Source organism: Leuconostoc holzapfelii (assembly GCF_012396485.1).
Taxonomy (GTDB): domain Bacteria; phylum Bacillota; class Bacilli; order Lactobacillales; family Lactobacillaceae; genus Leuconostoc; species Leuconostoc holzapfelii.
The window spans coordinates 57,672-115,342 of record NZ_JAAXPO010000006.1; the positions used below are offsets into that span (position 1 = coordinate 57,672).

Sequence of the window (57,671 nt, forward strand, 5' to 3'; positions counted from 1 at the left end):
TAAGTCTCCAAATGTATCTAATCCTAAAACAACTTTTTCTGGCGCCATATTTTGCTCCTTGTTTTCACTTATTTTTTATAAGTAAATTTTATGTAAAAACACGTCGTTTGTCAATGAATTTGTTTTAAAACAAAAAGCAAGCTATAAATCGCTCGCTTGAAAATATGATGACTAGCGCTAGATTAAGTACGTAGACCCCAAACAGCCAAGTGACACTTTTTGCCCTGCCTGTTCCGTTAATGGCAATTAAGGGATCACATGAATGGTAAATTTTATAGTTAAAAAATTTCCTGAAATTAAGACTACGCTGTTAGTTTATTTAGCTCCGCTGTTAATTTTTTAGCTTCTGTCATTGAAACATACCAGATTATGCAGCATACAAGAACAAAAATACCAGTGTAGAAAATGAACCAACTTAATGTATTTGGAAACCAACCAGCACATAGTGCTAATAACGTATAACCACAATAAGTGGCGATAAAGTGATAAATTGTTTGTTTGGTAATGCTCAATTTTTCTAATAAGAATATATAGTGAGAGAAGAAAAATACGACACCCATTGCGCCCCAAATCATTATCGCCACCGTCAATGCATCTAACGGCGTCTCAAACTCTGCAACAAATGAAGGGCTAGAAACTAAGCTTTCAAAATAGGGGGCCTTTTGCGGTGTGCTGACAATAATTTTTGGTGCTTGGTTATTCTCATCCACTTGTAATATCACTTCCATCATGCGTCTCCAATCTTTCTAAGCTACATTGATTGTACCCCCTATCTTAAGACTATTCTGCAATCTATACCTATGTGGTATATACGGCGATATATTTGGTCGCATGAGGTGACACCACACAAAAACGCGACTTGCCTAGCAAATCGCGTTTGGCTATTAACCGATGGTTGCAATCTCATCATAAAGGCTTAATACCTCTAATAAGCTCATCGTGACTTCCATCCCCTTGTTCCCCGCTTTGGCGCCCGCACGGTGTTGCGCTTGTTCTAGCGTATCCGTCGTCACAACACCAAAAACAATCGGTATATCTGTGGTTAGACTCACATTAGCCACCCCATTGGCAGCAGCATTGATGACAAGATCATAATGTGCGGTGTCTCCTTTGATGACGGCACCTAACGTCACGATGCCATCAAAGGCTTGCGTTGCCGCAAGCTTCTTGGCAACCATTGGGATTTCAAACGCACCGGGGACCCAAAATACACTGATATTTTCGGGTTGTACACCGTGCATCGTAAGTGTGCTTTGTGCACCTTTGAGGAGTTGCTCGGTGATGATTTCATTAAACCGGCTGACCACGATGGCAATCCGGCGCCCTTGATGTTGTACTAAATTACCTGAATAAATCATAGTTTTGCTCCTTATAGCAAGTGCTGGAATTTTTCTTTTTTGGTTGCGAGATATCGGTTGTTGTAGGCGCTGGCGCCGACAATCAAAGGGACGCGTTCAACCACCTCAATGCCATACGCCTGCAACGCTGCAACTTTATCGGGGTTATTGGTCAACAACTTAATTTTTGTCAAGCCAGCTGCCATCAGCATTTCTGCTGCCTGAGCGTACACGCGTTCGTCGGGCTCATGATTGAGATGAACATTGGCATCATAGGTATCATATTGCTGTTCTTGTAAAACATAAGTTCGTAATTTTTCACTTAGCCCAATGCCACGCCCCTCTTGACGCAAATACAAAACCGCACCACCCTGTTCATCGACCATTTGAAGTGCTTGATGCAGCTGAGGCCCACAATCGCATCGAACCGAGCCAAAAATATCACCAGTGGCGCATTCTGAGTGGAGGCGCACCAGCGGCACTTGTTTTGCCGGTGTCCGACTTTGAATCAAGAGGGTCGGTTCGGCTTGCCCCGTCTCAAAAGCGGTCAAATTAAAATCACCAAATTGAGCGGGTAGATGGACAGTCACACCTTCTTTAACGGTAAGGGTTGCTTGAAATGCACAATAAGCCATTAAATCAGCCATTGATAACTGGAGAATCTGATGCGTTTTTGCCAGTTCGGCCAACGCTGTTTCTCTGGCCATATGCCCATCGGTATCTAAAATTTCGATGATATAGGCGACTGGTGGCACCCCAGCAATTTTAGCCAGTTCTACCGCGCCTTCAGTATGGCCTTGCCGTTTTAGCACCCCGCCATCATCAGCAACCAATGGGAAAATGTGCCCCGGGGTTTCAAAATCAGCCCCAGTGGTACTCAAGTTGGCTAATTGTTGAATCGTATGTGCCCGTTCAAAAGCTGACACACCGGTGGTACTGTCAACATGATCAACACTCACAGTGAATTTTGTGCCAAATTTCTCCGAATTGTGGCGCGTCATTTGATCTAATCCTAATTGTGTCGCACGTGCTTGAGTCATTGGTACCGCCAAGACCCCTCTTGCGAGTAGAAGCGCTTCATTAATGCGCTCTGGTGTCGCAAACGAGGCTAAGCCGACCAAGTCCCCCTCATGTTCCCGATTTTGATCGTCGGTCAGGATAATGAACTGGCCTTGCTTTAATGCAGTAACCGCATCACGCACCTTTTGTATTGCTGTATTCGTCATGATTTATCCCCGCTAAATATTTTGCGATGACATCCGTTTCGATGTTCACGTGCATCCCTACCGTCAATGTGTTCAAATTAGTGTGAGCCAACGTATGTGGAATGAGTCCGATAGTAAATGTCGTCTGGTCCGTTTCAATCACGGTCAAACTCACACCAGATACCGTGATTGCCCCTTTGGGAACAATCTGTGCCATCAAGTCCGATTGGTTTGGCTGAAAGGTCAGCCACACGGTCTCACCAGCTTGTCTCGCACGCGTGACTGTTGCCATACCATCCACATGTCCAGACACGATATGCCCATCAAACCGATCCGTTGCCAGCATTGCCATTTCAAGATTCACCGGTTGATTTAAGGTATAGTTTTGGACAATCGTTGTATCAAATGTCGGTTGCATGACATCAAAGTCAGCAGTTTGCTCGGTCTTATCGATAATGGTGAGGCAAACCCCATCAATCATAATACTTGCACCAATAAGGGCTGGTGCAAAAAAAGCCTTGTCCGTCGTCACAGTGAGTCGTAATTCTTTATCATGCCGTTTGGTTAATTTGGTTATTTTACCAACGGCTTGTGTGATGCCAGTAAACATGGGGCGACCTCCTGATTAAAATATTGTTTGCGTAACGTGTTGCCCACACGTTGCAGATTATCTGGTGATTGCGTAAGTGTCAGCCCTGCTACACCGCCAGTTAAAGGTGTATCTGATGTATAAATTAAGCATTCGTGCCAAAGACACAGATCTAAAAAACTTTGCATTAACGTTGGCCCGCCTTCGACCATGAGGGATTTTATCCCCCGTTGCCCAAGATCGGCCATGACACCAGTTAACCCGTCAGCCATTAAAACAACGTTATCCGTTTGGGCAAACACTTCATTTTCGGTGTACACAAGCCAGTTACTAGATCTTAAACTGGGATGGTTTTGCAATCGACCACGCCGATCAATCACCACGCGCAGTGGCTGTTGATGCGTTAAAGTGATGCCACGGACATTTAATCGCGGTTGATCGATCAACCACGTCTCACTGCCAATCAAAATGGCGCTGGCCGCCGCACGTTGCAGATGCACATCGCGGTCAGCCACTGCATCCGTGATTTTACTTTGAACGCCGGGTGCTGCTGTCACCATTCCATTATGCGACTGTGCTAATTTGAGTTGAACATAGGGCATGCGATGCGTATGAAATTGATAAAATGCTGGGTTTAATCGCTGACTGTCTGTCGTGTGAATAACATCGACAAGCATGCCGGCAGATCGTAATTTTTGAACGCCAAAGCCATGTGTTGATTGGTTAGGATCTAAATCACCAATGACAACCCGTGCCAAACCCCAGTGACTCATTGCCTCTGCACAAGACCCAACCTTTCCATGAACCGCACATGGTTCAAGGGTCACATAAAGCGTCGCGCCCATAGCATCTTCGGCACGCTTGAGTTGCCGATAGGCATTAATTTCTGCATGTGCCCCCCCAAAGTACTCGTGCCAACCAATCGCTATTGCTTGACCATTTTTGACAATCACTGCCCCTACGCGTGGATTTTCAAAAGTTTTTTCAGGTTGCGCTTTTTCGGCCGCGAGCGCGGCCATGCGTAACCATGTTAAATCGTCCATCAATACCCTCCTATTTTTCAGGACAAAAAACCCGGTGTGCAAATAAAAGCACACCGGGTTAAACGTTTAAGATCGATTCAAAAAAGCCAACATAGTCTATTACGCCTACATCGTCTATCTCTTCTCCCATCCAGACTTTAACTGTCGGTCACAGAATCTCACTGTGTCAACCACCTGCCATAACAAGTGGGTCACGGACTTTGGTCTTTAGACCATCACCGTCGGTCGGGAATTTCACCCTGCCCCGAAGATTAATTATTTAACACTTATTAGATTAGCACCTAAACTATGACATGTCAAATAAAAAAGCCATCAAAATTGATGGCTGAAAAATTTTAGCTAGGCACCACGAAATCGCTGGATCTTGAAAAAGTCAAGCATGAAGGTCAAGATGGGCAGTCCGATCACTAAGCCCCATACACCAAAAATCTTTTCCATAATAATCAAATTAAGCAAAATAACCAAGATTGGCATGTGCGTACGATGTGACATAAAATGGGGATGCAAGAAATAGGACTCCAGTGCATGAATGACCGCAACGGCAACCAAAATGGCAAGCACGGTATGCCAATCACCAATAATAAAAGCGGTGATTGTTAAAGGAATAAGCGATAGCAACACGCCAACAACAGGAATCAAGCCCAAAATAAAGATTAAGATGGTAAATCCAAGCAGATACGGAAACTTCAAAAAGGCTAATACGGCAACCATTGCGGCAGTATTAATCACACAAATGAGTAATTGTACTTCAAATAGACGGCCCAAGATAATGATAAAGCGATGAATAATAATATAAAATTCACCAAAAAATTTCTTATATGGGCTATGCAAAAAATGTAGTGACCAATTTCTTAACTGCGGGTAAGTCATACAAAAAATATAACTAAATAGCAATGCCAAAATAAGTTCATACAGCATATGCCCTAATTGGTTAAGCTGGGCCAAGGCTTTAGTTACCAGTTGTTCTGTGCTAATTGAATTCGTATATTGATGAATATTTTTGTAGATTTCTTTAAAAATACCATGCGCATGCCAACTAGAATCCGTTGCCATGACAATCATGCTGCGCATTTGGTGGATTAAGGTATTGGCGCCATGGTCAATAGCCCACACCACAAAACCAACAAAAACAAGATACACTAAACTAATCGAAATACCTCGCGATAATCGCGTCAACCGTTGGACACGTTTTCCGGCATTTAGCGCAAGATAAGCAAAGATAATTGTCAATAAGAGCAATGACATGAACGGTGTCAATAAGAAAATGGCAATAGCGATTGTAAGTAACACATAAAAACGGTAGAACCGCTGATTATTCAAAGCGGACAAAACGCGCATACGCTCTCTCTCCTCACGTATTTAAAAATGGTTAGTTGTTGGGTAACTTTTCGTTACTTGTTGTATCAGATGATGGGTAGAGATCATCGGCTGAACCCACCTGTGCCAGTTGGGATGGCGTAATCTCACTACCAAATTCAGATCCAGTTGTCGCTGCTTTTAGGCCAAGCGCTGCACGCACTGTATCGGTAACCGCCTGACGTTGTGCGGTCGTCACACGTTGATATGAAACCCCTTGATACATTTCACCTTCACCTTGAACAGTATAGGATTCAATGTGCTTGGTGGCGTCAATATAGTTTGAACCGAGCGCTAACATATCAGACATTTGTAAATCTGAGGCGATATTTTTTGTCGTGGCATGAATGAATTTTGTATTTAAAATGGTTGTTGGATTCTGCTTCACTTTGTTCATAATCGCTTCCAACAAAATCCGTTGGCGTTGCGTGCGACCATAATCACCTTTTGGATCTTCATAACGCATCCGTGAAAAGGCTAAGGCTGCTTTACCATCCATCGTGTCATACGTTTTAAAGTTTACCCCATCGGCTGCATACGAATAAGTACTTTCACCTTCAGTAAACCGATACAAATTCCCCCCTGTTTCATGCGCCGTATCTTGGCTGAACCGGAAGGTCAATGGTGACTTCGCTTGGATGCCGCCCAATTGGTCAACAACATCCCCAAGGCCACTCATATTCACCATGGCATAATAATTAATCGGCACATTAAACATATCCTGAATCGTGGCGATTGTTGTCCCGACGCCATCACCCAGCGAAGCTTGGTCATCAGATGTTTCTTTGAAAGCATACGCTGCATTCAGCTTTTGCGGGAAACTCGCTTCAAAACCTGAGATTGAAGTCATAATATCTCTTGGCACTGAAATCATGGTGGTTGTTTCTTTTTGCGGGTTAACCGTTACAAGCATCAAAGAATCTGTTAAACCAGACCGGTCACGATCTGCACCAAACCCGCCGGAAGTCCCCGTATCTGTCCCAAGTACAAGAAATGAAATCGGCTTTTTATCCTTGATGAGTTGCGACGCCGCCTTTTCGGATTTAAGGCCCGTTGAGGAATAAGAATTTTGAAACGATTGCTTCAATGAACTTGCGTAGTAGACACCAAGACCGACACCCACTAGTACGAGTGCACTCAAAGTAAATAGTATCACACGCCAAGTCTTTTTTCGTTTGGGACGTTTTCCCTGCGATCTTCTACGTTCTAGGCGTGTTGTTGCCTCGTCAAGTGGCAATTCTGTCTTGGTGTTATCAGACATAATGTCATTCCCCTGATATATATTATTTTTTTGCTACATTAACTAATTTAACACAAAAGAGATTAAATGAACAATAAACTTCCTTAATAAAATTACCGTGAGCGCGTCTTTTTTCCAAAGGCCCACTCACGGTAATCATGATACTATTCAGTTTCTTTCAAGACGTTTTTCACTTCAATTTGTGTCAGTTTTTGACGGTTTGTGTTGGCGATGAAGAGTGGCACAATTTCTTCAACGACATCACTAAATTCTAGCCCATAAAAGTTACTGGATGATACGGTGTGAGACTGTAACCAGACACGACCGCCAATTAAGAAACGATCCCAGGCATTAATATTTGGCAAATTTAATAAATCAGCATAGTATTGACTCGCCATAACATACTTAAAATCGCCGACATTGCCATGTTTATTCATCGCATATTTTGGAAATTGGGGTTTCAAAATATTTTGCTTAATCAGCGCACCCGCGACTTGTTTGAGATAAACATTAATCTGGGGTTCAACTTTAAAACCAAGATTAAAAGTCACATGCACAATATTATTCGTCCCCAACATATCAACGGCATAGCTTTTGCTATGGGGATCAGACGATTCTTTGACGGTGACAAACCAATAAATATTAGCGCGTTTTGGGCGTGATCCAATAATTGAATAGATAATTGATCGCTTTAACATATAATTTTGGTGCATATGGGCGATATAAACCAAATTGGTCGCAAAAATTGGTTCGTCTTCATCTTTAGACAAATTCACTAATTGCTTGCGATAATCCTTTAAGGAAAGGTAGTCATCTTCTTTTGAGATGGCTTCTCGGCGTTTATTCCCATAATACCAAACGGCCATAACCGAAAGAATGGCCAACATGATAATCAAAGTGGCATAACCACCATGGATAAATTTGCCAAGACTAGCAATCAAAAAGACGATTTCAATAAAGCCAAACACCAACAAGAAACCAACAGCAATCAGTTTTTGGCCATGCAACTTGATAAACTCAAACAATAGAATGGTCGTCATCAACATTGTAATCGTGATGGCTAAACCATAGGCTGCTTCCATGTTATGCGATGTTTGGAATGTCCAAACCACAAGCAAACCAATCCCACACAAAATCCAGTTCACCATGCCAATATACATTTGGCCGCGAACATTGCTAGGATAAAAAATGCGCAAACGCGGCATGACCTTGAGGTTAATTGCCTCACTCACCAATGTATAGGCGCCTGAAATAAGGGCTTGTGAAGCAATAATCGCTGCCAAGGTTGCCAAAATAACCCCGACAAAGCGCCATTGGCCCGGTAAAATTTCAAAAAAAGGATTGGATGATTGACTCAAAATGTCAGGATTTTGACTGTGGGTCATAATCCAAGCACCCTGCCCCATGTAATTCAAAATTAACATGCTATAGACAAATGGCCAGCTAATGTAGATGTTCTTTTTACCCACATGGCCCATATCGGAATAAAGCGCTTCGGCACCAGTTGTGGCCAAGAAAACACTCCCTAAAATGAAGATGCCTGTTTTATTTTCCGGATCAAAGAGAATTTTAATGGCGTAAGTTGGTGATAACGCTTTTAAGATTGAGAGATCTGAAAAAACATTAATTAAACCAAAGATACCGATAAACAAAAACCACATCAACATCAAAGGGCCAAAAACATTACCGATTTTTTTAGTCCCAGCTTTTTGAAAGGTAAAAATAATCAGCAACAAAACGGACACAACAGCAATGACGACCGCCTGGTTATCTGGGAATAAAAATGCCCCGATTTGTTGGTTTTTTAACCCTTCAATTGCAGTCGTGACCGTCACAGCTGGTGTCAAAGTGCCATCCGCCAGCAGGGCTGAGCCACCAATTAAGGCTGGAATCAATAACCACATCTTGTTATTATCTTTCACCCGCGAATACAAGGCAAAAATACCACCTTCACCATGGTTATCCGCACGCAGTGCGATGATGACATATTTCACAGTCGTAATCAACATCAACGTCCAAAAGACTAATGATACGGAACCCAAAACGAAATTTTGCAATTGCGAAACGCTACGCGCACTATTGAGAATGGAATTCATCGTATAAAGTGGGGAAGTCCCAATATCCCCATAAACAATTCCAAGTGCGATGAGTGCACCAGCAGAAGCCCACTTTGGTGCTTTGACAATAGCCATTTTTGTTCTACCTCGACAGTTATATTAAATTCTATACGGCGCTAATTATCTCACATTTTAATATGAATTCCCACTTTTAATCTTGATTTAAACAAAAAACAGCCTCAACGGCTGTTTTGTATTAATAAAACATCACCCGAACGGCTTCAGGCACTGAAAAGTCTTTTTGTGTTTCGGTTAGCAGACCCGTTTTTTCGTCTCGCGCAAATACAGTCACATTATCCGTATTTTGGTTAGCGACGACGACATAACGTCCCGATGGCGCAATATTAAAGTCACGCGGGAACTCACCTTGCGTTGGCACTGATTGGATTTGTGTCAGACGGCTACCATCATCACTTACCGCAAATACTGCCAGCGAGTTATGTCCACGATTGGAGACATAAACAAATCGGCCATCGTCAGAGACACGAATGGCAGCCGACCCGTTATGGGCTGTCCACTCATTTGGAATGGTTGGGTAGGTCTTTTCCAAGACCATCTCCGCGGTCGCTGCGTCATACTTCACAACAGAAATTAAAGAGGACAATTCTCCCAAAACGTAGACATACTCCGGATGCGCTGGGTTAAAACGTAAATGTCTTGGACCATAGCCGGTGCCAGTCTGATAGGTGCCAGCTAAGGTTAACGCCCCTGCATCTGATAAATCAAAGACTGTAACTAAATCTGAACCCAAATCCACAATGTCTACACGACCATCTGGGGTCAAATTCGCAAAGTGGACATGGGCTTTATTTTGTTCTGGGCGGGGGCCTTGACCCTGCGCCAAATACTGATCTGTCTGTGTGACGGTCCCGTCTGCATGGATTTTAAAAACAGTTAATGTTGACAGATGATAATTAGCCGCCAGCAGTAATTGGCGCTTCTCGTCAATGGCCAAATAGGCCTCTGAGGCATCTGGTGTCAACCAAGTTTGAATCTGCTTTGGTGCATCAGGATGCTTAAAATCATACACCGCAAACCCGCCTTCACCACCAGTTGGTCCCTGACCATCCTGGCGTGCCACAGCATATAGAAAACCAGCCTGACTTAAGACAGTGTAGGTCGGTGAACCAATTGGAAACAATAATTTGGCATCATGTAATTGCCCCTTCTCCAAATCAAGTGAGGCCGTATAGACCCCTTCTGAGCCACGTCGCGTATAGGTGCCAAACATTACCTGTTGCTCTGCCATTTTAATACCCCATCCATTTTCATTTTCTGTAACCGTTTTCATTACTTGTTTATTATAGATTCAGCTTGGCTATTTGTCAAAATAAATTTGTCTTAATTCATCGTCAAACCACCATCAACAAACAGACATTGCCCAGTAATATTATCCGCTAACGCCGATGCCAAAAACACTGCTGCACCAGCAATATCAGCTGGTTTCGTCAACCGACCGGTGGGCGTTTGCGCAATAATTGCTTCGCGAACATCTCGATGCGTTGTGCGACTGGCATCTGTCGGGTATGTCAGTCCTGGTGCAATGGCATTGACTCGAATACCATAAGCCCCCAATTCCACGGCAGCAGAACGCGTCCAGCCCAAAACAGCCGATTTTGCAGCAATATAATCATGGTATGGGATCACCGGATTTTGGGTCAAATTAGTCGTAATATTGATCACACGGCCATATTGTTGTCGTTTAAAGGCAGGCAAAAGTGCTTGCGTCAGATAATGACTCGCTTTCAAACTACCGTCAATTTGCGCTTGAAAATCTGCCCAGGTTGTGTCGCCAAAAAGTCGTCGATGTTTTGGGTCAAATACAAAAGGCGCGAAGGCATTATTCACCAAAATATCAATCGCACCAAAATTATTTAGCACCTCAGTTATCATTGCTTGTATGGCAGCGTCACTTCGGACATCACACGGTATTGCCACGGCTTGCCCACCAGATGCAGTAATGTCAGCCACGATGGCGTTTGCTTTTTCGTGATTTTTTAAGTAATTCACAATGACAATTGCACCTTGCTGCGCCAGACCTTTTGCAATAGCCGCGCCAATACCACGGCTCGCGCCAGTCACAAGTGCAACTTTATGATCTAATAACATAGCTTATTCCACATCCTCATCAAAGCGTTCGACATATTGATCCAAATTAGCTTCAATATCCACGACACGTAATAAATCCAATAAGTTAAAACCGCCATCATGATGCCACGCCGCCGAAACATGATTCATCTCGCCAAGCGCACATAACCTGGTAATCCCAACTTCGCCTAATTGACGCGCAAGGGTCATTAACGCTTGCGGGGCAACGGCCAGGCCTGCCGTTTGTAGATAAGGCTTAAATGGTGCAATGTAATTTGGCACATCAGCCAAACGATCAACGGCATAGACGTGCACCGTGCGATTAAGGGGACTTGCTTGAAAGTCTGGCGTGTCATGATAGACGACAGTCCAAGTTAAATCCTCACGACTTGAAAACATTTGCGTCGTTTGGTTGTTGATCATTTCAGATAATGCATTTTGGCGTAGTTTATTAATTGCTAATTTTTCCGCTGGTTGTAAAGTTGCTTGTCGATATTGATGTTGATAATTATCCAAAGCAGTAGCCATGACACTTGCAAATTCACCTGGTGATAGCTGACCACCGCGTTCGATATAAACAGATTGTGGTGCTAAACAGGCCTGTTGATCATAAACACCTAAATCGCTCACTAATTTTTCCGCTGTTTGGCGATAATAGTCGGCCGTTAAAGCAATGCGACCCACCAATGCCACGCCAATCTTGTACCCATAACGAATCAATTGTTTAGTCGCCGGTACAAAGTCTCTTACTGCCGTCACGGTTTGCTCACTCCCAGACACAATCACTGTTTCAGCGTGTTGAATGGCTGTTTTCGTTAGCGTGACTTCTTGACTTGACCAGGGCAAGATGGCTAAAACATCAGCGAGCCTTGGGTCGACATCAGCCAAGGTTTTTACGAACAAAACCGGCATTAATGGTTCTGCAAACGACGTTTTACCAATGATGGCGGATTTCACCAGCAACCCCATAATCAGCGTCCAAATTTGAACCCCTGGCACATTGCCAGAAAAAATTTGGAAAAGTAAATCTGGCCCATAAAATTTGGAAAATCCTCCTGATAGGTTTGGTTGAAACTCGTCCATGGCCATGCCAGTATTTGCCAATTCAGAATTCACAAATCGTAAAAGCTCTTTTTCACGAAATAAACGCATGTATTGCTTCAATTCGAGTGTCGTTTGCGTGGCGTCGTACCCTGTCATTAATGGCAAATATTTTTCCGCTACCTGTCGATAATGGTAATGTGGATCTGTCCATTTCTCGGCAGCTAAACCAATCGTTCTCACAATTTCTCGAACACTCAATTGGTTGAGGTACGTCGCTCGCTTGCTTTTAAGTGCTTCAGCCAATGCCACGATTTCTTGCGGTGTGGCATCTGGATAGCGCAATTGAATGGCCCCGTCCGGCGTTTGCAAAACCTTTTCTGTGTATTTTTCAAACGCAAATGTCTTTGGCGCCACAAAAACATCAATCACGCTACCATTTTTCTGACTCATGCTCACGACCTCTCGCCCAATGCTTGACTCTTCATTAGTTCGTCTACCGCAATCGAACAGCCGCGTGCCGCCGTGCCGCTCACACGACCAATCAATTGAAAGCCAACGTCGGTTTCTACGGCAAGATCCTCGGTTAAAATAGCCAAACACGTATCCCAGTTAGCTAAATCATAGTAAGCCAAGATTCCTGGCTCCCCTTTTGTCACCGGCTTCAAATCGGTGGCATCAAGAATCTGAATTCGGACCCATGCCGGCACAACTTTATCAAAGGTGAACGGTTGCTCGTCATTGTCAAGCAGCAAATTGCCGTCATAACATTGCGAACTAATTTCTGTCATCCCAAACATGTTGATAATATGCGCGCGGGACGTTAAAAAATTCAGAAAGTTGCGTATACAATGTTGTCATACTGATTGTTCTGGCCTGACCTTTGAAACCACCGGTATCAAACACAATACTCCCCTCAGGCAAAGGGTAACGCTGATCTGAAGTGGCCAGTGCATCTAGCAAATGAACATACGAAAATGAAGCGCCAATAAGCAGAACTGGCTGATTCATCGTGCGCGCGTGATCTAGTGCACCTTTTAGCGCTGCCATCGCAATTGCGCCGTCTCTAAATAACACCTGGCTGTCTGGCGTGCCAAATGTAGCAATCGCTGTATTGATATAACGAGACAAAGAAGAATGTGGATTCGCCACTTGATCTGGAAAAAGTGATAAAATCGTGATTTTTTGCCGCTTTCCCATGACATATTGCTTAAAACCTTGTTTCATAGCCGTTTCCCATACATCTAACCGGCTTAAATAATGTTGACTTTTGTGCACAGGGTCGGTCGTCCCACTCGAATAAAAAATATCAGCAGACTGTGAAATATCCTCAGTTGATAGTGTCATCTGCTTAAATGCTTGAATTGGCATACGCGGCACGTCTTGCCAGTGCTTTGTTGTCATTGGCGTTCGTCGTTGTTGTTGAGCTAACAGCCGATAGGGCTGATTTTTAGCAAATTGATAGGCAAAAATATCACAGGCAAGTTGATTAAATGCCACTTCCAATTCCTCTTGTGAAGATTGATCCGATTTGATAAATGAGATAATCCGGTCGGGTAAGCTATTTTTTGGCTGGGTCATTTGTTTGTTGCACCTTCCGAAGATATTTTGGGATGAGATTTAATCCAATATGCAAACTGATTGCGGCAATAGCCCCAATTAAAATGGTATTTGAGAGCAATTGGCCTAACACACCGTGCCACCCTGAGGCGTATGCTGGTAATGCAATGGCCAGGACAATTGATAGACCACTGATGATTTGATTCGCCTGAGTATTATCCGCCTGGTTTAACATTTTTAACCCTGTCATGAGTAATGTTGTCGCCGCTGGTAAGAATATCCCACCGATAACCGGACTAGGTGTCAATGCTAATAATGCGCCAATCTTTGGTACAAATCCAAAAATGATAAACGCGGTGCCGGCAAACAACACCGGCATACGTGACGTGTTTTGCGACAAATTCAAAACCCCTACATTTTGCGCATAAGCAGTTGTTGGAAAACCACCAAACAAACTTGAAAACATTGACCCAACAGCTTCCCCTAATAAGCCATTTTGAACGCGCTTAGGAGCAATCGTTTCGCCCATGGCATCACCCGCCGCTTCATACACACCAACCGCTTCCACCACCGCAACCAAATAGGCAACAAAAAAAGCACTGAAGACTACCCAATTAAAGCGCAACTGGCCATAAGGGAGTAGATGTGGCAAACCAAACCATGGCTTGGTGGCAAGAAGTGAAAAATTCACCTGACCCAAAAAAATCGCCAAGCCGTCACCAATGACCAACGCAATTAAGAACGCAAAACGCTTCAAATGGCCACGAGCAAATAATGATAAACCAAGCACAATGCCCGTTGTGACAATGGCCAACAGCAAGGTCTGTGGCGCAGCAAAACCTTTATCCCCTGGATAACCACCCAAAAATTCCGATAATGTGAAGCTTGATAGTGACACGCCGACCAAAAATATCAGGGTACCGATAATCGTTGGGGTCAAAAATTTGAGAATTTTAGACATCAGACCTGTAATCGACAATAGAAATACAAGCAGCGCACTGATTAAAATCGAGCCGCTCGCAGCTGCCAGTTGGCCACTTTTCCCCGCGCCAATCATTAAGGCATCAAAGGCCGCTGAAGGCCCTTGAATAATCGGTAATCGCACAAGCTTTGTGACTTGTGTTAACGTCACAATGCCAGAGACGATAAAAATCGTATTCACTAAGTTAACAGACATATTCAAAGATAAGCCGGCCGCCGCGGCAACATAGATTGGATCTAACCAAACATTAGAGACGAAAACGTGTTGCAACCCTGCTATGCCGTGCGATAGCAAGCGTTGTTTTTTTGAAAACATATAACTTTCCTTCCATTAAAAAAAGTCCTTTTGCGCGCAAAAGGACTTTTTTGGTATCACTACCAAAATAACTCACTTTCCTACGCTAGTGTTAACTAGTTCAGGTTCAGAGGGTGCTTCTCAGCCATACTTGGCGCCCCTAGCGAAACAACAATTTAAACGACTTCCCCGTTACATCATCTAACCCCCCTAATTTTGCACCAAAACAACCAAATAAAAAGGTGCCTTTTCCGATGGAAAAAGCACCTAAAATCAGCATGATTTGTTTTAGCACCGCTTTCCTACGCTAGTATTAACTAGTTCAGGTTCAAAGGGTTCATCTCAGCCATTTTGGCGCCCCTAGCATGCTTATAGTATATCACAATTGTATTTTTTAAACGAGCATTTTTTCAATGTCAGGTATCATCGCTTCCGGTTTTGTGGCGGGCGAAAAACGTTTCACGACTTCTCCCTCGCGATTAACCAAAAACTTAGTAAAATTCCACTTGATACGTGTACCTAAGGCATTTTTTGCATGATCTTTAAGATAAATAAACAATGGGTCAGTTTGTTTACCGTTGACTGCAATTAATTGGTGCATTGGAAAGGTTACCCCGTACGTTAAGCGACACGCTGCTGCGGCGTCTTCTGCCGATGACAACTCCTGCTTAAATTGATTCGACGGAAAACCCAGCACAATTAAGCCTTGCGCTTGATACGCCTGATAAATGGCTTCCAAGGCTTCAAATTGTGGTGCAAAGCCACACTTTGTCGCAGTATTAACAATCACCATCGGCCGCCCAGCATAATCACCCAGTGTATACTGCTGACCGTCTTCAGTCATTGCGTTAAATTGGTATACATTTTCTGCCATGAGTACCTCCGCATCGGCCAAAATCGCCTAGGCTTCATCCTTTAAGTTCACCAAAATTTTGGCTTGTGATTTGTCCGATGTCAAGGATTCAAAGCCGTCTGTGACAATATTATCCAGCGCTATCATATCCGTGATTATTGGCGCAACATCAATTTTACCTTGGCTGACCAAATCAACAGTCTGTTGGAATGTTTCTTTTGAATAAGCAATCGTGGTTGTTAATTTAACCCCTGCATTCATTAATTGCATTGGGTCAAAACTAATTGGCTTGGCAAAAATCGACACGATCACCATGGTGCCGCGAGGGCGTGTAGCATCAATAGCTTGTTCAAAAGTTGGCTGTACGCCGGCAACTTCAAACGACACATCGGCGCCGCCAGGAATAATATCATGGATAGCCGCGATCGTGTCGGCGACCTCACCTGAATTCACCACATCGGTTGCACCCATTTCTAACGCCTTCTTCAAGCGGACTTCAGACAGGTCCACGGCAACAATCTTTGTTGCGCCAGCGGCTTTGGCAGCTGCGGCAACCAACACACCGATTGGGCCGGCACCAAAAATGACAACCTTTTCGCCAAAGCGCAAGCCCCCTTCTTTCACCGCCTGAACGGCAACTGCTGTTGGCTCAATGGTAGCCGCTAATTCAAGTGAGAAATCTTCAGGTAAGTGATACAAATTCTCTTCTGGTACATTGACTCGGGAAGTAAAACCACCATCCGTGCTCAAGCCAATAAAGCTATAACCATCATATACATCGACATCATCAGGTACTTGACCTTTTGTCACTGTGGGGTTCACGGAAACATGATCACCCACTTTAAAGCGGGTCACATCTGAACCCACGCTTTCAACCACACCGGAAAATTCATGTCCCATGGTTAATGGGGCTTGCCCACCAGTCAAATCATCCGGCTGCTCGACTGGAATAAATACAGGGCCTTCGAGATATTCATGCAAATCACTCCCACAAATACCTGCATAGGCGACCCGCACCACAACTTCATCAGACTTTAAAGGCTTCAATTCAACATCTTCAACACGTACATCCTTCACACCATGCCATACTGCTGCTTTCATTACATTGCTCCTTTTTCCTTGAAATTATTTTGTGGATTCAGCATCCTCGGCTTCATTATAGCACTTTTACCAGCCAGCGGCGTTTCATGTGCCGTATTTTTTCACAATCTCGTAAAAAAAAATCGCCACACAATGGTGGCGACTAAGTCAGTAATGAAAATCATGAGACAAACTTATCTGCAAAGGCAACAAACTTTTGTGCGGCATCGGCAAGAAAGGCTTGTGTATCAACGTTTGTAATTTGACCTGCTTCATCAGCTAATGTGCCAACATTACCAATGTAAAGTTCAGGTTGTTGCATCGTTGGCATGTCTAAAAATACCAATGTTTGACGCAACACATGGTGTGCTAGGACACCGGCAATGCCAGAAATTGATTGTGAAGCAACCAATGCTGGCTTACCTTGCCAGACGTTTTGACCCCAAGGACGTGAGGCGACATCCAATGCATTTTTTAGCGCAGCTGGAATACTGCGGTTATGTTCAGGCGTCACGAAAATGAAAGCATCTTGTGCCAATACGTCGTTACGGAAACGCGTATAAACTTCAGGTGAAGCGGCATCAAAATCTTGGTTATACAATGGCAAGTCCGCAATGTTCAAATAGGTCACTTCTGCATCGGCTGGTAAACCAGCAACTAACGCATCGGCCACACCTTTAGAATATGAATTTTCACGAATTGAACCAACTACAACACCATATTTTGTCATATGATTTCTCCTATCTTCTTACTATTTATAAGTATAACGAAAAAATTGAGAAATGCAAGCCTTGTTTAATGCAAGAAACGAATGAGTATGCCACCCAGAATCAAGACGATTGCACCGCCCATCCGATTACCCATCTGTGCAAAAGCAATCATTTCCATCCGATTGGCCGCTGACAAAACTGCCACGTTACCAGTGCCGCCCATGCTATTATCACTCATACCCGCGGCAATCGCTGCTTCAACAGGGTACAAACCAAACAATTTACCAATCAAAGCACTGGCAATCCCCATCACCACTACACTCGTTAAGGTCAATAAAGCAAATTTCCAAGTTAATGATTGTGCCAAAACATGTAAATCAATTAGCGCCAATCCAATCCCAGCAAGCACGGCATGCGTTAAATTGCCCATCACCACTTGATTAAACATCACCACCGAGTCTTCCAGTGATTGTGGCACCCAATTAAAGGCTTTAAAAATAATCACCAAAATAATGATGAATGCATAGGTGTGAATTTTTGGCATGAGGTCATTTAAAATCGTGCCCACTAAAAAGAATGAAAAGGCAATCATCATACCAACGCCAATCCGCGTCGCGTCTAGATTCGTGACTGGCTTGGACTTTTCGTCTGCTGTAATCGGAATGAGTACACCATGGCCATCATATTTCGTATCAGCACCCACCTTGGCAATCAAAGCTGCCCCAATCACAGCCATGACATTTCCCAGCGTCACAGCAGGAATGATCTGAGAAAACATCGCACCAGCACTTGTATTTAACCCTTGTGCATAGATATGTGACAACGGCACCGCACCGGCGCCAATACCACCAGCCATCATTGGCATGGAGATAAACATAACCGCATGGCCAAAGCCTACGCCTAATACGATCCCCATTAAACCAACTGCGAAAAACCCAATCACCATGGCTGCTAATGACACCGGAATAAACCGAACTGCAGCTTTTAACAAGAGGTTGCGGTTCATCCCCAAAATTGAACCGACAATCAAGGCAGCAATATAGAAGTCTAACAGGCCATTGTCATTTAAAAATGTCTTAGTAGCGACGACCACATGTGCTGGGATGAGGCCGGTTGCAGCTAATGCAGCCGCTGCAAAAATTGTAAATACCGATCCGCCCCCAAGATATGACTTGAAAATCGGCAAGATGTTACCAATATAGTAAAACAAGTGACCTAGCAAGACCAGCATCAAAGTCAACCCCAACATATTCAGCGGCAACTTATTGCATGCAATGGTGACTGCTAAAATGCACATCATGACGAGATAGAGTGGCAAACTAACACCACTGATTTTTGTTGCCCAAAGCTTTTGCGTCATTATGTCATTTTCCTACTTGATATTCTGCTGACCACTTCGCATCTTTCACCGCTTGTTTGGCATCAACAATTGGTTCGCGGTTCAAGCCTTGATCTAAGACACTTTGTGCTGTGACTTCAGCAATTTTCTGTGAGAAGGCAGTCAAATTTGAGACAGGTGGCAAGACTGCCGCACCTGGTTCATCCGCATCAACCAAGCCACCCAACGCGTGGATCGCCGCTGAAATCGTTTCTTGTGTTAACAACTTCGCCGTTGACGCCACCAAACCAAAACCAAGGCCAGGATAAATCAACGCGTTGTTCCCTTGCCCAATTTTATACGTGATCCCCTTGTACACCACATCAGCGGCTGGGATACCTGTTGATACCAAGGCTTTGCCATCTGTCCATTTGATCAAATTTTCAGCAGTTGTTTCAGCTAATTTTGTTGGGTTAGACAGCGGGAAAATAATTGGTCGTGGCGTATGCGCTGCCATCTCTTTGACAATTTCTTCTGTGAATGTGCCTGGTTGTGTTGATGTTCCAATCAAGACTGTTGGGTGGATAGTCTTGACCACAGCTGCCAAACTTGTCAATGATGCAGCATTGTCAAATTCTGAACGTTGCCGAGTAAATGGCTTTTGTGCTGCCGTCAAATCCGGTGTATCTTCAAACAATAATCCTTGCTTGTCGACCAAATAGAAATGTTGACGTGCTTCTTCCGCTGACAAACCAGCACGTTGTAATTCGGTAAAGATTTGATTCACAATTCCCATACCGGCAGTACCAGCCCCGAAAGTCACAAATGTTTGATCAACTAATTTTTCTTTAGAAATATTAAGTGCCCCGAAGACACCGGCCAAAACGATCATGCCTGTCCCTTGAATATCATCATTAAAAGTCGCAATTTCATCTTTATACTTATCCAAAATGACTTGCGCATTGGCACGACCAAAGTCTTCCCAGTGCAATAATGACTCAGGGAAAAGTGTCTGTTCGGCTGTCACAAATTGATCAATGAAGGCCAAATAGTCGTCCCCAGCAATCCGCGCATGCTTGTTACCCAAATAACGCGGATTATCAAGCAATGCTTGGTTGTTGGTACCGGCATCAATGCTAACTGGCAAGACACTGGCTGGATCAATCCCAGCTGCCGCAGTATAGACCATCAACTTACCAACCGCAATATCAACCCCGTTAACACCCCAGTCACCCATACCAAGAATACCTTCGGCATCCGTCACGACCACGAGCTTAATGTCTCGCCCAGCTGCCGCATTGCGTAATGAAGCTTGGATATCTTCTGGGCGGTCAACTGACAAGAAAGCGGCATTTTGTGGGTTCATAAAAATTTCATTATATTGTTCGATTGAATCAGCCACAACGGGATCATAAACAATCGGCATAAATTCAGCAACGTGTTCATCCATCAAGTGATAGAACAATGTCACGTTTTCATTGAAAAGATTCATCAGGAAAATGCGCTTTTCGAGTGGTGCCGTTTTTGACAAAAATTGTTGATAAGCTTGTGCTGCTTGTTCATCAATCGTTTGCACTTGGCTTGGTAAAGCACCAGTGATACCCAGTGCTTGGCGTTCAGCCAAAGTAAAGCCTGTGCCTTTGTTCAAAAATGGGTCCCGAAGTACCGCATAGCCAGTCGTTGTCATGTTTAAGTCCTCCAAATGTTTGTTTATCATATCACAACTACTTGACTATACTGCGCCGTTTAGTTTATAGTCAAATGATGACTGTGTCATAAATAAAATTTATAACACACCTTTAGAGCGTTAACATATAAGGATTTTTCCATGCAAATTAATGATTTGAAATATTATACGACGTTATATCACGAAAAAAACTTTACCAAAGTAGCCAAAAATTATGGCATCAGCCAGCCATCCATCAGTAGTGCCATCAAACGGTTAGAAACTTATTTCCAAGCCAAACTCATCATTCGTGGCCACGCTGCATCAGACTTGCACTTCACCCCAGCAGGCGAACAACTCTATCAACATGCCGCATCCATCTTAAATGAATTAGAAAGCGCCCAACAAGAAATCACCCACTTGCAGTCCCGCACGACAACGATCGGGTTACCCCCCATTCTTAAAAATGCTTATTTTGCAAAAATCGTACTTGCAACCAAAGCTTTCGATCGCCAATATGATATTGACCACATGCAAATATATGAAGCTGGGTCAAATGGGTTAACCCAGTCGTTGATTAACGGTGACATTGATTTAGCCTTATTAGGGTCGCTCGGGCAAAATACCACCGATAAATTACAAGTATTTCCCTTCGCCACCGCACCTTTTTATGTCTATATGTCTCAGGAAAACCCATTAGCTAAGCATCGGGAAGGCATCTACTTTAAAGATTTAAAAGCCCAACAATTCATTTCGTTTGATGCGAGTTTTATTCATGTGCAGGCAACCAAACAATTGGCTAAAAACGCAGGGATTCGACCAAAAACCTTCATGAAAACCAATGATGTCTATTTTTTAATGAGCTTAGTCGCTGAAAATCTAGGGGTGGCTATTTTAACCAACATCGTCAGCCCAACACACCCAGATATCGTCACAATTCCGCTATTAGATGCCGACCAACCACTTTTTAGCGCCAATGTCGCCTTTCGAAAAAATCATATTTTGACCACAGAAGAAAATTTACTGATCCGTATTTTATCGCAACAAGCCTAATGAGGGTCGCCGATTCATCCCTTTACGAGGTTGAATCGGGTATAATAGATAAGTACGAATTGAAACCGCACGCCGCCTTGAGCGACGATAGAAAGAAACCTGATGATGCAAGTATTGCGTAAAATCTATACGGACAAGACTTTTCTTGTCACCTTGGCGCTGGCACTCATTGCCATACTATTTGGTCATGTCGCACCAGGAGATATTGATCTCAAAACAATCTTTTCCCTACTGGCATTGATTATCGTTGTGTCTGTTTATGAACAACTACACATTCTGGCCTATATTGCCAACACCATTGTGGCCAAATGCCGGTCGACACGTGATATTATTGGTGTGATGCTGCTCTTTTCATTTGTCGGTGCCATGCTTTTCACAAATGATGTCGCCATCTTGACGCTTGTTCCGATCTTTTTCAATATCAGTCGGCAAGTTCACATCTCAAAAATCGTCCCAATTAGCTTATTGACCATTTATGCTAATCTTGGCAGCGCCATCACACCTTTCGGCAATCCCCAAAACCTTTATTTGGTCTCATATTATCATCTGAGCTTGCCAACTTTTATGGCTTTATCCCTGCCAATGGGTCTCATTGGGCTAGCAAGTCTGTTTCTAGTGACTTGTTTATTCCCAGCCCGCCCCATCACCAATATGCAGACCACGACTATCCAGATTCATGCCAAAAAAGTACGCTGGTTGCTCCTCGTAACTGTGATCGTTCTCCTTGGCATTCTGTCTGTTTTGCCAGTTTGGACCGCAGTGGTTGCCAGTTTACTTGCGGCCAGCTTATTGGACAAGCGGGTATTAGCCCAGGTCGATTACGGGATTATTTTGACTTTTATTAACTTCTTTCTGATTGTTGGTGCCATCAGCCGCGTGCCTGCTGTGCACCACCTCCTATCTGCGACAACTAGCACAACCTTGAACACGTTCTTCACCAGTGTCTTGAGTAGCCAAGTTATCAGCAATGTCCCAGCCGCCGTGCTACTTTCCAAATTTACACACCATGTCGCAGGGTTGTATCTTGGCGTGACTGTTGGCGGATTAGGGACCCTCATTGCCTCGCTTGCCAACTTGCTTGCCTTACGTCAATACCATTTGTTCGCACATGATGGCTCAAGCATGCAATTCTTCAAAACTTTTACTTGGCTCAATAGCGTTTATCTTGTCGTTTTCTTGCTCATCGGCAGTCTGCTGCTCATCTTTTAAATCAAAAAGCCACCACAATGTGGTGGCTTTTTTATTCGGCTTTCTGTGATTTTTTCATCCACATGTATTGACCATAAAATGAATTGATTAGCATCATGATTTGCAAAGCCAACATTGATGTGGCACCAGCTGAAGGATCAGCTTGCATCGCACGCGTCCAAATAATAACATTAATGATATCTAGCACAATCCAAGCTACCCATTGCGAGCGGTAGCCATAAGTCATCAGGACTTGACCAATAATACCCAAAGGCAACAACGTCGCGTCCAGATAAATTTGCGCACCATGTAATGAATGACTAACATACAGGACAATTCCATAAATTACAAATGTCATGATGATGTACAACGCAGCATTTTTGGGCGTCAATCGCTTCGATTGAACGGCATCATCGGCTCCTTTATTATGATGCCAAACCGAGATTCCCACAAACTGCATCACAAAATAAAATGACTGTGAGGCAATGTCACCAATTAAATGATTGTTTAAGGCAACGATTAACCAAACAGCACAACCAAGCACACCCCAACTGTAATTCGTTAAGCGCCCTTGGTCGACCAAAATCAGATTAATCACGGTCGCAATGCCAGTGACTAAACTCACCCAGCCAATAAAAGCAAAATTTTTACCCAAAATAAAGGCAACAACTGTTGCGATGAGCATGAGTACCATGATAATTTGAGAAGTCCGTGTTAAGGATTTTAAATCGCGGATATTTTCTCTCAAGCTAAACGTGTGTCGCAATTGTCGCGGTAATTCGCGGAGGCCAAATTTAACATTTGACCAGCGCGTACTAGCGGAAGTGGTGAGTGCATTCATTGACATGTTAAGTCTCCTATTGTTTTTGAGTAGCCGTGTCGGGAAGCAACGCTACATACTGTAAATGAATTGTGATAACTGCCGCATATCTCCAAAACTGTCATTGCTTTGTGATAAATACCACAGTATCACTGGTGAATATTATAGCGCAATATTTCTAAAAATAAAAGTCAAAATGAATTTTATTTATTTTGGCAATCAAAAAGCAATCACACTTGGTGACTGCTTTTATTTTTCATCTAAAATTTGACGGACATTTTTTTGAAGTGCTGGTATCACTTCTTGTTCAAACCACGGGTTCTTTTTTAACCAAATATTGTTGCGTGGTGAAGGGTGAACAATTGGAAAATAACGTGGTAAAAATTGTTGATAGTCACGAATGGTCGCGGTAATGGTCTCACTTGGTTTGAGCTTCAAATAATAGCGTTGCGCGTAGGCGCCAATTAAGATGATTAAGGCAACGTCAGGCATTTGCGCTAATAAGCGCGCATGCCATTTTTCCGCGATGCCCGGCCGCGGTGGTTTATCGCCTGATGTTGCCTTCCCTGGAAAATAAAAATCCATCGGAATCACGCCAATTTTACCTGACTGGTAAAATGTTGCCTCATCGATCCCCAACCAATCACGTAAACGATCACCCGAAGCATCCTGCCACATGATCCCGCTTTCTTGTACTTTTTGACTCGGCGCCTGACCAATAATTAGAATTTTAGCCGTGGCTGGTGCCGAAAAAACGGGTTGCCAGCCTGCCTCAGTATAGGCAGCATTTTCTGGATCTGCCATAATTTCTTCAAAAATTGACATTTTATTTTCCCCCCATGATTAGGTTCAGTATAACACAGCCTAACCGACACGCACGACTTAATGTCCTAGGGTCCAGCCACCATCAATTGGCAAAACGGCGCCATTAATATAATCGGCTTGTGGGCTGGTCAAATAAAGCGTCAAATCTGCCACCTCTTGGGCTGTCGCCCAACGCCGTGCGGGCGTTTGGGCCGCAACTTGTTTGGCCATGGCCCCCTCACCAGCAAAATCAGCAGCGTTCATCGGCGTGGCAATCGCACCCGGTGCAATGGCATTGACATGTAAGCCTTGCGGCGCATAATCGAAAGCTAATTGTTTGGTGTAGCCAATAATGGCGTGCTTACTGGTTGTGTAGGCGGCACCACCACCACCAGCTGAGAAGCCCGCAATGGATGCCATATTAATGATGTGCCCATAACCACGGGCCAGCATGGCTGGTAGAACAGCATTACTTAAAATAAACATAGGTGTTAAATTCATATCGAGAACCCGCTGCCACTCTGCTAAATCAATGGCTAATGACGGCTGATAGTCATCAAGCACCCCGGCTGTGTTCAGTAAGATATCAAACGCAACTCGGCTGGTAAGTTCGGTGACTAAGTTAGTCAACGCATCATGCGCCTGCAAATCAATTTGATAAGTTTTTAAGCGCGGATGTACTAAGGGAATGGGTTGAAAGTCTAACGCATAGACTTCAGCACCCGCCGCTAAATATGTTTCCAGTTGCGAAAAACCGATGCCTGAAGCGGCACCGGTCATTAAAATATGCTTGTTTTGATAATCTTGGTCAATCATTATTTACTCAAATCCACAATCTTACCCAACGCGTAAATCACCACACCACCAATAATCAGTGACGCCAATTCACCCGGCACTAAACTGACATAATAAGCCAACCATTGCGCCATTAGGCCACCTTTAGCGCCGGAAGGAAAAGCCCCACTGGCACCAATATTAAAGGCAAATGTAAATTCAGCCGCTAATATCGCCATCCCTAGCGTCGAGACAACGACTGTACTGATAATAATTTTAACCAGCGCGTTAGTAACACGACGGGCCAAAAGATAAGTCACACTCGTCATAATGACCGTGCCTAATGTGCCAAAGACCCAATCAATCCAGCCAAGTGGTGAGACCAAATTAGCAATAAAAACACCAATGCCTAAGGCAATCACATAGCGCTTGTTCCAAGCTGCCAAATGATTCAAGCCTTCAGAAGCGCGAAGTTGGACTGGCCCAAAGGCAATGGGTTGAATCACAAACGTAATGGCTGCATATATCGCAGCCACAACGGCAATTAAGGTGATTTGTTGTGCCGGCCGGCCGGCCGTTGTTGTTAATTTTTTTTGCATGGTTGCAATCTCCTAGTTTTTTTAAGCGGGATGGTTGATGAACCGCTAAATAACAGCATAACACAGCCGCATTGAAAAAGCCACGCAACGCGTGGCCTGACAATTATTTTAGTTATTGCCGTCATCCATAAAGTCTTTCAATTGCTTGGAACGACTTGGGTGGCGCAACTTACGTAACGCCTTCGCCTCGATTTGGCGAATCCGTTCACGGGTCACCCCAAAGACACGACCCACTTCTTCAAGTGTGCGGGTACGGCCATCTTCCAAACCAAAACGTAAACGCAAGACGTTTTCTTCACGGTCCGTCAACGTTTCCAAAACAGATTCTAATTGATCGCGCAACATTTCATACGCCGCTGAATCTGCTGGTGAAATGGCTTCGTTATCTTCAATGAAATCACCCAAGTGTGAATCATCCTCTTCACCAATTGGTGTTTCCAGTGACACGGGTTCTTGAGCAATCTTCAAGATTTCACGGACCTTATCAGGCGTCAAATCCATTTCGGCACCAATTTCTTCAGGCAAAGGTTCACGACCCAAATCTTGCAACAATTGACGTTGGATACGAATCAACTTGTTGATTGTTTCCACCATGTGCACTGGAATACGGATTGTACGGGCTTGGTCGGCGATGGCACGTGTAATCGCTTGACGAATCCACCAAGTGGCATACGTTGAGAACTTAAAGCCCTTTGTGTAGTCAAACTTATCAACGGCCTTCATCAAGCCCATGTTACCTTCTTGAATCAAATCCAAGAATTGCATCCCACGACCAACGTAACGCTTGGCAATTGAGACCACCAAACGCAAGTTAGCTTCCGCCAATTCTTGCTTGGCTTCCACGTCACCAGCTTCAATACGCTTGGCAATGTTGATTTCTTCATCACCTTTAAGCAGGTTAACCCGGCCAATTTCTTTTAAATACATGCGCACAGGATCATTAATTTTAATCCCAGCTGGTGTATCTTCGGCTTGTTCAAGCTCTTCTTTGGATGGCTTGTTTTGCTTGGCCTTCAACACTTCTGGGGCAGGTTCGCCCTTCTCATCAACAATCGCCACACCGGCATCTTCGACTTTTTCCATCAAGCGTTCAATATTTTCGCCATCTAAATGGAATGGTTCCGCCAATCGTGCAGATAACGTCGCATAAGTGACCTCTTTGGCCGGCTTAAATTCAGCAATCAAGGCCTTAACGGCTTTATCGTATTCTGGGCTCTTAATAATGCCAGATTTCTTAGCAGCTTTTGGTTTTGATGCGCGACCGGCTGCTGCTGCTTCTTCAGGTGTTTTACCCTGCGCTAAGGCTAATAGTTCAGCTTTTTTGGCACGGCTGTTATATGAAATATTTTGTGAATCTAGGTAATCTTTGATATCTGAAATCTTACTTGAGGCTAAAATTGTTGCCATGTTTTATTTCTCCTAAGCGTGGGTGCTTACATCTGGCCAAGCCAGTTACCCCGAGTGCTGTTTTTTAATATTAATCAATTCGGTCATTAATTGCAAGAGCTTTGTATCATCATGCTGCTGTTTAGCAATGTTAATGCGTTGTTGCAACGTCTGAATACGCGCGGCAACAGGGGCTTCTTTCATGATGATTTGCAAATAATCATGAATGGCTTCTTGCTCAATCGTTAAATCACCGTACGCACGATCAACGGCCATAATGATTTGATTGAGTTCAGGTTTTTGGATAAAATCCATAAATTGTGCTAAATCAAACGGTTCTGGATGTTGGCCTTGATAGATTGCCGCCAACATCATGAGGAGCTGATAATCAGGATGCACAAAGGCAAAACCTGTTGTGGCCTTGACTTGCGATAAGACTTGCGGCGATTTAATCATCGCCATAATTAACGCCCGCTCAGCCTGTTCAACTTTGGTCAGTTTTTGGCCAATTGGCTGCTGACTTGGGGCTTCATATGCCCCAGCCATCATTGGCGGTGGCGCCATATAATCTTCAAACGCGTCTGCTGGCTTGTGTCCTTTGGCTTGTCTGGTCGTTTGCGATGGGGCTTTGGTTTGTTGCAATTGTGCTTGTAAGGCTTGTTTTGACGTGCCAAACTCATTAGCAATTTTTGTCAGCTGTAAATCTTGTTCCACTGGCGTTGCTTGTTGTAACGTCTGCATCACCTCTTGCAAAAAGGCCAGATATTGGCCCTGATTGCTAAGATTTTTACCCGTTCGCGCCGCATTGACTAAAAATTCAACCGGTGTTTGAATATTTTGCGTGAGTGCTTGTTGCAGTGCTGCCGGACCACGCTTGATTCGTACTTCATCTGGATCAAGTTGATCAGGTAAATAGACCACACCAATCTCTAGTTGCTGAGCATGGGTTTTGACCAGCGAAATGGCTCGCTTGGCTGCCGTTTGACCAGCGTCATCGCCATCATAAACAAGCAATAGCCGCTGGGCGACACGCGCCAGTTGTTGCACATGCTCTGGTGTCAATGCCGTGCCCATCGTCGCAACACCAGTGGGCGTCCCTGCCATGTCAGCCGCAATCACATCCATAAATCCTTCAAATATCAGGGCCGTTCCTGATTGGCGAATTTTGTTTTTAGCCTGATCAAAGTTATAAAGAATTTTCCCTTTTGTGAAAAAAGGACTTTCAGGACTATTCATATACTTGATCGTATTTTGACGATCTAATGCCCGGCCAGAAAAGCCGACCACTTGCCCGCGTTCTGTTTTAATCGGCCAAACCACACGCCCGGCGAAGCGATCGCGCATCACCCCATGATCATTGGTAATAAATAACTCGGAAGCTTGCAACACATCTGGCGACAAGTTCTGCTCTTTAGCATACTGCAACAGCACGTTGTCATCTGGCACAAATCCAATACCAAACTGCTTAATCACATCATGAGTCAGTTGACGTTGCTCGTGCAAATACGCCAACGCTTTTTCGCCTGAAGTTGTATTTAACAACACATGTTGATACAAACGTTGGGCCGCGGCGTGCAAATCATAAATTGCTTGCGTCGTTTGATCAATTGGCTGTACGGCATGTGCTGTGAGCTGGTGGTCAATTGGTATGTCGGCTTTTTCGGCTAATGCCAAGATGGCCTCGGGGTAGCTTAACCCCTCTTTTTCCATCACAAATGAAAAAACTGAACCCGAACGACCACAAGAGAAACAATTGAAGACCTGTTTATTTTCTTCAACAAAGAGTGAAGGATGGCGATCATCATGGAATGGGCACGAGCCATTCCATTGGCGGCCACGCTTAACGAGCTGAGTATACTCGCCGATGACATCAATAATATTCACTTTTTTACGCACTTCATCAATGAAGGCATCTGGAATTCGACCTGCCATAGCCGCCTTTCAACAACAAAAGTCGCAGACAACAGTCTGCGACATAAATTTGAACTGTATAAAAATTATACGTGCTGAGACGTGATTTGTCAAGTCAATTGAATTGCCTAAATCATTGATATCAAAGGATTTTACTTTTGCGACGTCTGGATTATGTCAACTAAATCATTTATCACTTGCGCTTGTTAACAACACGGCGCTTTTGGCCCAATGTTGATGGTGAAGTGAGTTGAATCACCGCTGGTAACACGAGCGGAATTAGAATGACCAATAAGACTAAACCAACAATGACGACTAAAGCGACCTGGATTAACGTTAGGACACCTGACGGAATCAGTGCCGCAAAAGTTCCCGCAAGGATGATTGCCGCAGAGAGTACGACAGTCCCAATCATTGCAGTAGCCTTCATGATACTGGTTCTGACATGCCCTTGAATATCCCCTTGTGCTGCCAATTCATCGCGATACTTCAGCATCAAGAAGATGGTGTAATCAACGCCAAGTGAAATTAACATAATAAAGGCAAAAAATGGCGTATTCCAAGTTAAATGATGTTGGCCTAAGAAAAGATCTGAAACCCAATAAACGAGATTCAACGCTGTATAATAAGATAAGACAAGCGTGGCCTCAATGGCCAATGATTGCCAGATTGACCGTGTCACAAATAATAATGCGAACAAAATCCCACTGAGCATTAATATGGCCGTTTTGAAGAAATCCTGCGAGGCTAAATCATTGAGATCCTTTGTCGCAGACGTTTGACCACCAATAGCGACTTGTGCATGAGCTAACTTGGTCCCAGCAAGACTCGCTAATACGACCGCATGAATATCATCAATCGTTTGCGTTGCCTGCACAGTCGTTGGGTCGCCTTTCAAATTAACCGTCAATAAGGCGATTTTTCTATTATCTGATAAATAGTTATCTAGTGCGGCTTTGAAATCTGGTCGATGAATACTAGCATTCGGCATATAAAACACCTCAGCTGATTTTGTCTTTTGTAATGCGGCAACATAACGATTAATCGCTTGTGTGCCGCCGTTCACGTCAGTTAACCCTTGGGTTGCACGTCCAAGACCACCCGACAGCGTTGACATTTGATTCGCTAATCCGCTCATACCATTAGCTAATTGCCCGTTACCATTGGCGACTTGTTGCGCCCCTTGCGTTAATGTGCCGGTATTGTCATTGACAGTATTCATCGCCGTTGCTAATTGCGTCGTCCCATCGCTAAGGTCACGCATCCCCTGCGATAGTTGTGTGATCGTTGCAGCTGAAGCAGGCAATAACGTATTGGCCATCCCCGTCAATTGGCCAATAGCTTGTTGTAACTGTGTCGTGGTGGCGTTAAGCCCTTGCATTTGGGTAGCTAACGCAGCATCTGAGTCCCCAATGGTTTGTGCAGCGGTACCAATTTTTTGTAGTTTATCCGCCACCATTTGTTGGGTTGCCTGTGCGGCTTGCTGTTGTTGGGTCATATTATCTTGAATTATCTTTTCTTGGGCTGGTGATAAAACAACCCCTGATTGTTTCATCTGCGCAATCAATGCCTGTGAATCAATTCGTGGCGCTGCTTGGTTATCTTGTAAAACAGTATTGATAGCCCTGAGTTGTGCGCCAATGTCTGAAGCAGATTGACCAATTTGGGTCAATTGCATGCCCGCACCATTATTTTGTGTATTGCCAACTGTGTGCACGCGTGCGTTGAGTTCGGCAATCGCTTGATTCAGCGCTGGCAAGGCCATGACAAGTTGGTTAACGGCGGCAGCTTGATTCGCGCCAGCACCTAATTGTTGATGCAACTGATTGACATTAGCAGTTATCTGGCTGATACCCTTTTGTAAAGTCGCCGCACCGGCTGCAACCTGTTGTGAACCGGCACCCAAAGCATTAACCGATGCCACACTATCCCCCATATTGGCTTGGTCAACTTTTGACTTCGCTGCATTTAGCCCGGATTGGATAGTTGTTAAACCTTGACTAGTGTCACCAAGACCGGTCGTCACATCAGCTAATTGATTTTTGACGTACAATGCCTTCAGCGGCGAACCGGTTGGTTGGGTCACTGACATCACCTGATCGACACGAGCTATCGTTTTTAAATTTTGCGTGACTTGATCAATCACCTGTAGACTATTAGAATTATCCAACGATTGATGCGCTTTGATATAAATCGTCGTGGGAGATGCGATGCCTTTTGAAAAGTGCTGCTGAATGGTAAGATAGCCCCGCTTTGCTGGAATCTGATCACTCACTTCGACTGCACTATCATAATTCAAGTCACCATGCTGTTGAATGGCCACTGGCACGACCAAAAGCAACAACGTGCCGACGGCAATGAGTGGTCTAGCAATCGCCGTTTTGGCAAAAAACTGCCACAGGCGGCTTTCACGCTCGCCAGAAAACTTTTTCACAGGCCAAAACATAGCATATCCAAACGTTGTCATCAACCACGGATTTAACGTCAATAGCACCAAAAGCAGTACTGCGATACCAATGGCAATCCCGAAGGCAGATTTATAAAGGTAAAAATCAGCAAAGTAAAGGGTTCCCATACCAATTAGGACAGATACACCAGCAAAAATGATGGTCCGACCACCTACTCGAAGTGCCGACCGTGAAGCCTGCCATTTATCAAGTCCTTGTGTTAAGCCTTGTCTGAATTCATTAAATAATAAGATATTATAATCTGTTCCAATACCAAAAAGCACAATAATGATAAAAGGTTCCGTCAAATCAGAATAAGATAACCCCAAATATTTCACCATATTATAGACCAGGCTAATCCCAATCACTGCTGAAATGCCAACGGTCGCAAGCGACAGAATGGGTGTAATTGGTGACTTAAAGACAAAAATTAAGACCACGAAAATGAAAATAACCGCTATCACTTCTGTTTTTGCCACGCCCGTCGCTGTGGCATCAGTGAAAGCTTGATCCAAAATATCACTCCCTGTCACCGCAGATGACACCCCTTTGGTTTGTGCTAGACGAGACAAATCCCGAGTCATTTTTTGAATCTGAGTTGATTTCACCGTTAATTGAACCAGCCGCGTTGTCTGGTCTTTTGACACCAATTGCGCTTTTTCATCCGAGCCGTCAGCAGCATCGATCACGCGGACAATGTGGTGTTGACTTGCCTGTTGCTTGATGTGGCGCACTGTCTGATCAATGGCTTGATTTTGCTGTGTTGTCAAAGGCTTTTTGCCATTGCTATACACAATAACCACTGTTTTAGCCCCTTTTTCATTGGCATGGAATTGACTGGCTATTTGCTTGGCCTGCGCACTTTGGTAGGTAGCCGGGACTTGATCATTTTGTTTCAGTTGGTCATCACTTGGTATCAAAAAAACAGCAAGTGCTGTAATAACGAACCAAAAAAAGAACCAGAGATGATATTTATTTTTTACAAATGACATTTATTTACTTCCTGTTTTAAACTAATTCATGTGATGACAGTAAATTTTATAACCGGTCGGCCAATCATCTGCTACCTTAAGCCATCTGTGACGAAGATCTTGAAACCAACATTGCATTATTTTCATGAATACTTGCCCCTTTACATCTTGGTTTTCATGTATTATAAATAATTCAGCACTTCAAATGAAGTATAAAACCACAGAAAGTGTCCATTAATGAACACTTTGTTGCAAACTGCCTACTAACGGAGTACCTCATGCCAACTGATCGCCGGACCACTCGCACACAAAACACTTTGAAATCTGCCCTTTACCAACTACTCCAGACCCATGATCTTGGCGCAATCACCGTCAAATCCCTCGTCGCGGTGGCGAATACCTCGCGAAGTACGTTTTATTTACATTTTGATGATATCCAAGACCTTTATCACCACTGTGTTGCTGATATCGTCGATGGGTTATTTGAACGCTTTGAAACCACCTATCCAAACAATGGGAAGGCCTCTTTTACAATCCTCACAACACAACTCACGGATTATATCGACACGCAGCGACATGCAATGAAAACACTGGAACACGTTAATGGCACTAATTTTATCGCGCAAATTAAACCACGATTTATTCAAAAAGTACTCACATTTGAGCAACGTGACGCAGCAAATGTCACAGATTATTACACCGTGGTTTTTTCAGTCACCGGTATTATCGGAGTTCTAGTGGATTGGCTAAACGCGCCAGAACCAGCACCAAAAGCAACGATTGCACATCTCTTGATGACTTATATTGACGCAATCTAATGTGATGAGTTCAACACAAAAAGCCGATTCGCTGCTTGCGAATCGGCTTTTTATCATCAATTTACGACGCATATTTTATAAAAATCACACCACCAATAACAAAAAAGATGACCAGTGCGCCAGCGCCGAATTGCACATGCCCAGTTATCGCGGCCACCCCACCGAAAACAATCGGCCCAAGCACGGCGGAAAAACGGCCAAAAATATTATAGAACCCAAAGAATTCCCCGGCAAATGCCTTTGGAATGATTTGCCCAAAGTAAGCACGGCTAATGGCTTGAATGCCACCTTGAGCACTACCAATCAACAAAGCCATCAGCCAAAATCCCCATGAGGTCGTAATCAACACGGCCATGATTGAAATGCCACTATAAATTAAAATACCGACTCGAATCATCTGACTGGCGCCAAACCGGCGCGTTAACCGACCAAAGATAATAGCCGATGGAAAAGCCACCAACTGAACAAAAAGTAAAATCGTCAGCAATTCAGTCATCTTGATCCCCAAAGCCGTCGCAAACAACGAAGCTTCAGTAATGATGGTGTTGACCCCATCAATATAAAAAAAATACGCCAGTAAAAAACCAACGACTTTTGGATATTGTTTGATATGACCAAAAGTCGTCTGTAATCTTTTAAAAGCCTGCCGAATGGGATGTTTTGGAATCTGTAAATAGTATTTTTGCGCCACGTGACGCCACATTGGTATGGAAAAAATGCCCCACCAAACGGCCGCCAAAATAAAAGCAAATACCACACTTGCTTGGCCAGAAAAAAATACACGGCCGCTATAAAAAAGGATGAACGGGATGACGCCACCGACATACCCTAAGCCAAAGCCCCAACTCGACACGCTAGCCATTCGTTCAGCCGGTGCCACATCTGTGAGAAAGGCGTCATAATAAATGTTGGCCACACTGTAATTAATATTAGCCAAAACAAACAAGCCCAGTAATCCCCAAAATGATGTGTTCGGTACAGCGGCTAACAACGCTGTGCCCAGCACCCCCAGAGCTGTTGACACCAACCAAGCTCGTTTTTTCCAGCCACGAAAATCAGCTAACGCGCCCAGTAATGGGGCCAAAAGGGCAACAATCATTGTGGCAAACGCATTCGCATAGGACCAATACGCCGTGGTTTCTGCCGTTGTGATGCCTACCCGCTGTCCCACATTAGCTAGCCAAAGTGGCAACACAGCAGTAACCACAATCAAGCTAAAACTCGAATTCGCCCAATCATAGCTTATCCACCCCCACTCTGCAGCGGAGAACTGTCTTTTTAGTTTTAACATACCTCACCTCAGTTTCCACCATAACAAAATGATGTGGTGAGGTTGTTTAGATTGTGTCAAAATCGCGTAAACAGACATCTAAAAACCAGCAGGCTGCTTCATGCCTGCTGGTTTTTAATCGCTATTTGACACCTGTCGGCTGTGTCTCTCGTTCATAACGTAGCACAACGCGCTGCAAATTCTTTTTACCATGGTAAATGCCATAACCAATGACCAAAATCATCAGAACACCTATCATGGTCAATGCAATCCCAGCACCAAATAACCAAATGCTTTGTTGGCGGAAGAAATACAACATCAGCACACCAATGCCAACTACCATGGAAAACATGGATTGCCAACGTTGCAGATTATACAACATGTGGCGTTGAAAACTGATTTCATTTTGATATCCTGCGATCAGCGTTTGTTGTGTCATACGTCCCTCCATCTCGCTTCTTTTAATAGGTCAAACCTGGGTTAAAGAAGCCAACCAAAACACCAGCTAAGGCGACAACCACCAAAATCAGCATCACGCGGATTGGTGAAATATTCTTTTTGGCCATCAACGACCAGCATAAGACGATAAATGCCGCCGTCAAAAGCCCAGGATAAACGGCATCCAGCTTATCTTGCAAGACAAGATAGGCTTTCCCAGATGAGTTCGTCAGCTTAAATGAGGTTTTTACCGTGACCCAAGTCGCCGCCACGCCACCAACCACCATGCCACCAACTGTACCGATCGCCTTACGAATGGCTTTACCTTGGGCACCAACGAGAATTCCTACCGCTTTGTCCCCTAGTTCATAGCCTTTAAAGTAGGCAAAGCGCATCCCGAAGTATCCGAGTAGGTTCCAAACAATGATATAAAAGATTGCCCCTAACGGTGAACCACCATCAGACATCCCCAGCGCAATACCCAAAATAACAGGGATCAGTGTCCCCACGACTAGGGAATCTCCAATACCAGCGATGGGTCCCATCAATCCTGCACGCAAGCCATTAATTGTGGAATCATCCACGCCACCATCATTGGCTCGCGCCTCTTCTAAACTCGCCGTAATACCGACAATAATTGAACCGAGTTGTGGTTCAGTATTAAAGAAGGCGGTATAGGTTTTCATCGCCTTTTCTTGGTCTGCTTTATTATCATAAAGTTCTTCCACAATAGGTAACATGGAGGTCAAGTAACCAAAGGTCTGCATGTGTTCCTGCGAGAAAGCAGTCAAATGACCATAAAACCAGTGATGGAAGGACTTGTTTAATGTCTTGCGAGAAATGGTCTTCTTTGTTGTATTCTCCATTTTAAATATCCTCATCTTCCTCATCATCAGTTACGCTGCCACCACCCGAACTCGCCGGTGCTGGTTGGCGATTAGCACTAATGGCCATATCCAACTTGTATGAAATCATCGCAAAGATTAGCGAAACAACCGTCACAGAAACAAGGTTCAACTTCAATGATGCCGCGAATGTGAAGCCGACAAAGAACGGAATAAAATCAACGGGTGAATCAACAATTTGCTTGAGCAAAATCGCAATTCCGACACAGGGTAGCAAAGCACCGACTGTGAACAACGTCTTCATTGGAATGCCATCCATTGGCAAAGCTGTCTTCAAAGCTTGCACAGCATTCGCCCCAAAATGTGTCATCAAAACCGTTGGCAAAAATGAGAAAATTAAATGTGAAATCCAAGGATAGCCCCAATCCACGGCATATAACTTGTGGAAGTCACCCTTTTCAACAGCGCGCCAACCCATGTGCTGCCAGACAAGGTTCATGGTTGCGGTACCGTAGAAGAGCACCGTGCCCACAGTCCCAACCAAAGTTCCCATTGACTTAGCTAAATCAGCAGCGTTAGCTGATGTGGCTGCCAAGCCTTGTGAATGAATAGCCACCATGGCCAGCGGAATACCGATATATGATACAGCACGCACGTCCGCGGAAACCGTACCACCCGGTGTGACCAGCGCGATGTAAACCAACTGCATGGCAACACCGGCGGCGATACCCATCTTCAAATCACCCAAAACTAAACCACAGACCAAACCACCAACCAGCGGCCGACCCAGTGTGTAATTACCAATTGTTGACCCTGCCATACCTGGCATCGATGACAAACTGGCAAAAACCCCTAAAATGCATGCTTGTATCCAACTAATTGTCATATTCTCAATCCCCTTAAGATAGATGGCTTACAGATTAAACTTTCCCTTGAAATCATCCCAATAGCCAATTGAAACATCTGGCAACAATTGGAACTTCACGCGATAGCCTTGCTTTTGAATCGCTTCAAAGGCTTGTGCTTCATCTGGTGTGATTGATTGGTTATTGCCTAATTTCACAGCCTCAGGTCGATCATTGGCGGGGCCAATAATAACTTGCTTAATGTCACTTGGCACAAACCCGTCATCCACCAGAATCGTTTTCATATCTTGTGGTGTTTTAGTGATAAGAAAGTATTGGCGTTCGGATTCAAGCACCTGTTGCGCCTTTTCCTTGAAGTGTGCCAATGTCCAGACAAAAGTTTTCTTTTCTGAAGCGCTCTTGAACGCGTCTTTTAGAATTGGGTTGTTCGCCGCAGCATCATTAACTGCAATCAAGCCGTCACATGGATACTCTTTTGCCCAGCGTGTCACGGTTTGCCCATGAATAATACGATCATCTACACGTACAAATGAAATTGTCATAATATCTTGTTCCTTTCAAATTTCGTCATCATCATCGGCCGAATCAACCGTTAATTCAAAGGGTTTAACTGCCGAGGCGGCTTCACTCAACACCGCTGGTACAAACTCATCTGGCGATAAACTATCCTTTAGAATTGCCGCGTTGAGTGCCATAGGGAAATTCATCCCACCCAAAACAATTGTTTGTGACAGTCGGCCTTGCGCATGCAAGACATCAATGATGGTAGTTAACGGACTGCCGCCGATGATATCACCCAAAACCACCAACTTAGCATCCGGTTCAAGTGAGGCCAAAAGCGTTTCAAAACGTGCGCCGAGTTGTGCTGTGTCTTCGTCTGCCTGTAACCCAATCGCTCGGACAGTGGTGATGTTGTCCCCAACAAACATGCCTAAAGCATCCTTTAGCCCGTCAGCAAATTGGCCGTGGCTTACCAAAATGAGATAGTTCATCTGTTCTCCTCTTACTTTCATACACCAAAATGTAATCTTTCACAGTTTTAATGTAAGCGCTTCCAAAACCTATCTCATATTCTACCCCTATGTTTCATAAAATTCAACAGTATTATAAAAGAAATTTTATGCGGTGCTCATTTTTTAAAGCATACAAAAACACACCCGTGAATTCACAGGTGTGTTGCGCCGTTTTTTATTATTTCTCTGCGGTTTGAACCGTTTCTTTTGGTGTCGTCCCGTCAGGTAATGTTTTTTCTGTTGGCTTATCCCAAGTGACGAAATCACAGTCCGGGTAGCGTGAACAACCATAAAACGTCCGTTGCTTTTTTGTTTTGCGCTCGACAACTTGTCCCTTGTGACATTTCGGACATGGTAAGCCGATTTCTTTAATAATTGTTTGCGTATTGCGGCAATCTGGGAAGCGTGCACAGGCGTAAAATTTCCCATAGCGGCCCATTTTAACAATCATCGGTGCACCACACATCTCGCAGTCCATGCCCGCGAGTTCGTCATGCATAATAACCTTTTCAAGCGTTGCTTCCGCATTTTCAACTTCCTTTGAAAATGGTTTGAAAAAGGAATCAATCACTGGCACCCAGTTTTTATCCCCCGTTTCGACCTCGTCTAACTCATGCTCAACACGCGCAGTGAATTGGGTATCTGTCACATCTGGGAAATTCTCAACGACAATTTTTTGCACGATGTCACCCAGTTCAGTCGGCACAAATTTTCGTGCATCGATCCGAACATAATTCCGGCGTTGAATCGTCTCTAATGTGGGCGCATAGGTTGACGGCCGCCCGACACCGTTTTCTTCGAGCGCTTTAATTAACGCAGCTTCCGTGTATCTGGCTGGTGGTAAAGTAAAATGCTGTTCGGGATTGATATTGGCGAGTTGTACCTGGTCTCCCACCGACAAAGCAGGTAAGGCATTATCTTTCTCTTTCGCCGCAGGATACGCTTTAGTAAACCCTTGAAATTTTGTTTTTGACCCATTAGCTCTGAAAATCACGCCATTTTGCGTCAATGTCACCGCCATTGTATCCAATACTTCAGGTGTCATCTGACTTGCCACAAAGCGCGACCAAATTAAACGATATAATTTCAGTTGATCTGGTGAGAGTTTATCCTTAATGCTTTCTGGCGTCCGTAAAACATCGGTTGGTCGAATGGCCTCATGCGCATCTTGGGCGCCTTCTGGCAGATCGCTTTTTAGTGGCTGATGACGGGAATATTCCGGACCCCAAGTATCTTGAATATATTGTGCAGTAGCATTTTTGGCCACATTTGAAATTCGCGTGGAATCTGTTCGCATATAGGTGATTAACCCGACTTGCCCAATCCCGCGACCTAAATTAATGCCTTCATACAACTGCTGCGCCGTCATCATTGTTTTTCGCGTACGAAAGTTCAACTGCGTATTGGCGGTTTGTTGCATGGTTGATGTGGTAAATGGCAGTTGTGGGTTACGCTTTCGTTCCTTGGCATCTACCGTAACCACTTCGAAGTCTGCGGTGCGATCCAAGCGTTGCATGACAGCTTGAACGCTCGCCTGATCGGGTAACTTTTGTTTTTGATCATCAAAGCCGTAGAAATTGGCTTTGAATTTTGACCGAATTTTTTTAAATTCTGAATCGAGTGTCCAGTATTCTTCTGGTTCAAACGCTTGAATTTCTTGCTCACGGGCAATAATTAAGCCCAACGCCACGGACTGGACTCGCCCAGCTGACAGACCGCGCTTCACCGTTTTCCACAAAATTGGTGAAATTGAATACCCCACCAAGCGGTCCAAAATACGCCGTGCTTGCTGTGCATCAACCAAATCCTGATTAATTATACGGGGTGTTTTAAACGCATTTTTAATGGTGTCTTTGGTAATTTCATTAAACACCACGCGGTTTGGTTGTGTGTCATCTAAGTCTAAAATATGTTGCAAATGCCAGGCAATGGCTTCACCTTCGCGATCCGGATCGCTTGCCAAATAGACTTTTTTGGCAGCCTTGGCTTCTTTCCGAAGCCCTTTAATGACATCACCCTTACCCCGAATATTAATATATTTTGGTGCGTAGTCATTTGACACATCGACACCAAGGGTTGACTTTGGTAAGTCTCTGACATGACCAAGGCTGGCAATGACTTTATAGGTACTCCCCAAGTATTTTTCGATGGTTTTGGCCTTAGATGGACTTTCAACAATCACCAAGTTTTTCTTCGTCTTGGTCGTCTTGCGCTTTGCTGGCTTTTTTGTTGTTTTTGTTACTGCTTTTTTTGCTGTTTCTACCATATGATATGCCTACCAATCACTTCTTAATATATAGCATATCAGATTGTGTCAAGAATTTGGACACTTTCCAGGATATCGGTAGGATTCATCACTAATTTTGCCCCAAGTTGCAATAATTCATTCGTTCCTTGCGCAGTCGCGGAAAAAAGATTGCCTGGGATGGCTAAAACTTCGCGATTATTTTGTAACGCTAAATTCGCCGTAATTAAACTGCCTGATTGCATCTTCGCTTCAACAACCAAGGTTGCTGAAGACAAACCCGCAATGATTCGGTTCCGTGCAGGGAAATGAGATTTATGGGGCGTTGTGCCAGCAGGATACTCACTCAACACTAATCCGCGTTGCGCGATTTGTTGTTGCAGTCCGCGGTGTGCACTAGGATAAGCCATATCTAGGCCTGTGCCAATCACCGCAATTGGTACGCCAAGATTGGCTAACGTCATTTGATGCGCCATCACATCAATCCCTTTGGCCAGCCCTGACACAATCGCAACATCTTGTTGCAAGACTGCGGGTAATAGTGTTCGTAACACGCTGAGACCATATGGCGTTGCCGCACGCGTCCCAACAATCGATAAACTGGGTAATTTCAAAGCTTCCAGATGACCAGCATAGAATAAAATCAACGGAGGTTCAAAAATTTCACGCAGCCTTAAAGGGTATGCTGAATCAAAGTAAGTGAGATAACTTTCACGTGTTTGTTGCGCATTTTGCACGGCACTCGTGTATGTTCGTCGTATCAAAGGCGCAAAACGAACATCTGCAAAACCTAAGACAACATCTATTGGCCAGGGGTAGCTGGTGGGCACCCGATGATCTTTAACAGCAGCAATAATTGCCGTCTCTGTTTTGATCCCAATACCTCGCGTTAAATGCACTGCTAAAAGTTGTTGTTTTAAATTCATCGTTCAATCCTCAGCACATCATACGTCCAAATGACCGATAGCTCAAAAAAGACGGCCGTTTCAGACCGTCTTTCCTAAATTTTAACCCGCAACAATGTCACTCAAATACTCCCAGCGTAACATTTTTTTCTCAAGTGTGGCTTCGAGTTGGTCTTGTTCTTTTTGTAACTCACCTAATTTGATATAATCTGTGCCGAATTGAGCCATTTCATCAGGAATGGCTTGTAGGCGCGTCTCTAATACTGTAATCTCGTCTTCAATTGTTTCCCATTCTTTTTTCTCATGATAGGTCAACTTCTTTTTAACTGGCGCAGCCGGCTTAGGCTTGTCAAGTGCTATTTTAGGGGTTGCGATTGCTTTCTCATCGGCATGTTGGGCCAAATATTCGCTAAACAACCCATCATAACGTTCAACGACACCGCTACCTTGAAACATATAAAGCTGATTGGCCACTTTATCCAAGAAATAACGATCATGAGAAACAGTAATCACTGTGCCAGCAAAACCAGATAAGAAATCTTCCAAGACAGTTAACGTACTGATATCCAAGTCATTGGTTGGCTCATCAAGCAGCAACACGTTAGGCTGTTCTAGTAAAAGCTTCAGCAAGTACAAGCGACGCTTTTCACCACCCGACAATTTCCGAATTAATGTGCCGTGCATGAAGGGTGGGAACAGGAATTGTTCCAGTAATTCAGAAACACTGACCTGATTGCCATCTTTATCAGTCACTGAACTGGCAACGTCTGACAAATAGGCAATGACACGCTTATCTTCGGGAATCGGTTCAGTCACTTGCGTATAGTAAGCCATTTTCACGGTCTCGCCCAATTCGATTGCCCCGCTTGTTAGCGGAAGTTGACCAGCAATGGCATTCAAAAAGGTTGATTTACCCGCACCGTTTTCACCCGTAATGCCAATACGATCCCCCGCAGCAATCCGCAAACTAAAATCATCTAAAATTTTCTGATCAGCAAATTGAATCGTTGCGTGATCAATAACGATGACTTTTTTCCCCAACCTTTGCTGGCCAAGTGTTACCGCCACGTCTTCGTCTAGTTTCAATGTGCCCATCTGAGATTCTAGCTCTGCAAAAGCATTTTCGCGTGCCGTTTGTTTGGTCGTCCGTGCACGTGCTGATTTACGCATCCAAGCTAGTTCTTGTTTATAGAGCTGTTGTTGCTTGTGTTCAGCGACTTTTGATTGGGCAACGCGCTCGGCCTTGCCCGCCATATAATCTTGATAATTCCCCTTATACTCGTACAACTCACCAAATGATAACTCGAAAATTCGCGTCGTCACAGCATCTAAGAAATAGCGATCGTGGGTCACGACCAACACGGCGCCTTTATAATTAGACAAGAATTTTTCTAACCAAGCAATTGAATCAAAATCCAAATGGTTCGTTGGTTCATCTAAAATCAGCAAATCAGGGGCTTCAATGAGGACTTGTGCCAAGCCAACCCGCTTACGCTGTCCCCCAGACAATTCACTGATTTGACGGTGTAACTCTGGCATATGCAACTGGGTCAAGATGGCTTTAATGTGGGCTTCAGTCGTCCACGCATCGTCGCGATCCATCGCGTTTTGGGCCGCTTCAAATTGCTGCGCGGCTTTTTGATCTGTTGGGTTCTCACCAAAAATTTGCAAAGCATGTTCATACTGTCTAATGGTGCGAAAAATCGGTTGATCGCCCGACAAAATCGCATCCATCACGCGTGCATTATCGTCCAAGGCAGGACTCTGTGTTAAATAGCCAATGGTGTAATCATTTTGGGTAATGATTTGTCCCGAATCAGCGGGATTAACCCCGGCAATGGCATTTAATAGTGATGTTTTACCCGAGCCGTTCACACCAATTAAGCCAATGCGATCGCCTGCGGTGATTAAAAAAGAGATATCGTTAAATAACACTTTTTCGCCATAAATACTTTTTAAGTTTTTTACTCTAAATTGTTTCATAATTCCATTATACCCAACCTTTGACCTTTTTTTCGGCTTATTTTTTTGATATACTTGAAATAATATTTTGTGAACTTTCACCAACCTTAGGAGACGAAACATGGAATTAACTGCCGCCATTCAAAATTTTAATTTTGATCACATTTTACTCAACGCTGCTGGGGTAATGTGCCAGACAAAAGAAGAACTCGACACAGTTTTAGCTTCAAATTACACTGGTGCTGTTGTCACAAAGTCAGCAACACCAGCTTTGCGTGAAGGTAACCCAACGCCTCGTTATTATGAAATGGCGCAAAACCTGGGCACAATTAATTCTATGGGTCTCCCCAATGCTGGGTTTGATTATTACATGGACTACGTCTCACAAAAGCAAACCAATAAGCCAATTTTCTTCTCTATTGCTGGTCTCTCAAAACAAGACAATCTCGACATGCTTCGTCAATTGGAAGCTTCAGATTTTGAAGGCTTGATTGAATTGAATTTATCATGCCCAAACGTCCCTGGTAAGCCACAAACTGCTTACGACTTTGAAGCGACAGAAGCTATTTTAACGGAAGCTTTTGCCTTCTTTACGAAGCCTTTAGGGGTTAAATTACCGCCTTACTTTGATATTGTGCACTTTGATATGATTGCCGCCGTATTGAACAAGTTCCCGCTCGCATTTGTCAACACGATCAACTCGATTGGTAATGGCTTGGTTGTTGATCCACAAACGGATACCGTTGTGATTAAGCCAAAGGCTGGTTTTGGCGGCTTGGGTGGCACAATCGTTAAGGCAACTGCTTTAGCCAATGTACGCGCTTTGCGTGACCGTTTACGTGACGACATCAAAATTATTGGTACGGGTGGCGTCACAACTGGCCGTGATGTCTATGACCATGTGTTATGTGGTGCTGATCTCGTAGAAGTTGGTTCACAATTGGCTGTTGAAGGCATCGGCGTTTTTGAACGACTTGAAAATGAATTAGCCGACATTTTGACAGCAAAGGGTTACACGTCACTTGACCAAGTGCGTGGCCAATTAAAAACAATCGCTTAATAAAAAGCAATCCAATTGGATTGCTTTTTTATACGTCAAAATATCGCATTCCTTCTGTCGTGATATGTTGTCTAATCGGTGTGTTGAACACTTCAGACAAGAAATTTTCTTGCAACATATCGCCCGGCGTACCTGCCATCAATTGCTGGTCATGGACGACCCAGACCCAATCCGCTTCGCATTGCGCATAATTCAAATCATGCACCACCATCACAACACTGACATTGAGGCTGCGCAATAACCCAGCCAAGCGGCTTTGATACCGTAAATCCAACCCCGTGAGTGGTTCATCTAATAACACCACGGGCGTTTGTTGGCACAACACAAACGCCAGCCACACACGCTGCTGTTGCCCACCAGAAAGGGTTGCCATGCGTTGAGATAACAATGGTTCAATTGCTAAGGCAGCAAGGATGTCCACCGTTGGGGCATTTTTTGCGCGTTGTTGCCCTAAAGCTAATAATTCCTTCACGCGCATATCATCATAGATTTGATTTTTTTGAGGCAAGTACGCTGCTTCAGGCAAACGCCTGGCCAACGCGTTTAAAAGCGTTGATTTACCCGCCCCATTTTGACCTATCACAACCGTCAGCTTTTTTTCTGGCAGGTTAAATGTGAGTGGCTGATTGAACACGCGTGGCATTGCTAGTGCATTAATCTGCATGATACCCCCACAAAATAAACATTAAAAATGGCGCGGTCATTAACATGAGCATGGCACCCGTTGGTAATTCAACAGGATAGCGTAAACTATGCGCGAAGAAATCACTGACACTCAGCATCAAAGCACCAATCAGCGCTGTGGGCAACAAACGGGCTTGCGCGTTGCCGCCCCACCAGCGAACAACGACTTGGGCTAGCACCAGCCCAACAAAAAATATCGTCCCCAATACCGCCGTCACGGCACCAAGATAACCTGCCGCGACAACCTGCCAAAACCAACTCAACCGTTGCTCATTCACACCTAATTGTGCGACATGCCATTGTGGTAATGCAAAAAAAGTCAGCTGCGCCTGATCCGTTTGAATCATCAATACACCAATTAAGGCCACAATTCCCAACGACCACGCATCAGTGATGGTCACATTGGCTAAGGATTGTCCTAACAAGCCCTGCTGATTGGTTAACAAACTCGTCCCAGCATTTAAAAACATGGCCAATCCGAGGCCGGCAAGTGGTAAAACAGATGACATCGCCATGGTTTTTAAAATACGCTGGCGGAGTAGCCATAACAACAAGATGGCCAATCCAGCCCCTAAAAAGACACGATAAGTGTGCGCTTTCGGCCAACAAAGTGTCCATAGCGCAATGCCGAGTTCACTCCCACTGGCTAGTCCCAGCATACTACCATCAAGATAGCGTTGCCGTAATGTGGTTTGAAAAATTACCGCACTCACAGCAATCATGGCGCCGCCAAGTAAGGCAAATAACAAACGCGGCAAACGCAACTGCCAAAAAATCAAACGTGTTGGCCATTGGCCACCCAATGGCACGCCCAAAGTCAAAGCTGCCACCACAATCAATCCCAACCAAATCACACCATAGCTTATCTTTCTCATTCTGCTGCCTTTAACCATGCTTGAATTTGTTCATAAGCACTCACAACTTGTAAGTTAGCCGTCATGGCAAATACTGGTGATGTCACATCATGCACTTGCCCATTTTTCGTGGCTGCTAACGTTTGATACGGTACTTGTTGGAAAGTTTGGTCAAAACTTTGTTTGACTTGCTGCGGCATGGCATGCGCCAAACGTATGACAACATCTGGATTTTCTTGCGCAATGGTTTGTGGATTGGGGGTGCTCAACTGACTCGTCGGATCACCACCAACAATTTGACCGCCAGCCCGCTTGACCAAGTCACCAATATAGGTTTTATCGTTGGCAACCAGAAAACTCCCACCAGGCATCCCCATTAAAAGCAGCACTTTAACCGGCCGCATCGCAACTTTTTCGGGCAATTTCAGCGCTGAAAGCAGCTCTTGTGCGGCCGCCGTTTTATGATACGTGATGCCTAGTTGCAAAATACTTTTTTGCATGGCTTGGTAAGTCGAAAAATCGAGCGCTTGCATCTTGATGTGACTGGTATTTAGTTTAGTGGCGTAATCAGAAGTTAAGGTCTGGTCGACGTAAACAACGCTTGGATTGACGCGCATGATGGCTTCAAAATTAATGCTGACGTGATTGCCGACTTGCGGTAAACCAGCATAACGTTCTGGTAACGATTCATCACTTGAGGGCACTGCGGCTAAGGGCACCCCTAATCGGTCAAAAATACCCACTTGCGCCATCGTCGTCGCAACAGGTAATTTTTTTTCGGTCAGTTGGGGACGCGTACTAAAATATAACCCGCCACCAATCAACACTAGCAGCAATAACCACCAATAGATTCGCCATTTTTTCTGAAACATATTAGGCCCCTTTTCCCCGTTTTTTTGACCAAAGTAAGTGGCACACAATCAACGCACTACCTAGTAATAGCCCAGCAATGCCATAACGCCAAAGCGACCAGTCTGGCCCGGTGGCGTGTGGTTTGGTTTTGTGAACTTGAGGTGACGTGGTGTGTTGCGATGATGTTTGCGGTTGGTTTGATTGTTGTTGCGAGTCATCTGGTTTGGGAGAAGTCCCAACTTTGTCCGTGACTACTGATTGTTGTGTCGCTGATTGTGCGCCCGCCTGCTGTGGTTCACGCATTGTATTGGTTGATGATGTTGCTGCTGTATGTATCGATGCTTGCGCGGTTGATTGCGTAACTGGTGATAATGGCGGCACGTCTTGTGCTGCTAGCCTGAGATTAAAGTCATAAGTATGATGATAATTTAAACTGGTAACATCGACTTGCATCGTACCAGTCAAGCGTTGCTTTGGGTCTGTGACCGCAAAACTTACCGTATCGTAATCTGTGTCACCTTGAGTTGTTTGACTGACGGCCGGTTTTTGATTATTGATAGTAAGAATTGTTACCGGAAATCGGCCTAAGTCGTGTTGCGTTGCAATCACCAACGTGACTTGATAATGATCCCCAGCTGGGGTGATCTCGCCTGGATTGACAAAATAGGCGCTGGCATAAGACAGGTCATTCGTCCCGTATTTAAGCACTTGATAAGATATAGCTTGGGCATCAGCAGTTGGCAGCATTACTAGACTCCCCAATAGACCGATCGTCGACCCCAAAATTACACGTTTAAACACACAAACCTCCAAATATTGTATGGCATTACTGGTGATTAGTCACCAAAGACAAAACCTTTAAAAAGGCAATAAAAGTATTATACCGTGTTGACAAGTCAAAAAGTTTTATAATGTGATAAATTTATCAAACGATAAATCGAATAGAACCTTGACATATCAATACTTTGACCTAATTTCGACACCTGCTATCATCGCCCTAAGCACAACACTGCGCTAGCGCCTCATGACACGTCACACTGTATAGAAACCTTGATACGACAACCTTGACACGGATTGTGCGTGCTTGTCATCGCTTGAAACATGCAGCTTGTGAAACTCAAAGCAATGAGATAAAATGTTTTTTATGACTGCATGCCACAAGATGCATGCAAGGGAAAGATAGGATAGAGATATGAACCGACCATCTGTGACGGCTTTTTTAGCCACCGCTGTGTTGTCAACAACCATGACCGTAACGCCACTCACCATCGTCCACGCTGATGATACGCCGACAGCTAGCCCCACTGCGCAAACCGAACCATCTGTCGATAGTTGGATGCCCGATAAGAATCTGCAAACCAGTGTACAAACCTTACTTGGGGCTGATGTCCCCCTCACACAGGCAAATTTAGCCAAGCTCACCGTTATTGATTTAACTTACAGTGACGTGACGAATTTAAAGGGGTTGGAATTTGCTAAAAATTTGCAACAATTGGATCTCACCGGCAATGCGATTAGTGATATTTCACCGCTCAGCCAGTTAACCCAACTCACCAACTTAAGCCTTCGTCTCAATAAAGCCACGCAATTACCTGACTTACAGCAGCTGCAAAACGTCCCCATTCAGCAGCTCAATCTTGTTGGCGATGCCTACGGGAGTGCCCCAGCGCAACTCGCCGGCCTCGCCAACCTGACGCAATTGCAATCCCTCAAGCTTGTCAATTCAAAGCTCACAACATTCCCCCCCATTGCGCCAACTGCGCCACTCACCGCACTTGACTTATCAGGCAATAAGTTAACCGACATGACTGGGCTTGCAAATTTCAAAGGGTTGACGACGTTAAGCTTGGGTAGCAACTTGATTGCTGATTGGCGGCCTGTTGCCGGACTCACCCAACTGACCAACTTGACAGCTGGCAATAACCCCCAAACCAATATAGGTGTCCTCAAAACGCTCACGCAGTTGCAAAAGTTGAACCTCTCACAACTGGGGATGACGAATCAAGACTTAAAACTTATCAGTGGGATGGGTCATTTGCAGAATTTAGCCATTGATTTTAATGGGAACATCAGCGATTTAACCCCAATCTCACAGCTTACCCAATTGACTAATCTGGACTTTAGTAAGGATGCTGTCAGTGACCTCACACCGTTACAACCACTCTCGCAACTCGCCAATCTCACCCTTTCTAACAATTTAGTGACTGACTTGACACCGTTGCGCCACTTGTCACAACTCGCTAGTTTAACCATTTTGAGAAATCAAGTTCGTGATCTCAGCCCATTAAAAGATTTGCGTCAATTGACTGCCTTAAACGCGAAGTACCAGTTTATCACGCTGCCAAGCCTAGCACTGCCTCTTAATCAGCCATATCATGTCGCGCTAAATGCAACCGACATCGACGGCTCAACGATCCCACTAACCTACCAAAATGGGATCAACGCCACTGTTTCTGGCAATCAAGTGACGTATCCAGGCATTAGTGCTGCTGGGCAAACCAACTTTGCCTGGGACAATGCAACCAGCACACACAAACTCAGCACCCGATTTAGTGGCTCATTGGTCCAACCGGTAACTGTCATGCAAAACGTCCCCCAACCAGCACCAACTCAGACAAACACGGCTGATGAAACAGTAAAATTGTCTGTCATGAAGGGCGACAATCCAAATCTCACTTCAGTGGCCAGTAACTATATTTTGCAAAAGGCCACGCTGACAAAACATGCTGATGATTCTGGCATGTTGACTTTCACAGCAAACGTGCCCAAAGCATACGGTAAAGATAGTATTCTGTTTAAAGATGCGACGCGCGTGTCTGCAGATGAAGTCGGTGATGCTGTCATTCTGACCTACCAGTTGCCGCTTTCGGCTACACAGTTAGCACAAGATGCGATTTTAGAAGACATGCAAGTCGCGATTAACTTACCTGGCTTTGATTACAATCATGCTTACCAAGTCTATTTCAAGATTACACACACCACTGATTTCGTTGCTAATCAGCCGACACCACCCCTGACTATCCCAACGGCACCAACCATCCTCAGCCACACCACAGCCACACCTGCACCGATTGCAGCGGTTGTTGCATCGACTGGGACACCCTTGGTCACACCTGCTGCATCTACGGCTACCGCATTGTCTACGACTTCTGAATCTGGTCAACAGGCAGCGCCAAATCGACCAACTGCCACAACGGTGCCAGCAACACTTGCTCCCCCAGTAAACAATACAAAAATACCTGCCCAGCCTCATCAGGCAGCCTCAAAACCGACACAAGAACCCGCGTCATCGAAGTCCCAAAAATTACCCAATACGCCACATGCTGCGACACGTCAGACGACAAAAATTGCCGTTTTCGCAACATCATTGCTAGGTATTCTTGGTCTTTACGCCCTTCGATTCTTAAAAAAATAACTCGAAAAACCCCAATGTGATTGATTCACATTGGGGTTTTTAACTAAAAACACGACACTGGATGTCAGTGTCGTGTTTGAATACAATTAACGGAGTGCTTCGACGTCGCGTGCAATCATCAATTCTTCGTTGGTTGGAATCAACAAACCAGTCACTGATGAATCGGCTGTTGTCAAAACAGCTTCTTTGCCACGCACGTTATTTGCTTCGGCATCTAATTTGACACCAGCGAATGCCAAAGCCTCTAACACCTTGGCACGCGTTACGGCATCGTTTTCACCGATTCCGGCAGTAAAGATCACCGCATCAACACGGCCAAGTTCAGCAAAGTATTGCCCTGCGTAACGAATGACACGATCATAGAACATATTAAGCGCCAACTTCGCGTGTGTGTTCGTTTCTTGGACTTCTTCTAAATCACGCATGTCATTTGAAATCGTTGAAATGCCGAGCAAACCAGACTTCTTGTTCAAGATCTCTAGCATTTCTTCGTTAGACAAGCCTTCGCGTTCTTGGATGTAGTAAATCAATGATGGATCAACATCACCTGAACGTGTGGCCATTGTCAAACCAGCCAATGGTGTGAAGCCCATTGATGTATCATATGACTTACCGTTCTTCACCGCAGTGATTGAGGCGCCGGCACCCAAATGGAATGAGATGGCATTGAATTGATCCAAAGGAATGCCCATCTTTTCGGCTGCACGCTCTGTTACGTAGCGATGTGATGTCCCGTGGGCACCATACTTACGCGCACCATAGCGGGCATAATATTCGTACGGAATGCTGTAAAGATAGTTCTGTTCAGGCATTGTTTGGTGGAATGATGTGTCAAATACGGCAACTGACAAGGCATCAGGCAACAACTTTTGGAAGGCGCGAATACCCATGGCGTTGGCTGGGTTGTGCAATGGGGCGTAATCAGCCAAACGATCAATCTTAGACAAAACTTCATCGTCAACCACAACTGAATGGTTAAACCATTCACCACCAGCAACCACACGATGCCCAACACCTGTGATTTCATTAAAGTCTTTCACGATGCCAAGATCAGTCAACTTTTGCAATAGGACATCGATTGCTTGATCGTGATCCTTAATAGCTAATTCGTGTTCAAACTTCTTGCCGCCATTTTTAGTGAGGGTGATGTGCCCTTCTTCGGCACCAATCAAACGCTTTGGTTCAATATCTTGACCATATTTGATTGACATTTCAGCATTATCTGAACCAATACGTTCGATAATACCTTGCATCAATACCTTTTCTTCAGGCATTTCTAACAATTGGAATTTGAGTGATGAGCTACCGGCGTTAACCGCCATTACTTTTGACATCGTGTCTACCTTTTAACCTTTAAATGTATTCATAACAAACGTTGTTATGTCATAATTCAATTGTAACATTTTTTGTAGGTAAAGGGCACGTTGATATGGCGCGAAATATGTTACAATATTTATACATGAGAACAATCACTTGAGTAGGTAAATTATGATAAAAAAATGGTTATTAAGCAATCTTATCGGCGTTATTATCACCGTCTTTGTCTTAATCACAACATTTGGCTTAGTTTACTCACTTGCTAATAAAAATCAAATCTCAACAGGTCCTGACAATGTTCAATTTCGTTCGGGCCCAGGCCTAGAATATCATTCACTGGCGACCTTGAAGCGTGGTACGGATTTAATCATTATGAAAGACGATCATGGCTGGTATCAAGTGCGTCGCGGTGATAATGAGAAAGTTGGCTGGGTGGCGAGTTGGGTGGCTGAATCACGTACCCTACGCCATGCAACCATCATGAGTGAAGCCACGATTGTCCTAGATCCTGGACATGGTGGTGATCCAGATAAACGCTACAATGGTCTGGCTGGTGATAATGGCTCATCGTCAGCCGATGGGAAGTATCATGAAAAAACCTACACCTTACGCACCGCGCGCCAAGTGCGTGCCACACTTGCACCAACAGGGGCACGCATTCTAATGACTCGTGATGCCGATGTCTTGGTGCCGTTGCTTGATATTCCAAAATTAGCCACCAAGTACCAAGCCCATGCCCAGATTTCATTCCATTTTGATCATGATGGCGATTCTGATAGTGCCACATCGGCATCAGGTATCACACAGTATTATTATCACGACAGTGGCCATGGCCTAGCAAGTGCGATGCACAATGCCCTGAACAGCTTACCTTTAACTAACCGCGGCATGGATACTGCGCAATATGTCGTGTTAGACCACGCAACGCAACCTGCAACGTTGCTTGAATTGGGTTACATTAACAACCCATCCGACTTCAAATACATTCGATCCACGCAGTATCAAAAACAAATTGCCACTGCCATTACGAAAGGTCTGACAACCTATTTCACCGATGAAGCAGGAAAAAAATAACAAAAATGCTATTGTCAATATTTTGCGACTTGTCGTTTAAAACAGTGCATCGTTAGATGCGCTTTTTTACTACCAAATGTGCTTTTTTGAACGCTTTTTCGGTTATTTTTTGGTACAATAGCCACTATTGTTTTGACATTTAAAATTGGGAGAAACCGCAATAATGAACAAAATATTCACTTACATCAAAGATGTCGGCATTTACTTCATTGGTACTTTGGCCGTCCTTACCCTTGCTCAAGCTGTCGCTCAACAACAGGCTTATATTTATTTTGCCATCATGGCCCTTTGGTTTTTTGTACTCCTCTATCTCGGATTACGTCAAAACCGCCTACTTTTACGTCATGACTGGCAAGTCTTGAAACGTAAAAAATTAAAAAATAGTTTGCTAATCATCGGATTTTTTATATTATTAGAAGTGCTGATTAATCTTTTGAATCCATTTTTTAACCAATTTGTTTCAGCAAAACCGAAATACCCAACCTACGATTTCCCTATTAATACCTGGCTGGGTATTATCATGTCGTTAGTTACCGGACTCATGAACATTGGCATTGCCGTTTTTGAAGAATTATCTTATCGTCACGACTTGTTTTATCGTTACAAGTCAGAACCTCGAATGATTGTCCTGTCACTATTAGTTTTGTCAAGTTTACTCTTTGGTTTCAGCCATTTTTATAATTTCAACGGCAGTCTATTAGGCACCTTATTATACGCGGTAGCCGGCCTTTTCTTTGGTTGCATCTATCTTGTCACAGAAAACATTTGGATCCCAATTTTAGTCCACGTACTCTTCAACAGTGTGTCGTTGATTTCAGCTATTTTTCTCTTATTGTTTAAAATCATTGGTATCGATTCATAAAAAAGCCTTGCTTGGATCCAAGCAAGGCTTTTTAAAAACCAGTCAATACTTGTTCGACCAATTGATCATGGGGTTCAATCGGCAATGTTGCCAACAGCTGCGGCTGCAATGCTAACGCCACAGTGTGTCCTTGATAATTTGACAAGAAGCGGTCATAATAACCAGCGCCAAAGCCCAGTCGCCGCCCTGACAGCGTATAGGCTAACCCCGGTACGATCACTAAATCAATCTGTTTGGGTGGAAATGCCTCATCATGCAGCGGCTCTTGAATATTTAACGCACCCGTAGCAAATTCCGTCTGCGGCGAAATAGCAACAAAACGCATTTGTTTCGCCACAATTTTGGGCACCACAACTTGCTTCCCGCTCGCCCAAGCAGCTGCAATGATTGGTGTCGTGTTCAGTTCCATCGGCGTACTGAGAACGACGGCAACCACCTCAGCATCAGCCCATTGCGTCGTCGCAAATAAATGCTGTCTTAGTGCTAACTCGTCCGCTTCTCGATCTGGACCAACATAAGCTTGCAATCGCTGTTTTTGTATTTGTCTTAATTCCGTTTTTTTCATGCGTTTCCCCAAATAAAAAAGCCGGCCGTAGCCGACTTGCCATTATTCAAATAAGTGTGTCATGGCCAATATTTCGGCTTCTTTTTTCACTTCTTTTAGGACCTTTGGATCGTCAAAATTGTGAATTGCTGTCACAATTAATTCAGCAACACGACGGGCGTCATCTTCCTTGAAGCCGCGAGTTGTCATCGCTGGTGTCCCGATACGAATACCAGATGTAATGAATGGGCTCAGCGTTTCGTTAGGCAAAGCTTCCTTGTTCGTTGTGATTGACACAGTATCCAACAATTCTTGAGTTTGCTTACCGTTCAACCCAGTCTTTGTCAAATCAAGGTTGAACAAGTGGTTATCTGTCCCACCGGCAACCACGCGGATGTCTTCTGTATTTGAGAACACTTCAGCCATCGCTTGGGCATTTTTAATAATTTGGGCAGCATATGTCTTAAATTCAGGTTGCAATGCTTCACCAAATGCAATCGCCTTACCCGCAATCACGTGTTCCAATGGGCCACCTTGTGAGCCAGGGAAAATCGCAGAATTCAATTGCTTGGCATACTTTTCTTGTGACAAGATCACCCCACCACGTGGGCCACGCAAAGTCTTGTGCGTTGTTGATGTGACCACATCTGCAATGCCAACTGGGTTTGGATGTAAGCCAGCAGCGACAAGACCTGCGATGTGCGCCATGTCAACCATCAAGTAGGCACCAACTTCATCCGCAATGGCACGGAACTTGTCAAAATCAATCGTGCGTGAATAAGCTGAGGCACCGGCAACAATTAATTGTGGTTGCACTTCACGTGCTTGTTGCGCAATGGCTTCATAATCTAATTGTTCTGTCTCAGGATTCAAACCATAAGTAAATGATTCATACATCTTACCTGAAAATGACACTTTGGCACCGTGTGTCAAATGACCACCAGCATCTAAGTCCATCCCAAGAATCTTGTCCCCTGGCTTCAAGAAAGCCATGTATGCGGCAGCATTGGCTTGTGAACCAGAGTGTGGTTGGACGTTTGCATATTCGGCACCAAAGAGCGCCTTCAAGCGATCAATCGCGAGTTGTTCAACAACATCGACATATTCTGTACCACCGTAATAACGCTTGTAGGGATAACCCTCAGCATACTTGTTGGTTAACACAGAACCTTGAGCTGCTCGGACACCTTTTGAGGCAAAGTTTTCCGAAGCAATCAATTCGATCGTACGATTTTGGCGGGCACCTTCTTGTTGAATAGCACTCCACACTTCAGGGTCGCGTTCTTTAAATGACATGATGTTCTCCTAATACGTTGATGACTTAATTATACCGTATTTAAACATTTTTTTCTTTCTAATTATCCGTATAGTAACGAATTATTTTTACATTTATATCAAATTGTTCGGTTTTATAATATTTCCTGACGGAAAGTTTGGGCCATCATTTGTGGCGCAATCACTTGTTTATGCCGCAAGGGTTGTTCAAATAATGTTGCTACGGACTTTGGAATGGCTGTCCCACTATACTGGGACAATGCTGCCAGACCCACTTGTCCAGCCAGTGCTTCCCCTTGCAAAGCCGCCAGAACAGTTTCCGTAAATTTATATGGACTCGCCGTGGCTGCAATCAGTGTTGGCCCCGTCGGCGCCTGTTGCGTTAACACAGCGCGTCCAACAGCTGTGTGTGGATCAATCAAATACTGCGTCTCAGCAAAAACGGCTCGAATCGTTTGGGTCACCTGCGCTTGTGTCGCAAACCCCGATACAAATTGCTGCAATGCTTGTCGCGTTTGTGCGGTCAGGTCATAATACCCGCGTTCGGCCAATGCTTGCATATAACCTTTCACTTCCGTTGTGTTCCGGCCACTGGCAAAATATAACAGACGTTCAAGATTGCTGGAAACTAAAATATCCATGGCTGGTGCATTTGTCACTTTAAAGTCACGCCGGCGATCGTAGCGGCCGTTATTAAAAAAGTCACAGAGCACATTATTTTCGTTGGCTGCTACAATAAATTGCCGAACCGGTAAGCCAATTTGGCTCGCGTAAAAAGCGGCCAGCACATTCCCAAAATTACCAGTTGGTACCGCGATGTTAACCGGCTCACCAGCTGCAATGCGGCCTTGTTGAACCAACTTTGCATAGGCATGGATGTAGTAAACAATCTGTGGCACAAGACGGCCGATGTTAATTGAATTTGCCGAAGAAAAGCGCTTATTTTTTTCATGTAACTCAGCAACTAGGTTTCTTTGCGCCAACAGTGATTTGACTGCTTGTTGGGCATCATCAAAATTGCCTGTAATCGCAATCACATGCGCATTACTCGCAGGTTCTGATTGCATTTGTTGGCGTTGCAGCGCACTGACCCCGACTTCGGGATAGAAAACAACGATTTCTGTTTGTGGGACATCCCCAAATCCCCGCATCGCAGCGGTCCCAGTATCTCCCGATGTTGCGGTTAAAATCACCATCGTATCGGTCATCGCTTGAATTTTTGCAGCTGTGGTCATCAAATGCGGCAATGCTTGTAACGCGACATCTTTAAATGCCAAGGTTGGCCCATGAAATAATTCCATATAAGTAAGATTGGCTTCTTGATGATACGTCACAATTGACGTATCATCCCATTGCTGACCGTAGGCCTTGGTCACAATATGATCAATTTCAGACACGCTAAAATCATCAAAAAAGCCATCAAAAATTTGCGTCGCAATTTCTTGATAAGTTTGATTTTTTAATTTTTCCCAATCCAACGCCAAATTGGGCCATTCCGCTGGGACATAAAGACCACCATCTGGCGCAATACCATTTAAAATTGCCTCACTGGCCGTCACTGCGGGTGCTTCACCACGCGTTGAAACATATTTTAGCATGCAATCTTTCCTTTAATTTGAATAATTTAGTTTGATTATAACAAAAAACTACTAATTTCCAAATAAAAATGATAAACTTGTCATAATAATGAACAAAGGATGACTTTATGGAAATTGGAATTGGCCTTTTTGGTCTTGGTACCGTCGGCAGCGGTGTTGTCAAAATATTGCAAGAAAACGCGACGCAAATCACAAAACGAACTGGCGCCCATCTCGTTGTCAAACAAGCTGTCGTTCATGATCTCACTAAACCACGCAGTGGCTTTGTCAATGATTTTCCAATCACAGATGATCCGCAAGCCATTCTTGCAAATCCAGCGATTCAAATTGTTGTCGAGGTCATGGGTTCCATTGATCAAGCTTACAATATCATTAAACAAGCATTGAATGCCAAAAAACATGTCGTGACGGCAAATAAGGATCTCATTGCCAGTCGCGGTCAAGAACTCGTCGCCATTGCCGAAGAAAATGGCGTGGACTTATTCTTTGAAGCGGCCGTTGCGGGCGGCATACCAATCTTGCGCACGCTATCAACCAGCTTTACGGCTGATGAAATTTCTCGTGTCGCCGGTATTATTAATGGGACAAGTAACTTCATTTTAACGCAGATGGCCACCAACCACTTATCTTACAATCAAGCCTTATCACTCGCACAAGATAAGGGGTTTGCTGAAGCTGACCCAACAAACGATGTTGAAGGTTTCGACGCGGCCTATAAACTCATTATCTTAGCGAACTTTGCTTTTGGTGTCCAACCCGTCATGTCTGATTTGACGATCAATGGGATAACCACGCTAACCGATGCAGATATTGCCGACGCCAATAGTTTTGGCTATGCCGTCAAATTACTTGGTGTTGCGCAGCGGGTCGGTGAAACGAAGTCCGCCATTAGTATCGAAGTTGCCCCTCAACTCGTTCCCTTTGCGCATCCCTTAGCGACTGTTCACAATGAAAATAATGCCGTGTTAGTTAACGGCGAGTCCGTTGGTGAAGTGATGCTCTATGGTCCCGGTGCTGGCGAGATGCCAACCGCGAATTCGGTGTTGAGTGATTTAACCAATGTCGCAACTGATTTAGCTTTAAATACGCCTGGTCGTCCGTTCAATTCCTTTAATCAAGCCATTGACTTGGCTAAACCATCACAGCGGATTGCCCGACGCTTCATTGTTGTTGAAGTCGATGATACCCCTGGTGCCATGTATTCAGTGACTGGTATGTTTGCAGCGGCAAAAATTAGTTTCACAGATTTGAAGCAGACCCCAGCGGCTAACGGTACGGCTCGTCTGGTTGCTTTAACCCATCCAGCCAGTGATGCACAAATTAATCTTATTCGCACTACCAT

General features: G+C 44.3%; 52 protein-coding genes and 4 riboswitches (2 of these 56 cut by a window edge). Of the genes, 8 read left to right on the plus strand and 44 right to left on the minus strand.

Annotation, left to right across the window (positions count from 1 at the left end; translation table 11 throughout):
* The 20 genes from HF966_RS06245 to HF966_RS06335 all read right to left on the minus strand — a co-directional run.
* Nucleotides 1–48, minus strand: the beginning of a protein-coding gene (locus HF966_RS06245; RefSeq protein WP_168677179.1) for an LLM class flavin-dependent oxidoreductase. 993 nt of this gene lie to the left of the window's left edge; the window shows 48 of its 1,041 coding nt (coding positions 1–48); the start codon lies at nucleotides 46–48; the stop codon falls past the left edge of the window.
* Between the two features lie 254 nt (nucleotides 49–302).
* Nucleotides 303–731 (minus strand): DUF3021 domain-containing protein, encoded by a 429-nt coding sequence (locus HF966_RS06250; RefSeq protein WP_168677181.1) that lies wholly within the window; start codon nucleotides 729–731, stop codon nucleotides 303–305.
* Nucleotides 732–884: 153 nt separating this feature from the next.
* Entirely contained in the window at nucleotides 885–1,358 is a 474-nt protein-coding gene (gene ribH / locus HF966_RS06255) for a 6,7-dimethyl-8-ribityllumazine synthase (protein ID WP_168677182.1), read from the minus strand.
* Nucleotides 1,359–1,369: 11 nt separating this feature from the next.
* Nucleotides 1,370–2,563: a GTP cyclohydrolase II gene (gene ribA / locus HF966_RS06260; RefSeq protein WP_168677184.1), complete on the minus strand. Its 1,194-nt coding sequence runs from the start codon at nucleotides 2,561–2,563 to the stop codon at nucleotides 1,370–1,372.
* Nucleotides 2,532–3,152, minus strand: coding sequence for a riboflavin synthase (locus tag HF966_RS06265; RefSeq protein WP_168677185.1), 621 nt, complete (start codon nucleotides 3,150–3,152; stop codon nucleotides 2,532–2,534). The genes ribA and HF966_RS06265 overlap by 32 nt, the downstream gene beginning before the upstream one ends.
* Nucleotides 3,116–4,174 carry a bifunctional diaminohydroxyphosphoribosylaminopyrimidine deaminase/5-amino-6-(5-phosphoribosylamino)uracil reductase RibD gene (ribD, locus tag HF966_RS06270; RefSeq protein WP_168677186.1) on the minus strand — a complete coding sequence of 353 codons (1,059 nt, stop codon included), beginning with the start codon at nucleotides 4,172–4,174 and terminating at the stop codon, nucleotides 3,116–3,118. Before ribD ends, HF966_RS06265 begins: the two co-directional genes overlap by 37 nt.
* A gap of 114 nt (nucleotides 4,175–4,288) precedes the next feature.
* A riboswitch (FMN riboswitch) is annotated at nucleotides 4,289–4,430 on the minus strand.
* Nucleotides 4,431–4,513: 83 nt separating this feature from the next.
* Nucleotides 4,514–5,512 (minus strand): AI-2E family transporter, encoded by a 999-nt coding sequence (locus HF966_RS06275; RefSeq protein ID WP_168677188.1) that lies wholly within the window; start codon nucleotides 5,510–5,512, stop codon nucleotides 4,514–4,516.
* Between the two features lie 31 nt (nucleotides 5,513–5,543).
* On the minus strand, nucleotides 5,544–6,791 hold the full coding sequence (locus tag HF966_RS06280) for an LCP family protein (protein ID WP_168677190.1): 1,248 nt from the start codon (nucleotides 6,789–6,791) through the stop codon (nucleotides 5,544–5,546).
* 143 nt (nucleotides 6,792–6,934) lie between these two features.
* Nucleotides 6,935–8,962: a KUP/HAK/KT family potassium transporter gene (locus HF966_RS06285; RefSeq protein ID WP_168677192.1), complete on the minus strand. Its 2,028-nt coding sequence runs from the start codon at nucleotides 8,960–8,962 to the stop codon at nucleotides 6,935–6,937.
* A gap of 121 nt (nucleotides 8,963–9,083) precedes the next feature.
* On the minus strand, nucleotides 9,084–10,136 hold the full coding sequence (locus HF966_RS06290) for a lactonase family protein (protein WP_168677194.1): 1,053 nt from the start codon (nucleotides 10,134–10,136) through the stop codon (nucleotides 9,084–9,086).
* A gap of 92 nt (nucleotides 10,137–10,228) precedes the next feature.
* On the minus strand, nucleotides 10,229–10,996 hold the full coding sequence (locus HF966_RS06295; RefSeq protein WP_168677195.1) for an SDR family oxidoreductase: 768 nt from the start codon (nucleotides 10,994–10,996) through the stop codon (nucleotides 10,229–10,231).
* A 3-nt stretch (nucleotides 10,997–10,999) separates the two neighbouring features.
* Entirely contained in the window at nucleotides 11,000–12,469 is a 1,470-nt protein-coding gene (locus HF966_RS06300; protein ID WP_168677196.1) for an acyl-CoA reductase, read from the minus strand.
* Between the two features lie 2 nt (nucleotides 12,470–12,471).
* Complete coding sequence (locus tag HF966_RS08895) at nucleotides 12,472–12,807, minus strand: LuxE/PaaK family acyltransferase (RefSeq protein WP_246586676.1); 336 nt, start codon at nucleotides 12,805–12,807, stop codon at nucleotides 12,472–12,474.
* A complete protein-coding gene (locus HF966_RS06305; protein WP_246586674.1) occupies nucleotides 12,794–13,597 on the minus strand; it encodes a LuxE/PaaK family acyltransferase in 804 nt (267 codons plus the stop codon). The genes HF966_RS08895 and HF966_RS06305 overlap by 14 nt, the downstream gene beginning before the upstream one ends.
* Complete coding sequence (locus tag HF966_RS06310; protein ID WP_168677198.1) at nucleotides 13,578–14,873, minus strand: solute carrier family 23 protein; 1,296 nt, start codon at nucleotides 14,871–14,873, stop codon at nucleotides 13,578–13,580. The genes HF966_RS06305 and HF966_RS06310 overlap by 20 nt, the downstream gene beginning before the upstream one ends.
* Nucleotides 14,874–14,933: 60 nt before the next feature.
* A riboswitch (TPP riboswitch) is annotated at nucleotides 14,934–15,024 on the minus strand.
* Between the two features lie 110 nt (nucleotides 15,025–15,134).
* Nucleotides 15,135–15,224: riboswitch (TPP riboswitch) on the minus strand.
* A 22-nt stretch (nucleotides 15,225–15,246) separates the two neighbouring features.
* On the minus strand, nucleotides 15,247–15,726 hold the full coding sequence (locus HF966_RS06315; RefSeq protein WP_168677200.1) for a glutathione peroxidase: 480 nt from the start codon (nucleotides 15,724–15,726) through the stop codon (nucleotides 15,247–15,249).
* Nucleotides 15,727–15,753: 27 nt separating this feature from the next.
* Nucleotides 15,754–16,806: a 2,3-butanediol dehydrogenase gene (locus HF966_RS06320; RefSeq protein WP_168677201.1), complete on the minus strand. Its 1,053-nt coding sequence runs from the start codon at nucleotides 16,804–16,806 to the stop codon at nucleotides 15,754–15,756.
* 160 nt (nucleotides 16,807–16,966) lie between these two features.
* Nucleotides 16,967–17,515, minus strand: a complete 549-nt coding sequence (locus tag HF966_RS06325; RefSeq protein ID WP_168677202.1) for an NADPH-dependent FMN reductase — start codon at nucleotides 17,513–17,515, stop codon at nucleotides 16,967–16,969.
* A gap of 65 nt (nucleotides 17,516–17,580) precedes the next feature.
* Nucleotides 17,581–18,855 (minus strand): 2-hydroxycarboxylate transporter family protein, encoded by a 1,275-nt coding sequence (locus HF966_RS06330; protein ID WP_168677204.1) that lies wholly within the window; start codon nucleotides 18,853–18,855, stop codon nucleotides 17,581–17,583.
* Between the two features lie 4 nt (nucleotides 18,856–18,859).
* On the minus strand, nucleotides 18,860–20,530 hold the full coding sequence (locus HF966_RS06335; protein ID WP_168677205.1) for a malolactic enzyme: 1,671 nt from the start codon (nucleotides 20,528–20,530) through the stop codon (nucleotides 18,860–18,862).
* Between the two features lie 111 nt (nucleotides 20,531–20,641).
* On the opposite strand from HF966_RS06335, the gene HF966_RS06340 reads away from it, so the two are divergent.
* Together HF966_RS06340 and HF966_RS06345 are read left to right on the plus strand one after the other, a co-directional pair.
* A complete protein-coding gene (locus tag HF966_RS06340; protein ID WP_168677207.1) occupies nucleotides 20,642–21,532 on the plus strand; it encodes a LysR family transcriptional regulator in 891 nt (296 codons plus the stop codon).
* 102 nt (nucleotides 21,533–21,634) lie between these two features.
* Entirely contained in the window at nucleotides 21,635–22,741 is a 1,107-nt protein-coding gene (locus HF966_RS06345) for an SLC13 family permease (RefSeq protein ID WP_168677209.1), read from the plus strand.
* Nucleotides 22,742–22,772: 31 nt separating this feature from the next.
* Here HF966_RS06345 and pnuC read toward each other — a convergent pair whose 3' ends face one another.
* From pnuC to HF966_RS06380, 7 genes are all read right to left on the minus strand, one after another.
* Nucleotides 22,773–23,561 (minus strand): nicotinamide riboside transporter PnuC, encoded by a 789-nt coding sequence (gene pnuC / locus HF966_RS06350; protein WP_168677316.1) that lies wholly within the window; start codon nucleotides 23,559–23,561, stop codon nucleotides 22,773–22,775.
* A gap of 228 nt (nucleotides 23,562–23,789) precedes the next feature.
* Nucleotides 23,790–24,365, minus strand: coding sequence for a uracil-DNA glycosylase family protein (locus HF966_RS06355; protein ID WP_168677211.1), 576 nt, complete (start codon nucleotides 24,363–24,365; stop codon nucleotides 23,790–23,792).
* A 57-nt stretch (nucleotides 24,366–24,422) separates the two neighbouring features.
* Nucleotides 24,423–25,160 (minus strand): 3-oxoacyl-ACP reductase, encoded by a 738-nt coding sequence (locus tag HF966_RS06360; protein WP_168677212.1) that lies wholly within the window; start codon nucleotides 25,158–25,160, stop codon nucleotides 24,423–24,425.
* Nucleotides 25,160–25,717 (minus strand): QueT transporter family protein, encoded by a 558-nt coding sequence (locus tag HF966_RS06365; RefSeq protein WP_168677214.1) that lies wholly within the window; start codon nucleotides 25,715–25,717, stop codon nucleotides 25,160–25,162. Before HF966_RS06365 ends, HF966_RS06360 begins: the two co-directional genes overlap by 1 nt.
* Nucleotides 25,718–25,723: 6 nt before the next feature.
* Nucleotides 25,724–25,769: riboswitch (PreQ1 riboswitch) on the minus strand.
* 56 nt (nucleotides 25,770–25,825) lie between these two features.
* A complete protein-coding gene (gene rpoD / locus HF966_RS06370; protein WP_210729364.1) occupies nucleotides 25,826–27,124 on the minus strand; it encodes an RNA polymerase sigma factor RpoD in 1,299 nt (432 codons plus the stop codon).
* A 45-nt stretch (nucleotides 27,125–27,169) separates the two neighbouring features.
* Nucleotides 27,170–29,035: a DNA primase gene (gene dnaG, locus HF966_RS06375; RefSeq protein ID WP_168677216.1), complete on the minus strand. Its 1,866-nt coding sequence runs from the start codon at nucleotides 29,033–29,035 to the stop codon at nucleotides 27,170–27,172.
* Between the two features lie 172 nt (nucleotides 29,036–29,207).
* A complete protein-coding gene (locus HF966_RS06380; RefSeq protein WP_168677218.1) occupies nucleotides 29,208–32,453 on the minus strand; it encodes an MMPL family transporter in 3,246 nt (1,081 codons plus the stop codon).
* A gap of 257 nt (nucleotides 32,454–32,710) precedes the next feature.
* Here HF966_RS06380 and HF966_RS06385 point away from each other — a divergent pair, with 257 nt between their 5' ends.
* Nucleotides 32,711–33,250 carry a TetR/AcrR family transcriptional regulator gene (locus HF966_RS06385; RefSeq protein ID WP_168677219.1) on the plus strand — a complete coding sequence of 180 codons (540 nt, stop codon included), beginning with the start codon at nucleotides 32,711–32,713 and terminating at the stop codon, nucleotides 33,248–33,250.
* 61 nt (nucleotides 33,251–33,311) lie between these two features.
* Here the strand turns inward: HF966_RS06385 and HF966_RS06390 are convergent, their stop codons facing one another.
* The 9 genes from HF966_RS06390 to HF966_RS06430 all read right to left on the minus strand — a co-directional run bounded on the left by HF966_RS06390 (nucleotide 33,312) and on the right by HF966_RS06430 (nucleotide 42,815).
* Nucleotides 33,312–34,541: an MFS transporter gene (locus HF966_RS06390; protein WP_168677220.1), complete on the minus strand. Its 1,230-nt coding sequence runs from the start codon at nucleotides 34,539–34,541 to the stop codon at nucleotides 33,312–33,314.
* Between the two features lie 121 nt (nucleotides 34,542–34,662).
* Entirely contained in the window at nucleotides 34,663–34,959 is a 297-nt protein-coding gene (locus HF966_RS06395) for a PTS sugar transporter (protein WP_168677222.1), read from the minus strand.
* 22 nt (nucleotides 34,960–34,981) lie between these two features.
* Complete coding sequence (locus HF966_RS06400; RefSeq protein WP_168677223.1) at nucleotides 34,982–35,824, minus strand: PTS system mannose/fructose/sorbose family transporter subunit IID; 843 nt, start codon at nucleotides 35,822–35,824, stop codon at nucleotides 34,982–34,984.
* Between the two features lies 1 nt (nucleotide 35,825).
* Nucleotides 35,826–36,689 (minus strand): PTS mannose/fructose/sorbose/N-acetylgalactosamine transporter subunit IIC, encoded by an 864-nt coding sequence (locus HF966_RS06405; protein WP_168677225.1) that lies wholly within the window; start codon nucleotides 36,687–36,689, stop codon nucleotides 35,826–35,828.
* 27 nt (nucleotides 36,690–36,716) lie between these two features.
* Nucleotides 36,717–37,211: a PTS sugar transporter subunit IIB gene (locus HF966_RS06410; protein ID WP_168677226.1), complete on the minus strand. Its 495-nt coding sequence runs from the start codon at nucleotides 37,209–37,211 to the stop codon at nucleotides 36,717–36,719.
* 15 nt (nucleotides 37,212–37,226) lie between these two features.
* Entirely contained in the window at nucleotides 37,227–37,661 is a 435-nt protein-coding gene (locus HF966_RS06415; RefSeq protein ID WP_168677227.1) for a PTS sugar transporter subunit IIA, read from the minus strand.
* 199 nt (nucleotides 37,662–37,860) lie between these two features.
* Nucleotides 37,861–39,948, minus strand: coding sequence for a type I DNA topoisomerase (topA, locus tag HF966_RS06420; RefSeq protein ID WP_168677229.1), 2,088 nt, complete (start codon nucleotides 39,946–39,948; stop codon nucleotides 37,861–37,863).
* A gap of 38 nt (nucleotides 39,949–39,986) precedes the next feature.
* Nucleotides 39,987–40,853 (minus strand): DNA-processing protein DprA, encoded by an 867-nt coding sequence (gene dprA, locus HF966_RS06425; RefSeq protein ID WP_168677230.1) that lies wholly within the window; start codon nucleotides 40,851–40,853, stop codon nucleotides 39,987–39,989.
* Between the two features lie 81 nt (nucleotides 40,854–40,934).
* A complete protein-coding gene (locus tag HF966_RS06430; RefSeq protein ID WP_168677232.1) occupies nucleotides 40,935–42,815 on the minus strand; it encodes an ABC-F family ATP-binding cassette domain-containing protein in 1,881 nt (626 codons plus the stop codon).
* A 100-nt stretch (nucleotides 42,816–42,915) separates the two neighbouring features.
* Between HF966_RS06430 and HF966_RS06435 the strand changes: the two genes are divergently transcribed.
* Nucleotides 42,916–43,854: a dihydroorotate oxidase gene (locus HF966_RS06435; RefSeq protein WP_168677233.1), complete on the plus strand. Its 939-nt coding sequence runs from the start codon at nucleotides 42,916–42,918 to the stop codon at nucleotides 43,852–43,854.
* 28 nt (nucleotides 43,855–43,882) lie between these two features.
* On the opposite strand, the gene HF966_RS06440 is transcribed toward HF966_RS06435, so the two are convergent.
* From HF966_RS06440 to HF966_RS06455, 4 genes are read right to left on the minus strand one after another with little or no spacing between them, the layout of a single operon-like run.
* Nucleotides 43,883–44,518: an ABC transporter ATP-binding protein gene (locus tag HF966_RS06440; protein ID WP_168677234.1), complete on the minus strand. Its 636-nt coding sequence runs from the start codon at nucleotides 44,516–44,518 to the stop codon at nucleotides 43,883–43,885.
* A complete protein-coding gene (locus HF966_RS06445; RefSeq protein ID WP_168677236.1) occupies nucleotides 44,508–45,413 on the minus strand; it encodes an iron chelate uptake ABC transporter family permease subunit in 906 nt (301 codons plus the stop codon). The genes HF966_RS06440 and HF966_RS06445 overlap by 11 nt, the downstream gene beginning before the upstream one ends.
* Nucleotides 45,410–46,264: an ABC transporter substrate-binding protein gene (locus HF966_RS06450; RefSeq protein WP_168677238.1), complete on the minus strand. Its 855-nt coding sequence runs from the start codon at nucleotides 46,262–46,264 to the stop codon at nucleotides 45,410–45,412. The genes HF966_RS06445 and HF966_RS06450 overlap by 4 nt, the downstream gene beginning before the upstream one ends.
* Before the next feature lies 1 nt (nucleotide 46,265).
* Nucleotides 46,266–47,045 carry an NEAT domain-containing protein gene (locus tag HF966_RS06455; protein ID WP_168677240.1) on the minus strand — a complete coding sequence of 260 codons (780 nt, stop codon included), beginning with the start codon at nucleotides 47,043–47,045 and terminating at the stop codon, nucleotides 46,266–46,268.
* Between the two features lie 391 nt (nucleotides 47,046–47,436).
* Here HF966_RS06455 and HF966_RS06460 point away from each other — a divergent pair, with 391 nt between their 5' ends.
* The gene (locus HF966_RS06460; protein WP_168677241.1) at nucleotides 47,437–49,659 is read left to right on the plus strand and encodes a hypothetical protein; all 2,223 of its coding nucleotides are present in this window, start codon (nucleotides 47,437–47,439) and stop codon (nucleotides 49,657–49,659) included.
* Nucleotides 49,660–49,745: 86 nt separating this feature from the next.
* Here HF966_RS06460 and HF966_RS06465 read toward each other — a convergent pair whose 3' ends face one another.
* Complete coding sequence (locus HF966_RS06465; protein ID WP_168677243.1) at nucleotides 49,746–50,993, minus strand: acetate/propionate family kinase; 1,248 nt, start codon at nucleotides 50,991–50,993, stop codon at nucleotides 49,746–49,748.
* Nucleotides 50,994–51,147: 154 nt separating this feature from the next.
* On the opposite strand from HF966_RS06465, the gene HF966_RS06470 reads away from it, so the two are divergent.
* The gene (locus tag HF966_RS06470; protein ID WP_168677244.1) at nucleotides 51,148–52,050 is read left to right on the plus strand and encodes an N-acetylmuramoyl-L-alanine amidase family protein; all 903 of its coding nucleotides are present in this window, start codon (nucleotides 51,148–51,150) and stop codon (nucleotides 52,048–52,050) included.
* Between the two features lie 163 nt (nucleotides 52,051–52,213).
* Complete coding sequence (locus HF966_RS06475) at nucleotides 52,214–52,912, plus strand: CPBP family intramembrane glutamic endopeptidase (RefSeq protein ID WP_168677247.1); 699 nt, start codon at nucleotides 52,214–52,216, stop codon at nucleotides 52,910–52,912.
* Between the two features lie 31 nt (nucleotides 52,913–52,943).
* On the opposite strand, the gene HF966_RS06480 is transcribed toward HF966_RS06475, so the two are convergent.
* From HF966_RS06480 to thrC, 3 genes are all read right to left on the minus strand, one after another.
* Entirely contained in the window at nucleotides 52,944–53,477 is a 534-nt protein-coding gene (locus HF966_RS06480; protein WP_168677249.1) for a 5-formyltetrahydrofolate cyclo-ligase, read from the minus strand.
* Between the two features lie 42 nt (nucleotides 53,478–53,519).
* Entirely contained in the window at nucleotides 53,520–54,752 is a 1,233-nt protein-coding gene (glyA, locus tag HF966_RS06485; RefSeq protein ID WP_168677251.1) for a serine hydroxymethyltransferase, read from the minus strand.
* Nucleotides 54,753–54,865: 113 nt separating this feature from the next.
* Nucleotides 54,866–56,329 carry a threonine synthase gene (thrC, locus tag HF966_RS06490; protein ID WP_168677252.1) on the minus strand — a complete coding sequence of 488 codons (1,464 nt, stop codon included), beginning with the start codon at nucleotides 56,327–56,329 and terminating at the stop codon, nucleotides 54,866–54,868.
* Nucleotides 56,330–56,436: 107 nt separating this feature from the next.
* Between thrC and HF966_RS06495 the strand changes: the two genes are divergently transcribed.
* Nucleotides 56,437–57,671, plus strand: the 5' portion of a protein-coding gene (locus HF966_RS06495; protein WP_168677254.1) for a homoserine dehydrogenase. The gene runs 52 nt beyond the window's last position; only the first 1,235 of its 1,287 coding nucleotides appear in the window; it begins with the start codon at nucleotides 56,437–56,439; its stop codon lies beyond the right edge, outside the window.

Bases quoted from the DNA above. Each gene is read 5' to 3' on its own strand.
- HF966_RS06250 (WP_168677181.1), bottom strand. From the start codon at position 731: ATGATGGAAGTGATATTACAAGTGGATGAGAATAACCAAGCACCAAAA.
- ribH (WP_168677182.1), bottom strand. From the start codon at position 1,358: ATGATTTATTCAGGTAATTTAGTACAACATCAAGGGCGCCGGATTGCC.
- ribA (WP_168677184.1), bottom strand. From the start codon at position 2,563: ATGACGAATACAGCAATACAAAAGGTGCGTGATGCGGTTACTGCATTA.
- HF966_RS06265 (WP_168677185.1), bottom strand. From the start codon at position 3,152: ATGTTTACTGGCATCACACAAGCCGTTGGTAAAATAACCAAATTAACC.
- ribD (WP_168677186.1), bottom strand. From the start codon at position 4,174: ATGGACGATTTAACATGGTTACGCATGGCCGCGCTCGCGGCCGAAAAA.
- HF966_RS06275 (WP_168677188.1), bottom strand. From the start codon at position 5,512: ATGCGCGTTTTGTCCGCTTTGAATAATCAGCGGTTCTACCGTTTTTAT.
- HF966_RS06280 (WP_168677190.1), bottom strand. From the start codon at position 6,791: ATGTCTGATAACACCAAGACAGAATTGCCACTTGACGAGGCAACAACA.
- HF966_RS06285 (WP_168677192.1), bottom strand. From the start codon at position 8,962: ATGGCTATTGTCAAAGCACCAAAGTGGGCTTCTGCTGGTGCACTCATC.
- HF966_RS06290 (WP_168677194.1), bottom strand. From the start codon at position 10,136: ATGGCAGAGCAACAGGTAATGTTTGGCACCTATACGCGACGTGGCTCA.
- HF966_RS06295 (WP_168677195.1), bottom strand. From the start codon at position 10,996: ATGTTATTAGATCATAAAGTTGCACTTGTGACTGGCGCGAGCCGTGGT.
- HF966_RS06300 (WP_168677196.1), bottom strand. From the start codon at position 12,469: ATGAGTCAGAAAAATGGTAGCGTGATTGATGTTTTTGTGGCGCCAAAG.
- HF966_RS08895 (WP_246586676.1), bottom strand. From the start codon at position 12,807: ATGACAGAAATTAGTTCGCAATGTTATGACGGCAATTTGCTGCTTGAC.
- HF966_RS06305 (WP_246586674.1), bottom strand. From the start codon at position 13,597: ATGACCCAGCCAAAAAATAGCTTACCCGACCGGATTATCTCATTTATC.
- HF966_RS06310 (WP_168677198.1), bottom strand. From the start codon at position 14,873: ATGTTTTCAAAAAAACAACGCTTGCTATCGCACGGCATAGCAGGGTTG.
- HF966_RS06315 (WP_168677200.1), bottom strand. From the start codon at position 15,726: ATGGCAGAAAATGTATACCAATTTAACGCAATGACTGAAGACGGTCAG.
- HF966_RS06320 (WP_168677201.1), bottom strand. From the start codon at position 16,806: ATGAAAGCAGCAGTATGGCATGGTGTGAAGGATGTACGTGTTGAAGAT.
- HF966_RS06325 (WP_168677202.1), bottom strand. From the start codon at position 17,515: ATGACAAAATATGGTGTTGTAGTTGGTTCAATTCGTGAAAATTCATAT.
- HF966_RS06330 (WP_168677204.1), bottom strand. From the start codon at position 18,855: ATGACGCAAAAGCTTTGGGCAACAAAAATCAGTGGTGTTAGTTTGCCA.
- HF966_RS06335 (WP_168677205.1), bottom strand. From the start codon at position 20,530: ATGATAAACAAACATTTGGAGGACTTAAACATGACAACGACTGGCTAT.
- HF966_RS06340 (WP_168677207.1), top strand. From the start codon at position 20,642: ATGCAAATTAATGATTTGAAATATTATACGACGTTATATCACGAAAAA.
- HF966_RS06345 (WP_168677209.1), top strand. From the start codon at position 21,635: ATGATGCAAGTATTGCGTAAAATCTATACGGACAAGACTTTTCTTGTC.
- pnuC (WP_168677316.1), bottom strand. From the start codon at position 23,561: ATGAATGCACTCACCACTTCCGCTAGTACGCGCTGGTCAAATGTTAAA.
- HF966_RS06355 (WP_168677211.1), bottom strand. From the start codon at position 24,365: ATGTCAATTTTTGAAGAAATTATGGCAGATCCAGAAAATGCTGCCTAT.
- HF966_RS06360 (WP_168677212.1), bottom strand. From the start codon at position 25,160: ATGATTGACCAAGATTATCAAAACAAGCATATTTTAATGACCGGTGCC.
- HF966_RS06365 (WP_168677214.1), bottom strand. From the start codon at position 25,717: ATGCAAAAAAAATTAACAACAACGGCCGGCCGGCCGGCACAACAAATC.
- rpoD (WP_210729364.1), bottom strand. From the start codon at position 27,124: ATGGCAACAATTTTAGCCTCAAGTAAGATTTCAGATATCAAAGATTAC.
- dnaG (WP_168677216.1), bottom strand. From the start codon at position 29,035: ATGGCAGGTCGAATTCCAGATGCCTTCATTGATGAAGTGCGTAAAAAA.
- HF966_RS06380 (WP_168677218.1), bottom strand. From the start codon at position 32,453: ATGTCATTTGTAAAAAATAAATATCATCTCTGGTTCTTTTTTTGGTTC.
- HF966_RS06385 (WP_168677219.1), top strand. From the start codon at position 32,711: ATGCCAACTGATCGCCGGACCACTCGCACACAAAACACTTTGAAATCT.
- HF966_RS06390 (WP_168677220.1), bottom strand. From the start codon at position 34,541: ATGTTAAAACTAAAAAGACAGTTCTCCGCTGCAGAGTGGGGGTGGATA.
- HF966_RS06395 (WP_168677222.1), bottom strand. From the start codon at position 34,959: ATGACACAACAAACGCTGATCGCAGGATATCAAAATGAAATCAGTTTT.
- HF966_RS06400 (WP_168677223.1), bottom strand. From the start codon at position 35,824: ATGGAGAATACAACAAAGAAGACCATTTCTCGCAAGACATTAAACAAG.
- HF966_RS06405 (WP_168677225.1), bottom strand. From the start codon at position 36,689: ATGACAATTAGTTGGATACAAGCATGCATTTTAGGGGTTTTTGCCAGT.
- HF966_RS06410 (WP_168677226.1), bottom strand. From the start codon at position 37,211: ATGACAATTTCATTTGTACGTGTAGATGATCGTATTATTCATGGGCAA.
- HF966_RS06415 (WP_168677227.1), bottom strand. From the start codon at position 37,661: ATGAACTATCTCATTTTGGTAAGCCACGGCCAATTTGCTGACGGGCTA.
- topA (WP_168677229.1), bottom strand. From the start codon at position 39,948: ATGGTAGAAACAGCAAAAAAAGCAGTAACAAAAACAACAAAAAAGCCA.
- dprA (WP_168677230.1), bottom strand. From the start codon at position 40,853: ATGAATTTAAAACAACAACTTTTAGCAGTGCATTTAACGCGAGGTATT.
- HF966_RS06430 (WP_168677232.1), bottom strand. From the start codon at position 42,815: ATGAAACAATTTAGAGTAAAAAACTTAAAAAGTATTTATGGCGAAAAA.
- HF966_RS06435 (WP_168677233.1), top strand. From the start codon at position 42,916: ATGGAATTAACTGCCGCCATTCAAAATTTTAATTTTGATCACATTTTA.
- HF966_RS06440 (WP_168677234.1), bottom strand. From the start codon at position 44,518: ATGCAGATTAATGCACTAGCAATGCCACGCGTGTTCAATCAGCCACTC.
- HF966_RS06445 (WP_168677236.1), bottom strand. From the start codon at position 45,413: ATGAGAAAGATAAGCTATGGTGTGATTTGGTTGGGATTGATTGTGGTG.
- HF966_RS06450 (WP_168677238.1), bottom strand. From the start codon at position 46,264: ATGTTTCAGAAAAAATGGCGAATCTATTGGTGGTTATTGCTGCTAGTG.
- HF966_RS06460 (WP_168677241.1), top strand. From the start codon at position 47,437: ATGAACCGACCATCTGTGACGGCTTTTTTAGCCACCGCTGTGTTGTCA.
- HF966_RS06465 (WP_168677243.1), bottom strand. From the start codon at position 50,993: ATGTCAAAAGTAATGGCGGTTAACGCCGGTAGCTCATCACTCAAATTC.
- HF966_RS06470 (WP_168677244.1), top strand. From the start codon at position 51,148: ATGATAAAAAAATGGTTATTAAGCAATCTTATCGGCGTTATTATCACC.
- HF966_RS06475 (WP_168677247.1), top strand. From the start codon at position 52,214: ATGAACAAAATATTCACTTACATCAAAGATGTCGGCATTTACTTCATT.
- HF966_RS06480 (WP_168677249.1), bottom strand. From the start codon at position 53,477: ATGAAAAAAACGGAATTAAGACAAATACAAAAACAGCGATTGCAAGCT.
- glyA (WP_168677251.1), bottom strand. From the start codon at position 54,752: ATGTCATTTAAAGAACGCGACCCTGAAGTGTGGAGTGCTATTCAACAA.
- thrC (WP_168677252.1), bottom strand. From the start codon at position 56,329: ATGCTAAAATATGTTTCAACGCGTGGTGAAGCACCCGCAGTGACGGCC.